Origin of the sequence: Chryseobacterium sp. P1-3 (genome assembly GCF_000738495.1) — a bacterium.
GTDB classification, from domain to species: domain Bacteria; phylum Bacteroidota; class Bacteroidia; order Flavobacteriales; family Weeksellaceae; genus Chryseobacterium; species Chryseobacterium gallinarum.
In genome coordinates this window covers 1-57,671 of the sequence record NZ_JPEQ01000015.1, presented here as the reverse complement: position 1 = coordinate 57,671, position 57,671 = coordinate 1, and the positions used below count along the sequence as shown (strand labels likewise).

46 protein-coding genes, 1 tRNA gene and 9 pseudogenes (1 of these 56 running past the window's edge) are annotated in these 57,671 nt (G+C 38.0%); 19 read left to right on the top strand and 37 right to left on the bottom strand.

Features of this window, described 5'->3' with window-relative positions:
* The 4 genes and pseudogenes from HX13_RS19305 to HX13_RS19290 all read left to right on the top strand — a co-directional run.
* Positions 1 to 3,152: pseudogene (locus HX13_RS19305) on the top strand (efflux RND transporter permease subunit) (it extends 42 nt beyond the left edge of the window).
* Positions 3,124 to 4,582 (top strand): annotated as a pseudogene (locus tag HX13_RS19300) (TolC family protein). Before HX13_RS19305 ends, HX13_RS19300 begins: the two co-directional pseudogenes overlap by 29 nt.
* Before the next feature lie 215 nt (positions 4,583 to 4,797).
* Positions 4,798 to 6,330: a M20/M25/M40 family metallo-hydrolase gene (locus HX13_RS19295; RefSeq protein WP_050022409.1), complete on the top strand. Its 1,533-nt coding sequence runs from the start codon at positions 4,798 to 4,800 to the stop codon at positions 6,328 to 6,330.
* A 131-nt stretch (positions 6,331 to 6,461) separates the two neighbouring features.
* Positions 6,462 to 7,157, top strand: coding sequence for a hypothetical protein (locus HX13_RS19290; protein WP_050022408.1), 696 nt, complete (start codon positions 6,462 to 6,464; stop codon positions 7,155 to 7,157).
* 130 nt (positions 7,158 to 7,287) lie between these two features.
* On the opposite strand, the gene HX13_RS19285 is transcribed toward HX13_RS19290, so the two are convergent.
* From HX13_RS19285 to HX13_RS19275, 3 genes are all read right to left on the bottom strand, one after another.
* Positions 7,288 to 8,040, bottom strand: a complete 753-nt coding sequence (locus HX13_RS19285) for a DUF2490 domain-containing protein (RefSeq protein WP_157837475.1) — start codon at positions 8,038 to 8,040, stop codon at positions 7,288 to 7,290.
* An 861-nt stretch (positions 8,041 to 8,901) separates the two neighbouring features.
* A tRNA-Ser gene (locus HX13_RS19280) sits at positions 8,902 to 8,988 on the bottom strand.
* A gap of 55 nt (positions 8,989 to 9,043) precedes the next feature.
* A complete protein-coding gene (locus HX13_RS19275; protein WP_050022406.1) occupies positions 9,044 to 10,060 on the bottom strand; it encodes an asparaginase in 1,017 nt (338 codons plus the stop codon).
* Between the two features lie 159 nt (positions 10,061 to 10,219).
* Here HX13_RS19275 and HX13_RS19270 point away from each other — a divergent pair, with 159 nt between their 5' ends.
* Complete coding sequence (locus HX13_RS19270; protein WP_128572520.1) at positions 10,220 to 10,900, top strand: TrmH family RNA methyltransferase; 681 nt, start codon at positions 10,220 to 10,222, stop codon at positions 10,898 to 10,900.
* 67 nt (positions 10,901 to 10,967) lie between these two features.
* On the opposite strand, the gene HX13_RS19265 is transcribed toward HX13_RS19270, so the two are convergent.
* Positions 10,968 to 11,663, bottom strand: a complete 696-nt coding sequence (locus tag HX13_RS19265) for an RsmE family RNA methyltransferase (RefSeq protein ID WP_050022405.1) — start codon at positions 11,661 to 11,663, stop codon at positions 10,968 to 10,970.
* A 178-nt stretch (positions 11,664 to 11,841) separates the two neighbouring features.
* Complete coding sequence (tsaD, locus tag HX13_RS19260) at positions 11,842 to 12,858, bottom strand: tRNA (adenosine(37)-N6)-threonylcarbamoyltransferase complex transferase subunit TsaD (RefSeq protein ID WP_050022404.1); 1,017 nt, start codon at positions 12,856 to 12,858, stop codon at positions 11,842 to 11,844.
* 32 nt (positions 12,859 to 12,890) lie between these two features.
* On the opposite strand from tsaD, the gene HX13_RS24935 reads away from it, so the two are divergent.
* The 4 genes from HX13_RS24935 (at position 12,891) to HX13_RS19245 (ending at position 18,706) form a co-directional block, all read left to right on the top strand.
* Positions 12,891 to 15,806: a hypothetical protein gene (locus HX13_RS24935; RefSeq protein WP_238555525.1), complete on the top strand. Its 2,916-nt coding sequence runs from the start codon at positions 12,891 to 12,893 to the stop codon at positions 15,804 to 15,806.
* Positions 15,736 to 17,655 carry a translocation/assembly module TamB domain-containing protein gene (locus HX13_RS24930; protein WP_238555524.1) on the top strand — a complete coding sequence of 640 codons (1,920 nt, stop codon included), beginning with the start codon at positions 15,736 to 15,738 and terminating at the stop codon, positions 17,653 to 17,655. The genes HX13_RS24935 and HX13_RS24930 overlap by 71 nt, the downstream gene beginning before the upstream one ends.
* 133 nt (positions 17,656 to 17,788) lie before the next feature.
* On the top strand, positions 17,789 to 18,259 hold the full coding sequence (locus tag HX13_RS19250) for an Lrp/AsnC family transcriptional regulator (protein WP_034682046.1): 471 nt from the start codon (positions 17,789 to 17,791) through the stop codon (positions 18,257 to 18,259).
* Between the two features lie 69 nt (positions 18,260 to 18,328).
* Complete coding sequence (locus HX13_RS19245; protein WP_050022403.1) at positions 18,329 to 18,706, top strand: hypothetical protein; 378 nt, start codon at positions 18,329 to 18,331, stop codon at positions 18,704 to 18,706.
* A gap of 126 nt (positions 18,707 to 18,832) precedes the next feature.
* Here the strand turns inward: HX13_RS19245 and HX13_RS19240 are convergent, their stop codons facing one another.
* The 5 genes from HX13_RS19240 to HX13_RS19220 all read right to left on the bottom strand — a co-directional run bounded on the left by HX13_RS19240 (position 18,833) and on the right by HX13_RS19220 (position 22,438).
* The gene (locus HX13_RS19240; protein ID WP_050022402.1) at positions 18,833 to 19,780 is read right to left on the bottom strand and encodes a transketolase family protein; all 948 of its coding nucleotides are present in this window, start codon (positions 19,778 to 19,780) and stop codon (positions 18,833 to 18,835) included.
* Between the two features lie 10 nt (positions 19,781 to 19,790).
* Positions 19,791 to 19,943: a hypothetical protein gene (locus tag HX13_RS22660; RefSeq protein WP_157837474.1), complete on the bottom strand. Its 153-nt coding sequence runs from the start codon at positions 19,941 to 19,943 to the stop codon at positions 19,791 to 19,793.
* 73 nt (positions 19,944 to 20,016) lie between these two features.
* Complete coding sequence (locus HX13_RS19230) at positions 20,017 to 20,922, bottom strand: hypothetical protein (RefSeq protein WP_128572517.1); 906 nt, start codon at positions 20,920 to 20,922, stop codon at positions 20,017 to 20,019.
* A gap of 32 nt (positions 20,923 to 20,954) precedes the next feature.
* A complete protein-coding gene (locus tag HX13_RS19225; RefSeq protein ID WP_262483586.1) occupies positions 20,955 to 21,809 on the bottom strand; it encodes a transketolase in 855 nt (284 codons plus the stop codon).
* A 107-nt stretch (positions 21,810 to 21,916) separates the two neighbouring features.
* Complete coding sequence (locus tag HX13_RS19220) at positions 21,917 to 22,438, bottom strand: hypothetical protein (protein WP_050022398.1); 522 nt, start codon at positions 22,436 to 22,438, stop codon at positions 21,917 to 21,919.
* 208 nt (positions 22,439 to 22,646) lie between these two features.
* Here HX13_RS19220 and HX13_RS19215 point away from each other — a divergent pair, with 208 nt between their 5' ends.
* Complete coding sequence (locus tag HX13_RS19215; protein WP_050022397.1) at positions 22,647 to 23,141, top strand: hypothetical protein; 495 nt, start codon at positions 22,647 to 22,649, stop codon at positions 23,139 to 23,141.
* A 53-nt stretch (positions 23,142 to 23,194) separates the two neighbouring features.
* Complete coding sequence (locus HX13_RS19210; protein WP_128572516.1) at positions 23,195 to 24,877, top strand: reprolysin-like metallopeptidase; 1,683 nt, start codon at positions 23,195 to 23,197, stop codon at positions 24,875 to 24,877.
* A gap of 86 nt (positions 24,878 to 24,963) precedes the next feature.
* Here the strand turns inward: HX13_RS19210 and HX13_RS19205 are convergent.
* From HX13_RS19205 to HX13_RS19140, 16 genes and pseudogenes are all read right to left on the bottom strand, one after another.
* Positions 24,964 to 26,524, bottom strand: a pseudogene (locus HX13_RS19205) (sodium:solute symporter).
* 112 nt (positions 26,525 to 26,636) lie between these two features.
* Positions 26,637 to 26,912, bottom strand: a pseudogene (locus HX13_RS19200) (GNAT family N-acetyltransferase); the annotation flags it as partial.
* A gap of 15 nt (positions 26,913 to 26,927) precedes the next feature.
* Complete coding sequence (locus tag HX13_RS19195; RefSeq protein ID WP_050022394.1) at positions 26,928 to 27,323, bottom strand: OsmC family protein; 396 nt, start codon at positions 27,321 to 27,323, stop codon at positions 26,928 to 26,930.
* Entirely contained in the window at positions 27,323 to 27,541 is a 219-nt protein-coding gene (locus HX13_RS19190; RefSeq protein ID WP_050022393.1) for a (4Fe-4S)-binding protein, read from the bottom strand. Before HX13_RS19190 ends, HX13_RS19195 begins: the two co-directional genes overlap by 1 nt.
* Before the next feature lies 1 nt (position 27,542).
* Positions 27,543 to 28,121 (bottom strand): TMEM175 family protein, encoded by a 579-nt coding sequence (locus tag HX13_RS19185; protein WP_050022392.1) that lies wholly within the window; start codon positions 28,119 to 28,121, stop codon positions 27,543 to 27,545.
* Positions 28,114 to 28,650 (bottom strand): NADPH-dependent FMN reductase, encoded by a 537-nt coding sequence (locus HX13_RS19180; RefSeq protein WP_050022391.1) that lies wholly within the window; start codon positions 28,648 to 28,650, stop codon positions 28,114 to 28,116. The genes HX13_RS19185 and HX13_RS19180 overlap by 8 nt, the downstream gene beginning before the upstream one ends.
* 24 nt (positions 28,651 to 28,674) lie before the next feature.
* Positions 28,675 to 29,574, bottom strand: a complete 900-nt coding sequence (locus HX13_RS19175; protein WP_050022390.1) for a pirin family protein — start codon at positions 29,572 to 29,574, stop codon at positions 28,675 to 28,677.
* 46 nt (positions 29,575 to 29,620) lie between these two features.
* A pseudogene (locus tag HX13_RS19170) lies at positions 29,621 to 29,933 on the bottom strand (GNAT family N-acetyltransferase).
* A 205-nt stretch (positions 29,934 to 30,138) separates the two neighbouring features.
* A pseudogene (locus HX13_RS19165) lies at positions 30,139 to 31,015 on the bottom strand (pirin family protein).
* 202 nt (positions 31,016 to 31,217) lie between these two features.
* Entirely contained in the window at positions 31,218 to 32,057 is an 840-nt protein-coding gene (locus tag HX13_RS24920; protein ID WP_238555521.1) for an MFS transporter, read from the bottom strand.
* Positions 32,050 to 32,622, bottom strand: a complete 573-nt coding sequence (locus HX13_RS24915; protein WP_238555520.1) for an MFS transporter — start codon at positions 32,620 to 32,622, stop codon at positions 32,050 to 32,052. Before HX13_RS24915 ends, HX13_RS24920 begins: the two co-directional genes overlap by 8 nt.
* 137 nt (positions 32,623 to 32,759) lie before the next feature.
* On the bottom strand, positions 32,760 to 33,602 hold the full coding sequence (locus HX13_RS19155) for a hypothetical protein (protein WP_228377601.1): 843 nt from the start codon (positions 33,600 to 33,602) through the stop codon (positions 32,760 to 32,762).
* A 183-nt stretch (positions 33,603 to 33,785) separates the two neighbouring features.
* Positions 33,786 to 35,453 (bottom strand): asparagine synthase B, encoded by a 1,668-nt coding sequence (asnB, locus tag HX13_RS19150; RefSeq protein WP_050022389.1) that lies wholly within the window; start codon positions 35,451 to 35,453, stop codon positions 33,786 to 33,788.
* A 320-nt stretch (positions 35,454 to 35,773) separates the two neighbouring features.
* Positions 35,774 to 36,226: a peptide-N-glycosidase F-related protein gene (locus HX13_RS24910; RefSeq protein WP_238555531.1), complete on the bottom strand. Its 453-nt coding sequence runs from the start codon at positions 36,224 to 36,226 to the stop codon at positions 35,774 to 35,776.
* Positions 36,227 to 36,355: 129 nt separating this feature from the next.
* Positions 36,356 to 37,440: pseudogene (locus HX13_RS19145) on the bottom strand (GLPGLI family protein); the annotation flags it as partial.
* A gap of 183 nt (positions 37,441 to 37,623) precedes the next feature.
* A pseudogene (locus HX13_RS19140) lies at positions 37,624 to 38,830 on the bottom strand (RsmB/NOP family class I SAM-dependent RNA methyltransferase).
* Positions 38,831 to 39,075: 245 nt separating this feature from the next.
* Here HX13_RS19140 and HX13_RS19135 point away from each other — a divergent pair.
* Positions 39,076 to 39,420, top strand: a complete 345-nt coding sequence (locus tag HX13_RS19135) for a zinc ribbon domain-containing protein YjdM (protein ID WP_050022388.1) — start codon at positions 39,076 to 39,078, stop codon at positions 39,418 to 39,420.
* Positions 39,421 to 39,728: 308 nt separating this feature from the next.
* Here HX13_RS19135 and HX13_RS19130 read toward each other — a convergent pair whose 3' ends face one another.
* A complete protein-coding gene (locus tag HX13_RS19130; RefSeq protein WP_050022387.1) occupies positions 39,729 to 40,664 on the bottom strand; it encodes a sulfate/molybdate ABC transporter ATP-binding protein in 936 nt (311 codons plus the stop codon).
* Between the two features lie 75 nt (positions 40,665 to 40,739).
* Between HX13_RS19130 and HX13_RS19125 the strand changes: the two genes are divergently transcribed.
* Positions 40,740 to 41,399, top strand: coding sequence for a YceI family protein (locus HX13_RS19125; RefSeq protein WP_050022386.1), 660 nt, complete (start codon positions 40,740 to 40,742; stop codon positions 41,397 to 41,399).
* A gap of 132 nt (positions 41,400 to 41,531) precedes the next feature.
* Complete coding sequence (pheS, locus tag HX13_RS19120) at positions 41,532 to 42,542, top strand: phenylalanine--tRNA ligase subunit alpha (protein ID WP_050022385.1); 1,011 nt, start codon at positions 41,532 to 41,534, stop codon at positions 42,540 to 42,542.
* A gap of 265 nt (positions 42,543 to 42,807) precedes the next feature.
* Here pheS and HX13_RS19115 read toward each other — a convergent pair whose 3' ends face one another.
* On the bottom strand, positions 42,808 to 43,578 hold the full coding sequence (locus HX13_RS19115; RefSeq protein WP_050022384.1) for a DUF3108 domain-containing protein: 771 nt from the start codon (positions 43,576 to 43,578) through the stop codon (positions 42,808 to 42,810).
* Positions 43,579 to 43,729: 151 nt separating this feature from the next.
* On the opposite strand from HX13_RS19115, the gene HX13_RS19110 reads away from it, so the two are divergent.
* Positions 43,730 to 44,785 carry an NAD(P)/FAD-dependent oxidoreductase gene (locus HX13_RS19110; protein ID WP_050022383.1) on the top strand — a complete coding sequence of 352 codons (1,056 nt, stop codon included), beginning with the start codon at positions 43,730 to 43,732 and terminating at the stop codon, positions 44,783 to 44,785.
* A gap of 12 nt (positions 44,786 to 44,797) precedes the next feature.
* Positions 44,798 to 45,127, top strand: a complete 330-nt coding sequence (locus HX13_RS19105) for a ferredoxin (protein ID WP_050022382.1) — start codon at positions 44,798 to 44,800, stop codon at positions 45,125 to 45,127.
* Between the two features lie 67 nt (positions 45,128 to 45,194).
* Here the strand turns inward: HX13_RS19105 and HX13_RS19100 are convergent, their stop codons facing one another.
* The 6 genes from HX13_RS19100 to HX13_RS19080 form a co-directional block, all read right to left on the bottom strand.
* Positions 45,195 to 47,345, bottom strand: coding sequence for a prolyl oligopeptidase family serine peptidase (locus HX13_RS19100; protein ID WP_050022381.1), 2,151 nt, complete (start codon positions 47,343 to 47,345; stop codon positions 45,195 to 45,197).
* A gap of 115 nt (positions 47,346 to 47,460) precedes the next feature.
* Positions 47,461 to 48,042: a TIGR00730 family Rossman fold protein gene (locus HX13_RS19095; RefSeq protein WP_050022380.1), complete on the bottom strand. Its 582-nt coding sequence runs from the start codon at positions 48,040 to 48,042 to the stop codon at positions 47,461 to 47,463.
* Positions 48,043 to 48,115: 73 nt separating this feature from the next.
* On the bottom strand, positions 48,116 to 49,558 hold the full coding sequence (locus HX13_RS19090) for an aminoacyl-histidine dipeptidase (RefSeq protein WP_050022379.1): 1,443 nt from the start codon (positions 49,556 to 49,558) through the stop codon (positions 48,116 to 48,118).
* A 145-nt stretch (positions 49,559 to 49,703) separates the two neighbouring features.
* Complete coding sequence (locus HX13_RS19085) at positions 49,704 to 50,195, bottom strand: hypothetical protein (RefSeq protein ID WP_050022378.1); 492 nt, start codon at positions 50,193 to 50,195, stop codon at positions 49,704 to 49,706.
* A 21-nt stretch (positions 50,196 to 50,216) separates the two neighbouring features.
* The gene (locus tag HX13_RS25765) at positions 50,217 to 50,339 is read right to left on the bottom strand and encodes a hypothetical protein (RefSeq protein WP_262483584.1); all 123 of its coding nucleotides are present in this window, start codon (positions 50,337 to 50,339) and stop codon (positions 50,217 to 50,219) included.
* Positions 50,305 to 50,823 (bottom strand): hypothetical protein, encoded by a 519-nt coding sequence (locus tag HX13_RS19080; RefSeq protein ID WP_238555519.1) that lies wholly within the window; start codon positions 50,821 to 50,823, stop codon positions 50,305 to 50,307. Before HX13_RS19080 ends, HX13_RS25765 begins: the two co-directional genes overlap by 35 nt.
* Before the next feature lie 252 nt (positions 50,824 to 51,075).
* On the opposite strand from HX13_RS19080, the gene recR reads away from it, so the two are divergent.
* Together recR and HX13_RS19070 are read left to right on the top strand one after the other, a co-directional pair.
* Positions 51,076 to 51,687: a recombination mediator RecR gene (gene recR, locus HX13_RS19075; RefSeq protein WP_050022377.1), complete on the top strand. Its 612-nt coding sequence runs from the start codon at positions 51,076 to 51,078 to the stop codon at positions 51,685 to 51,687.
* 1 nt (position 51,688) lies between these two features.
* Positions 51,689 to 52,522 carry a glycosyltransferase family 2 protein gene (locus tag HX13_RS19070; protein ID WP_050022376.1) on the top strand — a complete coding sequence of 278 codons (834 nt, stop codon included), beginning with the start codon at positions 51,689 to 51,691 and terminating at the stop codon, positions 52,520 to 52,522.
* A 90-nt stretch (positions 52,523 to 52,612) separates the two neighbouring features.
* Here HX13_RS19070 and secG read toward each other — a convergent pair whose 3' ends face one another.
* From secG to HX13_RS19055, 3 genes are all read right to left on the bottom strand, one after another.
* Positions 52,613 to 52,975 carry a preprotein translocase subunit SecG gene (gene secG, locus HX13_RS19065; RefSeq protein WP_050022375.1) on the bottom strand — a complete coding sequence of 121 codons (363 nt, stop codon included), beginning with the start codon at positions 52,973 to 52,975 and terminating at the stop codon, positions 52,613 to 52,615.
* 192 nt (positions 52,976 to 53,167) lie between these two features.
* Positions 53,168 to 55,198 carry a M16 family metallopeptidase gene (locus HX13_RS19060; protein WP_050022374.1) on the bottom strand — a complete coding sequence of 677 codons (2,031 nt, stop codon included), beginning with the start codon at positions 55,196 to 55,198 and terminating at the stop codon, positions 53,168 to 53,170.
* An 8-nt stretch (positions 55,199 to 55,206) separates the two neighbouring features.
* Entirely contained in the window at positions 55,207 to 56,520 is a 1,314-nt protein-coding gene (locus tag HX13_RS19055; RefSeq protein WP_050022373.1) for a M16 family metallopeptidase, read from the bottom strand.
* Positions 56,521 to 56,785: 265 nt separating this feature from the next.
* On the opposite strand from HX13_RS19055, the pseudogene HX13_RS19050 reads away from it, so the two are divergent.
* Positions 56,786 to 57,671 (top strand): annotated as a pseudogene (locus HX13_RS19050) (ATP-dependent helicase); the annotation flags it as partial.

Sequence of the window (57,671 nt, the reverse complement as noted above, 5' to 3'; positions counted from 1 at the left end):
ATCTCATTGATTATTGTATTTTTAGGAGTTTTGTCGCTAGTTAAATTACCGGTGACTCAATTCCCGTCCATTTCTCCGCCTAAAGTAAATATTACGGCAGAATATCCCGGGGCAAACAATGAGCTTTTGATTAAATCCGTTGTTATTCCATTGGAGAGGGGGCTGAACGGGGTGCCGGGTATGAAATATATGACTTCAGATGCCGGAAATGATGGTGAAGCGTCTATTCAGATTGTATTTGACTTGGGAACCGACCCCAATGTAGCTGCAGTAAATGTGCAGAACCGGGTATCTTCAGTCGTGAATAAACTACCTCCCCTGGTAGTACGTGAAGGGGTAAAGATTACCCGTGAAGAACCCAATATGTTGATGTACATTAACCTGTACAGTGATGATCCTAAAGCCGATCAGAAGTTCCTTTTCAACTACGCGGATATTAATGTGATGTCCGAATTGCGAAGGGTGAGTGGTGTAGGCTTTGCCGATATCCTGGGTACGCGGGAATATGCCATGCGGATCTGGCTTAAGCCGGATAGACTTACGGCTTATAATATTTCAGCTGATGAAGTCATGGAATCCCTGAATGAGCAGAGTTTGGAAGCATCTCCAGGTAAAACAGGTGAGAGTTCCGGAAAACGTTCACAGTCTTTCGAATATGTATTAAAATATCCGGGACGTTTCAATAATGAAAAAGATTACGGAAATATTATCCTGAAGGCAAAGCCGGATGGAGAATCTGTGAGGCTGAAAGATGTGGCTGATATAGAATTCGGAAGTTCCATGTATGATATTTATTCCACATTGAACGGAAAGCCTTCCGCTGCGATAACAGTAAAACAGTCATACGGATCTAATGCAAGTGATGTTATCAAAAATGTGAAAGCATTGATGAAGGATCTTGAAAAAAATAATTTCCCGAAAGGAATGCATTACGATATCAGCTATGACGTTTCAAGATTCCTGGATGCTTCCATGGAAAAAGTAATACATACTTTGTTTGAGGCCTTCGTTTTAGTTGCAATAGTGGTGTTCCTGTTCCTGGGAGACTGGCGTTCCACTTTAATTCCTGCCTTGGCGGTTCCGGTTTCACTAGTGGGTACATTTGCTGTAATGTCAGCCTTTGGAATTACCCTGAATATGATTTCCCTCTTTGCTTTGGTAATGGCGATCGGGGTTGTGGTAGATGATGCGATTGTAGTCATTGAAGCCGTTCATGCCAAAATGGAAGAAAAGCATCTTTCACCATTGAAAGCAACGGAAGAAGCAATGCATGAGATCAGCGGGGCTATTATCGCTATTACGCTGGTCATGGCATCCGTGTTTATTCCGATTGCATTTATGTCTGGTCCTGTTGGTGTGTTTTACCGTCAGTTCTCTATTACAATGGCTTCATCCATTATTTTATCAGGAGTAGTGGCACTTACATTGACACCGGCATTATGTGCCTTGATCTTGAAAAACAATCATGGTAAACCTAAAAAGAAAACTCCGGTTACCCTCTTCCTTGATAAATTCAATAACCTGTTTACAAAAGGAGCTGGCAGATACGAAAAATTGCTGAATAAAACAGTGACGAAAAAAACAATAACATTACCGTTATTGCTGGCATTTTGTGCCTGCACATTCTTTCTGAGTAATTCCCTGCCTTCAGGATTTATTCCGGCTGAAGACCAGGGAATGATTTATGCAATTATCCAGACACCACCGGGATCTACATTGGAAAGAACAAACCAGATCGCCAGGGAACTTTTAAGAGAGTCTGAAGATATTGACGGTGTACAGTCTGTTTCTTCACTGGCAGGATACGAGATTCTGACCGAAGGTACCGGATCCAACTCCGGAACCTGTCTGATCAACCTTAAGAGCTGGGAAGACCGCAAGGAATCTGCTGCGGAAATTATTGAAAAACTGGAAGAAAAGGCTAAAAATATTCCGGGAGCAAATATTGAATTCTTCCAGCCTCCTTCCGTACCGGGATATGGTGCTGCCGGAGGTTTTGAGCTTCGCCTGCTGGATAAAGCCGGAAGCGGGGATTACCATAAAATGGAGCAGGTAAGCAACGACTTTGTGAAGGAGTTGAAAAAAAACGTCCGGAACTGGGATCGGCATTTACGTTTTATTCTGCAAGTTTCCCACAATATATGCTTAAAATAGATAACGATCTTGCAGAGCAGAAAGGAGTAACAATTGAAAAGGCAATGGATAACCTGTCTACCCTCATTGGTTCCAATTATGAAACGAGTTTTATCCGTTTCGACAGACCCTATAAAGTGATTGTTCAGGCAGGCCCTCAATACCGCGCCTTACCATCTGACCTGTTGAAATTATATGTGAAAAATGATAAAGACCAGATGGTTCCGTATTCAGATTTTATGAGATTGGAAAAGGTATACGGATTATCGGAAATTACCAGACACAATATGTATAACTCTGCAGAGGTGAGCGGAACTCCGGCACCGGGATACAGTAGCGGTCAGGCTATCAAGGCTATCCAGGAAGTTGCAGATAAAACACTTCCGAGAGGTTTTGGTATCGACTGGGCCGGGATTTCCAAAGATGAAGTAAGCCGTGGAAATGAAGCGGTTTTTATCTTCCTGGTGTGTCTGGGTTTTGTCTATCTGATCCTTTCTGCCCAATATGAGAGCTTTATTCTTCCGTTGCCGGTTATTTTATCTCTTCCGGTGGGGATTTTCGGGGCATTTTTATGTTTAAAACTTTTAGGATTGGAGAATAACATCTATGCACAGGTAGCAATGGTGATGCTGATCGGTCTCTTAGGTAAAAATGCCGTATTGATTGTAGAGTTTGCTGTTCAGAAAAAAGCTGAAGAAGGAATACCGGTAGCAAAAGCGGCTATTGAAGGAGCTGCCATCCGTTTCCGTCCGATTCTGATGACCTCATTTGCTTTTATTGCCGGATTGATTCCGCTGGTTATTGCAACAGGCCCGGGAGCTGTCGGTAACAGGACAATTGGTACTGCGGCGGCAGGAGGGATGCTGATAGGAACCATTTTCGGGTTGATGATTATCCCCGGATTGTACTACATCTTCGGAACGATTGCCGATAAGTCCAGATTGGCAAGATATGAAGAAGAGAATCCTTTAACAGAACAAACAGAACCTTATGAACACGATGGAAAATTCGAAGACTAGAAATATAATAACCGCCATTGCCTTATCACTTGTTTTAGCAAGTTGTAAGGCGCCGATGGCGACCGTCATAAAAGACGAGGTAAAAGAAAATATACCTCAGAATTTCAATCAGGAAGAGCAGGCTGATGAGAATAACAACAGTGGGACTACTCCCTGGAGACAGTTTTTTACCGATCCTAATCTTGTAAGCCTTATTGAAATTGCCCTGAAAAACAACCAGGAGCTTTTGATTACTCTTCAGGAAATAGAAATTGCAAAAAGTGGCGTTTTAGCCAAAAAAGGAAAACTGAGCCCCAGTGTTTCTGCGGGAATCGGAGCCGGGCTAAAGAAAGCAGGACGCTATACCAGTGAAGGAGCAGGGGATGCCAGTACGGAAATGGAGCCGGGGAAAAAGATTCCGGATCCACTGGGAAATTTTGAAGCAGGCTTAAATACCAGCTGGGAAATTGATATCTGGAAAAAGCTAAGGACAGAAAAAGAATCCGCAGTAGCCCATTACCTTTCAACAGTAGAAGGGAAAAATTTTGTATTGTCTAACCTTATCGAAGAAGTTGCTGATCATTACTACGAACTGTTGGCGCTGGATAATCAGCTTGATATTATACAACAATACATCAGGCTCCAGCAAAGAGCCCTGGAAATATCAAAAATCCAGAAGGAAGCTGCAGCTGCAACAGAACTGGCTGTGAAAAAAATTTGAAGCCGAGCTGGCCAAGTCAAAGGCTTCGGAATATACGATCCGCCAGGAAATTGTAGAAAAAGAGAATGAAATCAATGCATTGCTGGGAAGATATCCGCAGCCGATTGCCAGAACTAAGGAAAGTTTTATGTCAACAATCCCTCAGACAATATATACAGGGATCCCATCACAATTATTGGCTAACCGGCCGGATATCAAACGGGCAGAACTGGAACTGAAATCTTCAAAACTGGATGTGGAAGCTGCAAGAAAAGAGTTTTATCCTTCCCTTGAAATTTCAGCAACGTTGGGGTTGGAGGCTTTTAAGCCTTCATATCTCGTTAAAATGCCCGAATCTATTGCTTACAATATGGTTGGGGAATTAGCAGGGCCACTTATCAATAAAAGTGCAATAAAAGCTAACTTTCAAACAGCTGATGCCAAGCAAATTCAGGCGCTCTATGAGTATGATAAAACTATTTTGAATGCTTATCTGGATGTAGCTAACCTGATGTCGAAAATTAAAAATATAGATCAGTATTATCAATTGAAATCTCAGGAAACAAAAGCGCTGGATCAATCTATTGATATTGCCAACCAATTGTTCCGGAACTCCAGGGCGGATTATCTTGAAGTGCTTTTAAACCAAAGAGATGCACTGGATGCCAAAATGGAGCTGATAGAAGCTAAGCAGAAACAGCTGAGCACAGTAGTTGATATCTACAAAAGCTTAGGTGGTGGCTGGAAATAAAACATCATAATTCAATCAATAAACAGTTAATGTTTGAGGGTTCATTCTTAGGAGTGGGCCCTTTTTTATTGGAGCAGTATGATGTCTGTCTCATAAAAGCGGTGTCTTTTTTCACCAGAATTACAGTTTCGTCTTTATTGTACGTAAAATAAATTGTTAAAGACTAAATACTTTGCTATATTTATAGAATCAAAGTATCACAAAATTAGCCGATCATGAAAAAAATTCTCTTAGTCATTTTGGGGATTATTGTTATTCTTGCTGCAATATTGCTCATTAAAACCTATACTTATCCCTTTAAGAAGAATATGGCTGATGCAGGAGAAGGATGGAAGCCTGTAAAAAATGATTCTGCAATACTGCGGCTTTCGGGGGGAATAAAGATTCCTACAGTCTCTACAGGAAGTTTGGGAGAATTTGATTATGCACCTTTTGCCCGGTTTAAAGAATATTTAAAAATATCTTATCCATTGGTATATCAGCATGCGGAAAATGTAGAAGTAAATCAATATGGCCTGGTATTCAGGCTCAAAGGAAGTAATCCCGCACTTGAACCCATCTTGTTTCTTGCGCACATGGATGTGGTTCCTCCGGGTGATGCCGATATCAAAAATAAAGAAGACAATATTTTTAAACCGGATGATACACCTTTGTCTCCTGTTATAAAAGTTGCAGAAGATTGGGATTATGCTCCGTTTTCGGGGGCTGTAGCGAATGGCAGGATTTATGGCAGGGGAGCAATTGATATGAAAGGAATGCTTTTCTCTTTGATGGAATCTATGAATAATCTGATCAGAAACAAACAAATTCAGCAACGTGATATTTATCTGGCATTTGGGTTTGATGAAGAGGTTGGAGGACAAAAAGGAGCCATGCAGATTGCCAGTTATTTTAAAAAGAAAGGATTGAAGTTTGATGCTGTTTATGATGAAGGAGGGTTGATTATGCGAAAAGGCAATGTAGCAGGAATAGATTCAGATGTTGCTGTAGTAGGCTGTGCTGAAAAAGGCTTTCTTTCAGCAAAAATAAAAGTGAAAGGTCTTGGCGGGCATTCTTCCATGCCTCCTATGGAAAGTGCAATCGGGAAAGCAGCGGTTATTATGAAGCGGCTTGAAGATGATCAGATGAAGCCTATGATAACCCCTTTGATTAAAGAGTTTTTCGATAATATTGGTGGTGCAATGCCTTTTACGAGCAGGCTCGCAATTGCCAATCAATGGCTTTTAAGACCACTGTTGCTATCAAAACTAACTAAAAATAATACCACCAACGCTCTGGTGCGCACCACTACTGCTTTAACGATGATGAAAGGAAGTGATGGGACAAACGTGCTTTCTCCTGAAGTGGAATTTGTAGTGAATTTCCGATTGCTTCCCGGAAATACGGTAAAAGATGTCAGGGAACATATTGCCAGAGCTACCAAAGGTTTTGATGTTGAGGTGGAAGAAATCGATAATACAAGAGAAGCTTCCGGTATTTCCCCAACCCATACAAAAGCTTTTAAAATGATAGAAGCAGGCGTTAAGGAAATTCATCCCGGGGCAATTGTTACTCCTTATCTTACAATGGCAGGTACTGATGCCGGCAAATATGAGATTGTAAGTAAAAATGTATACAGGTTTATGCCTATTAAAATTACTAGCGCAGAACAGCAAAGTATCCATAGCACAAACGAATATCTTAGTATAGAAAACTATATGAAGATGATCCACTACTTTGAATATATCATGAAGAACTATGATAAATAGCTTTCAGCTTTGTGGGCAAATGGGTGAAAGACGTAATATGGATACTTTTTACATTAATACATAAAAAAAAATAACACGTCAAGTTTTGTCGCATTACGGTAATAGCTTTGTCTCATCAAAATTACAGAGCTATGGAATTGCCATTTTACTTAAACTTTAAAGACTTTGAAAACCATTATTATGACAATCTTGAAAAATGGTTTGAAGAATATTATAATACAAGCGAAACAGATTATCTGAAAGCTCTTGCTGATTTATACAGCCCTTATCTCTATTATAATTTTATAGAAGATAAGTTGAAGGCAGATGCTTTTATCGAAATTAAAGACTGTTTTTTTCCTTATCATGATAAGATAGGAATCTCTTTCTGTTCTCATTGCGAAAAAGGGGATGCGCCTCAAAAAGGCTTAAACCAGGTATTTGAATTTAAAAATATCTCAATGATGGAGTATGCACAGCATATCCTCGATAAAATCAATAAATACTGCTCGAAAAATCAGAATGCTCTGGATGGTAGTAAAAATATCCTTGATTATATCAATAATTATGATATTGTCACATCGATGGATGGAGTGGGATATTGTATCAGTTATAATCGCCATCAGAAGGTAATCCCTTTCTTGAAAGCTTATTTACCCTATTATGGGCAAACCGTGAATATGGCGATATACAGGGACTTTATTTTCTCTATTGCGGATATTGCTGAATTTATTGACCAGAAACTTAAAGCAATGCATGCATTTGAACACTCTATATATTGCCAGTCAAAAGCTGAAGCTAAATTCAAAGTGCAGATGAGCCGACAGTTTTTGACGCTATGTAACTAAAATTTTACACCAAACATTCATAACTTAACTATATTGTAAGAAGACCTTGGGTTTTCTAAACCAATTCCGGCCAGTAATGGCCGGAATTTTTCTATTGAATGATTTTTAAAAAATGTTTAAAAATTGAGAACTATTGTTTTTTGTAAGGAATATTCCAGATCAAATCTGCCGCCAGATAGTGTACTCCTCCCTTATGAATACTTTTGCTATCCCGGATAAGATCATCCATATATCCTATATCTACAGTGAAAGGAGAATTGGGAATAGTAAACATATAATAAGCAGCAATACGCATTTCACGGTAACCGAAAGCAGTCCATTGAGAATCAGGTTCGTTAAGGTGGCTGATGGAAAATAATGCTTCAGCACTTAATGCCAGCTTCTGATTATTAACAGGCGATACATTGTAGGTAATCTGACTTTTAATGCGGGTCCTGAATTGGAAATCTTCCTCAACCTGGTGGAAATCCGCATCAAAAAACTTCCTGAACTCCTGACGTACCGTATTTTTTAATTTCCATTTTCTTCCAAGATCAAAAGTATAGGCATACCTGCCATAAACCCTGAACTCCTGTTCCGTACTTTCTTTATTGTAGGGCGCTGAACTTTCGTATTGTGGCTGTCTCCGGTAACTGATTGCATAGCTGTATTGCTGATGAGGTGCGAAGGAATGGTAAACTTCGTGGTTGAGAACAAAGATTGCCTGTTTTGAAAATAAATTATCATTATCCGGGCTGCTTTTACGGCCAATGGCAATATAGCTTAATGCTTGCTTTTTTCCCAGGGAATCCAGCTGGCGCTTCACTCCAAAAGCCGACCAGAATGCGGTGCTGGCATCTCCCAGACCAGGCGGGCTGATCTGTGCTTTTACAAGACTCCTCAAACACCCTGTTATACTTAATAGGATAAGGACTTTTTTAATACCAGACATCATGAAAACTGCTTTATTATTAATGTTAATGTTTGCGAAATCATAAGGTTAGATAAAGTGTCGGTGATACGCAGAACATATATTTTGTCAAAACAAAATTATAAGGCTTTATGAATAGAATGTTTATTCAAAAATCCTCAATACTGTTTAAAAACAAGACAAAATAAGGGTTTGATTTAGGAAAGATTTGGGAATAACAATAATTATTAAGAAAAGATTTGAGTTTATTCAATCTCAATTTTTCTCTTTGACATTGTAAGAAAGAAATGAAGTATTTGATCTGAAATTAAACGCTATTTGATAAGTTAGATCGTTTATTAACGAGGATTTGAAATAAGAATAGATTGAAAGTATGTTTATATCGGATCAGGAGCAAAAGTTGGGGACATAATAAATTGGGTCTGGATATAAAAAAATTCTGTTTATTATTGATGAGCGCCAAAATTATTGAGATCGTTTTCATGCAAAGTTTTAAAAAAATAATGTTCTATTTCAAGTAGGCAAAGAAGGCATTATAGCTGCTGACTAAGCGCATGCAAAGTGTTCGCTTCATCAGAAGCGATTAAAAATCGATTCATTTCTTAGCTTACTTAAAATAAAGAGTATCAAAAAGAAACCTTTACGTGAATTTTAAAAATTAAATAGATCTAAATGTTATAAGACCACAACTTTTGCGTTTGATCCCTTTTTTTAATGACCTTATCAAATGGAAACTTTGATGATCCCCCAAAAACAAAAAAACCTGTAATTCCTAATGAATACAGGTTTTTTGTGTTATAGACCATTTTGAAAGCTTCTGGCTTTCGGTCTTCGCAGAAAGGAAGGGATTCGAACCCTCGATACAGTTACCCGTATACTACCTTTCCAGGGTAGCTCCTTCAACCACTCGGACACCTTTCTTTTTGAGATTGCAAAAATAGTATATTTTCTTTAATATGCAAATTATTATTGCAATTTAATCTGTAATTTCTCCACAGAGGCTTTTGGTGAAGTGTTCAGCAAAGCTTCCCGGATAATTAGGGTTGTCTATTAAGTGCATCGCTTTGGTAATAGCTGTTTCGGCAGTCATATCCCTGCCGCTGATTGCTCCTATTCTGGAGAAAATATTGCTGTTTTCATATTTTCCAAACGATATTCCTCCTGAAATACACTGGCTTACTACTACAATTTCAGTTCCGTTATTTCTGATTTCCTGAAGGGTTTCCTGAGTTCTTTCACTACTGAAAATGGTTCCGGAGCCGAAAACCTGCAAAATAAGGACCTTCATTTTCGGGATTTCCCTGAAATGGCTCAGGTGCATACCCGGGAAAATTCTCCAGAATAAAATATCTTCGGAAATATGTTCATCAACATGAAATTCTATAGTAGGATCGCAGCGGAAGAGATTATCTTTAATAATATTCAGATGGACTCCGGATTGCCCGAGAATAGGATAGTTCGGACTGGCATATGCATCAAAATATTCTGCAGAATATTTCAAGGTTCTGTTTCCTCTCAGCAGTTTGTATTCAAAATAAATAGCAACTTCCTGGATAACGGCTTCATCATTTTCATAAAGACTCGCATAATAAAGACTCGTCAACAAGTTTTCCTTAGCGTCTGTCCTCAGATCACCGATCGGAAGCTGGGAACCGGTCATAATTACAGGCTTCCTTAGTCCTTTTAACATGAAACTCAGCGCAGATGCGGTATAAGACATGGTATCTGTTCCGTGAAGGATCAGAAAGCCATCGTAATCATTATAATTTTTGTAGATATAATTGGCTATGATTTTCCATTCTTCAGGCCCCATATCGGAAGAGTCCAGTGGTTTTGCAAAAGGATGCACAAAAACTTCACATTCCATCAGTTTCATTTCAGGCATCTTTTCGAATATATTACCAAAATCGAAAGCGCGGAGACTTCCGGTTTCATAATCTTTTTCCATTCCGATGGTTCCACCGGTATAGATGAGCAGGACTTTTCGCTTCATGTATTATTTTTGATTAGAATTAGAGCCCGTATAGGATTCATAGCCCAAAATTACGTTAATTTGCAAAGATTTGAAAATGAATAAAACGCTTAGAGTAAAATTTTATAAAAATAAAGTGCTATGATAAGTGTTGATCTGGCTATGGAAAAAAATAACTCAATGAAGATGAAAGGTTTAGTACAAACTTTTGAATATTTAAAACAATTTTTAACAGAAGAAAGGCTGGCAAAAATCGAACATTTTTCCCGGGAAAGTTCTGATTTTGTGCTTCCGGTTGTAGAGGATATTTATCAGTTTCGGAATGCCGCAGCAATTGTACGTTCTGTGGAAGCTTGTGGTTTTCATAAAGTGGTGGCTTTACAGGAAGAGTATAGTTTTGAACCCAACCTTCGCGTAACAAAAGGTGCAGATACCTGGGTGGAAGTTGAAAAGCTTCCCCGTAGTATGGAATCTTTTCAGAAGATTAAAGACAGAGGCTATAAAATTGTAGCTGTTTCCCTCGAAAATAATGCTAAAATGCTGCCTGATTATGAAATTACTGAGCCTATAGCTTTGGTTTTTGGAACCGAAATGGAAGGAGTTTCACAGGAGATCCTCGACTTTGCAGATGAGACGCTGGCAATTCCTATGTATGGCTTTACCCGAAGCTTTAATGTTTCTGTGGCCGCTTCAATCTGTATGTATGAACTGAAGCAAAAGCTGATAAAATCCGATATTGATTATAAATTAAATGAAGAAAAGCTTGTAAGGATGAAAATCCTTTGGGCAGTGAATTCAATAAGAAGCGGACAGCAGATTTTTGACAAATATCTTAAAGAAAACAGTATCGACTGGAAATAAATAAAAAGAAAGGAAGCTTTGTCAGCCTCCTTTCTTCAGCTGGATATTTTTCTGCTTCCTATTCTGATCAGACCATATTATAATAATTCCACGCTGCTACGAAAACTCCGGCTGTTTCTGTTCTTAACCTTTGATTTCCTAAAGATACAGCCCGAATTTTATTTTCTGCGAGAAAAGAAATCTCCTTTTCGGAAAAATCTCCCTCAGGACCAATTAAAAAAGTAATTTGCTCCATTTCAGGAATGTTCTTAAGTTCCATTCTCTCTAAATTTTCATGACAGTGGGCTACAAAAGTACTTTCGGGATTGGCATTCTTTAAGAAGTCCGATAGCTTTACTATGTCATGGATGACCGGAAAATGAAATCTCAGACTTTGTTTTGAAGCTGCAATAGCCTGTTTTCTGATCTTGTCAATATTCAGATTTTTGCGTTCCGTTTTTTCAGTTGAGATAATGCTGATTTCAGAAATGCCCATCTCTACTGCCTTTTCTACAAAAAACTCAATGCGGTCTATATTTTTGGTAGGGGCTATGGCAATATGTAATTTTGGATTGAATTCCTCTAAGTTTTCTTTAACCTCCGCCACCTCCATGCCGGCTTTTTTCCCTTCTATAATCAATCTTCCTGATGCAAGTCTCCCTTTTCCATCCGTCACATGAATATCTTCTCCCGATTTCATGCGAAGTACTTTCACGATGTGCTGCTGCTCTTCATCGTTGATGATCACTTTATTTCCGTTGATTTCTCCGTAGAATAATTTCATAATATTGGCAAACTGGTAAAAGGCAACATCGTAAAATAGGAGTGATGTAATGAGGCCTTTTAATATTTAAGTTTATTTAAACCGTTAAGTTGATTTGAAATGCTAATAAAAAAAAATTGATAACTTCAATACAGCTAAAATTAGGGAAAGACATTATTTGCCCTTTAGCAATTTTGCCTTATAAATCATATTTCGCTGTCGCGGTTGTCCTCAGATCTGTAAATTCTCCTCTCTCGAATTTCAGTTGCGCTACCATGGCAATCATAGCGGCATTATCTGTTGTATATTCAAATTTTGGGATATAGATGTTCCAGCCCATTTTTTCTTTGTTGTCTTCCATTGCTTTCCTTAATGCAGAATTTGCGGAGACTCCTCCGGCAATGGCTACTTCTCTGATGCTGAGTTCCTGTGCAGCCTTTTCAAGCTTTTTCATTAAAATTTCTATGATGCATTTTTGTACAGAGGCACAGAGGTCGTTCAGGTTTTCTTTGATGAAATCAGGATTTTTTCTGACTTCTTTCTGGATGAAATATAATACTGAAGTTTTGATGCCACTGAAAGAATAATCGTAGTTTTCTAATTTCGGTTTATTGAATGTAAAAGCATCAGGATTTCCCTCTCTGGCAAGTTTGTCGATAATAGGACCGGCAGGATAATCCAGGTCAAAAATCTTCCCGATTTTATCAAAAGCTTCACCGGCAGCATCGTCGATTGTTTTTCCGATAATTTCCATATCAAAATAATCTTTTACAAGAACAATCATGGTATGTCCTCCACTTACGGTAAGGCATAAAAAAGGAAACTTGGGCGGCACAGGATTTGCATCTTCGATGAAATGGGCTAAAATATGGGCTTGAAGGTGATTAACTTCAATTAAAGGAACATTAAGGCTCATTGCCAATGACTTAGCAAATGATGTTCCTACGAGAAGTGATCCCAAAAGTCCGGGTCCACGTGTAAATCCTATAGCTGAGATTGCATTTTGTTGTATATTTGCTTTAGTAAAAGATTTTTCAACAACGGGAATTATATTTTGTTGATGGGCTCGTGAAGCCAGTTCAGGGACTACACCGCCATATTCCTTATGGATGGCCTGGTTTGCGGCAATGTTCGAAAGAATAGAATTCCCCTTGATGATAGCTGCTGAGGTGTCGTCGCAAGACGATTCAATACCTAAAATTATAGAGTCGCTCATAATAATGGCAAAGTTAGAGAATAATAACGAGAATGAGAATAAAAAAATCAGTAGCTGAAAACCTAGGGGATCAGGTACAAAAAACTGTTGAGAATGTTGAGGGAAAAGTCCGGGAAACAGTAAAGGAGGCTTCTGAACTGGCTTCAGATGCCATTCATCATCCTGTAGAAACGGCTGAAGAATTTGGAAAACAGGCAATGAAAGACGTTGTCAGTTATTCATGGTGGGCAAAACTCCTTTTGATTCTTTTTTGGCTGGGACTTTTTCTGGTAGCAAGTGTATTTGTTGTTATTAATCTTCCTGTCACCAAACAATGGGCTGCAGATCAGGCACTCAAGATTGTTAACCAGGATTTTAAAGCCGGTTTTTCTACAGAAAGTGTAGATGTTAACTATTTCGGTGATGTTACGATAAAAGGGCTTAAAGTTAAAGACTATAAAGGTTTTGATTTTATTACTGCCCGAGAATTCCGTGCTGATTCAGATTGGATTTCCCTTGCGGTAAATGCAATTTCCGGAAATAGTAATTCTTTAAGCTTCAATGCCCTTACGCTTGTGAATGCTGATATTAAAGTAATCACCTATAAGGGAGACAGTATTGCCAATTTTATAAGATTCACCCAGCTTTTCGATAACGGAAAGAAAAGAGATCCGAATAAGCCTCCTTTTCAATTGGACTCGAGGGTACAGATTATTGATTCCAAAGTATCGATTGTAAACGAAAATTCTCCGGGAGAGGCCGGAAAATGGCTTGTTGCAACCGGATTTAACTTAAAAGCTCCCAACGTAAAAGTTAATGGTCCGAATGTTTCTGCATTGATTAATAATATGTCTTTCGTTACTTCCAGATGGGGAAAATCTCACTTTGTAGACACATTTTCAACGGAACTTTCCTTAACACATCAATTTTTATCATTAAAAGATCTTACTTTAAATACAGACCACACTTTACTTCAGGGAGATATTAAATTCAATCTTCATGACGGTTCATGGTCTGACTTTGCTGATAAGGTACGTTGGGATATGAATATTAAGCAGGGAAGCCAGATGAGTGGGTATGATATCAGCTATTTTGTAACCAATTGGGATAATATTAAACCTTTCAACCTGTCAGGGAAAATGACAGGACCTTTAAATAAATTCCATCTTGAAAACTTTCTGATCAGAAATCCGGATGTTAATATTGCTACGAAAACCATGAAAGTTGACAATCTGTTGAAAGGACACTTTTCTATTGAAACAAAAGATCTTTCTACAGACTTTACTTATAAAGATTTAAAGGCGATGATGCCTACCTTTATTTCCAGTAAAATGAAAAACTTTGCAGATGATTTCGGGAAGTTAAAATACAACGGAACGGCGAAAGTAGACCCGAATCAGGTTTATGTAGAAAGCGGAAACTTATTGACAGGGATCGGCCAGGCAAAAATCTCAAAGCTTTCTCTTACGGGTTATAGCACTGCAATGCCTAAGTATACTGGGTATCTTGAGGTAAAGGATCTTAATACTTCTGTAATTACCAAAAATAAAACAGTAGGGCTAATTTCCGGTAAGTTCGATCTGAATGGACAGAGCTTTGATGTTAATACCATGCGTCTTACTACGAAATCCCAGATTGCCAGCATTGAAATCATGGATAAGGTAATTAATAATCTTTACCTGGACGGGTTGCTGGATCACAAAAAATATAACGGGCTTATTACTGTCAATGATGAGCAGGCTAAAGCCAATGTTAAAGGCCTTATTGATTTCAGTACCTCTAAAATTGCGATGGATGTGAATGCTGATGTCAGTTACCTGAACATGAACTATTTTACCGGTAAACCGGGCAATCAGATTGTAAGCGGGCAGGTTGTGGGGAAGATGTCAATGTCATCTATTAATGATCTTACATTAGATGTCGATGCCAATAATCTTAATTTTGCTACAGCTACTCAAAAATACACTATTCCTAACGCCAGGCTAAAGACTTTTGTAGATGCAGGAGGAAGAGTAATTGATGTGGATGCTCCGGGAGCTGCCACAGGAAAGATATCCGGAAGATATAGCCTGGCTGATCTTGCCGGAATGGTGGAAAACGGAGTTGGAAAAATACTGGTAGGCCCGCCCCCTAGAAAACTGTACAGAGGACAGAATTTTACTTTGAATTTTGATGTGCAGCAAGGCTTAGTCAATTATTTTCTGCCTGATCTGAGGCTTCCTAAAGGAGCTAAGGTGGAAGGAGAGTATAACGGGGATTCCAATAATCTGATCCTGAATCTTGATGCAGCCGCATTAAAGTATATCATGACCAAAGAAGATGAAATTACAGATGCCGATAAAGCTTTAGCGAGTTCTAATCCCGACTATAAAGTTAATGACAGGAAGAATATCAGCCGGGATAGTGCTCTGATTGACAGTGTTAAAGTAAGAATTAATACTGCCAGCCTAAATCAGCAGCTGTATGCGAAAATATCCAGGCTGGAGTACAATAAAAATGTGATTAAAGATTTCGAACTTAAAGGAAATAACGAAAACAGCACAACCCTGCATTTATCAACTGTATTTAAACATGGAAGTCCTGCGGATGAATCTGAGGATAAACTTAAAGAATATGCAATCAATGTGGATCAGTCTACCAATGCTCAGGGTGATTATGTCTTTAAATTTGAACCTACTGAAGTAAAATTCAACGAGGTGACCTGGGCTATAGATACAAGCCCGGAGCTTAATCATTCTATTACATATCAAAAGAAAACAGGAGATTTTGATATCAGAAATTTACGGATTTACTCAGATAAAAGCGCCTTATTTATTAAAGAAGCCCAATTTAAATCAGCCAAAGATTTTTATGTAGATGCCGATATCAATGATTTTTCTATAGAAAAAACTTCTGGAAATGCAATCCGGAGGAAATGGAATGGATATACAGGGCCTTGCCAATGGAAGTGTAAAAATCAAAATGGATAAGAGTACTTTGCAGCCTTTGGTAGACCTTACCATTGATGATATTAAGATGAATGGCAATGATATGGGGGATATTACCATATCTGCTACCAACGGATTCTCGTTAAATGTTTATGATATTGATATCAAAGTACATTCAGCAGGAGCGCTGGGAAATAATTCACTGGATGTGACCGGTACAGTAAATAACAATACTTCTTCTCCTGATATAGATCTGACTGCCCAGATGCGTGACTTTGACCTGGCATTTACACAACAGTTTGTACAATCTATTTTCGGGAACATGAGAGGAAAGGCAACGGGAGACCTTAAAATCAACGGGAAGCTCAAAAACCTTGATTATAACGGAGATATTGCTTTAAAAGATTTTGGTTTAAAATTATTGTTTACAGGAGTAGATTATTCATTTGATGATACAGTCATTCAATTAACCAAAGGGCTTGCGATTCTCAACAACATTGAAGTGCATGATGGAAGATCAAACTCCAAAGGAAATATTTCCGGGGCAATCCAGTTTGAGACGTTATCTTCTATGGGGGTATCCCTGGTAATGAGGGCTGATAACCTGCTAATGCTGAATACAACTCAGAAAGATTACGATTTGTTCTGGGGAAGAGTCTACGGACAGGGAGATCTTTATGTGGACGGTCCGGTTTCAGGCCTAAGCATTACCACTCCTAATATGAAGGCGCTTAACGGAAGTACATTTACTTTCAATTCCAGTTCTACCTCTAATGTTGAAGAGTTTAAAATGCTGAGGTTCCTGAAAGAAGGAAAAGATGGTTTGGTAACGCTGGAAGAGAAGAAAAAAACAGGGGCCAATATGAATGTCGACTTTAACCTGGCGGTAGATAAAGGAACTACCGTGAATGTACTGGTGGGTGATGATGTGGGGAATATCACAGTAAAAGGTACTGCTGATCCTTTGAAATTCCAGATGAACAGACAGGGAAATATTGCAATGAACGGAACCTATAAAGTAGATAACGGAACATTTGTCTCTAAAGCCATCCTTAATAAAACATTCCAGATTGAGAAGAATAGTAGTATCAGATGGGATGGGGATGCTATGAAACCTGCGTTGGATATTAATGCCAATTATGTAAGAATGGTTTCCAACGTGGGAGAATATCTGAGTATGGGTAAACTACAACCGATCAGTATTTTGCTGCAAGCCCACATCAGTCAGTCGTTGGTAGACCCAAAGATTGATCTTGACGTGACCGCTTTAGATGTTTCCAGCCAGGTAAGAGAAACACTGGCTGCTAAAATGAGCCAGGAAGGAGAAAAGGTTCTTCAGTTCGGATCAGTTCTCCTGCTGAGTACCTTCAATGTATCCAATAGCGGAGGGGTAGATGTGAATGTGGGGAACGTGGCAGAATCATCCGGATACAATATGCTTCTGAAACAATTGGGGTCCGTTTTGAATACCATGAGTAATGAATTCCAGATCGACCTGAATTATGTGAAAGGAGATCAGAACTCAAGCATAGGAGACAGAGCCAATGCCGGAGTGAGTGTAGCCCTTTCGCCGAGAATTAATATAAAAACCGGGTTGGGAATTCCTTTGTCCAAAACTGACAATACCCAGAACAATTATCTTTCAGGGGAAGGTTCTGTAGAGTATGACCTTTCTAAAAAGAATGACGGCTCCCTTGTTATACGTGCCTATTCCAAGCCTACCAATATCGGGATGGTAAGTACAAACGGTTCTGCTAATCAGGCGTATGGAGGGGGGATTGTGTGGAGTAAAAGCTTTAATTCTTTATTTAAAAAGAAGAAAAAAGATAAAAAAGCTTCTGACAATAAAACGGAAATAAAAACAGATTCTACAAAATCGAATGGTAAATAATCGTAATATTTTAATGATTTTTATCATCTGTGTTAATTATTGTTAATATTTGATATAATTTTTTAGTTAAATTATTTTTTATAAATTTGCAAAAAATACATAGATTTTTTAAGAAAATTGTAATTTAACTAATATGAACTATCAACTGGACGAAATAGACAAGAAGATTCTTGATTTCTTAGTAGAAAACACAAGAATGCCTTTTACTGAAATTGCAAAGCAGATGGATGTTTCTGCTGGAACAATTCACGTAAGAGTGAAAAAGATGGAAGATGCAGGTATTATTTTGGGATCATCTCTTAACATCGATTATGGTAAGCTGGACTATCACTTTACGGCTTTTATCGGAATTCTTTTGACAAAATCAAACCGTACTCAGGAAGTATTGAAAGAATTGTCAACTATTCCTAACGTAATCGAGGCTAGCGTTATTTCCGGGAAATATAATATTTTCTGTAAAGTAAGAGCTAAGAATACAGATGATGCTAAAAGAATTATTTATCAGATCGATGATATTCAGGATGTAATGAGAACTGAAAGTATGATTTCTATGGAAGAGTACCTAAGTGATAAAAACAGACTGATCAACGCTATCTCTATTTAATTCAAATTTTAAACGAATAATTATAAAAGAACTTATGAAATCTCTCATAAGTTCTTTATTTTTGTACCTATGGAAGAATACAGCTATTTTGACGAAGATCCGAAGAAAGGATGGGGTTTTGTATTGGCCTTTGCTGCTTTAATGTTATTTACCATAATGGGATTAGGAATTGATGTGGATGAATATTTGCAGCATGAATACCTGGATATTCCAAGATGGTATTTTTATATTATCTTTTCTATTGATCTGCTGATGATGATAGGATTGGTGTTGATGTTTTTCTACAGGAAAATCGGAATCTTTATGTTTCCGGCTCTTCTGGTACTGCATTTCTTTATGCATAACTATTATCTGTCAACATTTCTGTACACCGATGTCACCAATCTTTTCCTGTTTACAGGATTCGGAATGCTTGCCATTATTCCCAAATGGAAGTTTTTTAAATAAGCAAATTTTAAAGCCCACAAGAGAGCATTACCGGTTATTTTAATAAATTCCGGAAGTTCCTTTAAGATAAAAAACTACGGCTGGTTCGAAGAACCAGCCGTAGTTTTATGTAGATTTATAATTGTCTTAGTTAGCTAAAACCCTTTTTACAGCTTCTTTTACAGCTGCAGCATCAATTTTATATTTCTTCATAAGTTCAGCAGGCGTTGCAGATTCTCCGAAAGTATCATTTACCGCTACGAATTCCTGTCTTGTAGGTCTTCTTCTTGCCAGCATTCCGGCAATGGATTCTCCTAAACCTCCAAGGTAGTTGTGCTCCTCAGCCGTTACAATTTTACCGGTTTTTTCAACAGATTTTAAGATGATTTCCTCATCCAATGGTTTGATGGTGTGAATATTGATCACTTCGCAGGAAATTCCTTCTTTTTCAAGCTCGTCAGCTGCTACAAGAGACTCCCATACAAGGTGTCCGGTTGCAACAATCGTTACGTCGGTACCTTCCTGCAACATAATTCCTTTTCCGATTTCGAAAGGCATATCTTCAGGCATGAATACAGGAACAGTAGGCCTTCCGAATCTTAAATATACAGGACCTTCAAAATCTGCAATAGCAATAGTAGCTGCTTTTGTCTGGTTGTAGTCACAAGGATTGATAACAGTCATTCCCGGAAGCATTTTCATCATACCGATATCTTCCAAAACCTGGTGAGTAGCTCCATCTTCCCCTAAGGTAAGGCCGGCATGAGACGCACATATTTTTACATTCTTTCCGGAATAAGCAATAGACTGACGAATCTGGTCATACACCCTTGAGGTAGAGAAGTTAGCAAAAGTTCCGGTGAAAGGGATCTTTCCCGTAATGCTAAGACCTGCTGCAAGTCCCATCATGTTGGCTTCAGCAATACCCACCTGGAAGAATCTTTCCGGAGCTTTTTCAATGAATTTCTCCATTTTTAAAGAACCGATAAGGTCTGCACATAATGCTACTACATTGGGATTTTTATCAGCGAGCTCAGCTAATCCGGCTCCGAATCCTGAACGAGTATCCTTTTTTTCTGTATATGTATATTTCATTTTTATTTTTTTAATCGAGATTTTTTAAATAATTGTTTAATTTCTTTTTATCAGAAGCATCAAGTTTTTCATGAATTTCGTTAAGGTAGAGTACCTCACGTCGTATTTCATCTAACGTAATTTTGATTCCCACTGTATGGTAGTTGGATTGTGTAAGGTACATATCACATATTTGCCCCACATAATTTTTTAAATGCCCCTGTAATTCTTTATGATTGAACTTGGGAAGTTCTTTCTCAAAAATTTTTACAATGTTGAGGTAATCCCTTCCAGAGTTTAACATTAGACAGAGTATGAATAGCCAGATTTCCATCCTCCTGGTGATTTTTTTTATATTCGGATGCATAGTCCGGGATATAGATGTAATCATCAGAATCTGATACCATGGTAGAATCTGCAGCCACTACAGCCGAGTCTGCCCTATTATTATACTCATCCTGTTGTTTTTTGTAGGCAATCATTATTGAATCATGCTTTCTTTGCTGATCCGTGATGATCTTTTTATGATCAATAAGAACAAAGTCTTTAGAATCCGAAACAGATTTCAATACAAGATATTCTTTATCATAATCCTTTTCCGGGGCCAGTTTTAAAATCAACCCTTTCAAGCTGCTTTTTTCAAGTTTGGGAATACTAAGATACTGTTTCAGCAACCCGTTAAAAACAGTGAAGCTGTTATAGGGAGAGGCTTCATCAATACAAACTTTCAGAAAATCATTTTCACGCGTAAAAGTTTCTTTCTTTGATCTGAAATTAATAAGATAATGAGTACAAGGCATACCCAATACTGTTTCCCTGGTATTCAGTTTTTTGGATTCTAAAGCATAATCATCTTCTGAATAAGCGGATGATACTGCACCAAAGAAATAGCTCCCTGCCCCATATCCACTAAGGCGGTTGTTCATTTCCATACCTACAGGGCTTGTGGCTAAAGCATCAGTAAAGAAATACATCGGAAAATCCTTAAAACTGACAGTAGAAAGAAATTCATTATTGCTGCTTACATACATTTTTACTAAAGGAGTGCCGGGATTATTGCCTACAACCCGGTAGGTGAACTCTTTTGTAAAAGAGATTCTCTTTTCCTGAGCCATTCCAATAACAAAACTTGTAAGAAGGCAAATAAATATGAACTTTTTCATGAAAATTTAAATGGTCTGATTTTTTAAAGATACTAGTAATCAGCAGGGGCTTCTAAATACAATTGTTTGAAAGCTGTTTCCAGTTGCTCGTCGTTAGGAGCTTTTCCGTGCCATGCATGAGATCCCATCATATAATCTACTCCGTAACCCATTTCTGTATGAAGAATAATAGCTACAGGTTTTTCTTTTCCTGTTTCTGCTTTTGCTCTTTCAAGAATACCAATTACTGCTTCCAGGTCATTACCGTTCTTTTCTTCCAAAACAATCCATCCGAATGCCTCAAGTTTGGCATGAAGATCTCCTAAGGTTAATACATCATCAGTATCACCGTCAATCTGGCGTCCGTTGTAATCAATAGTAGAAATAATGTTGTCTACTTTTTTACCGGCAGCATACATTAAAGCTTCCCAGATTTGACCTTCCTGAAGCTCTCCGTCTCCGTGAAGGGAGTACACAAGCGACTTGTCTCCATCCAGTTTTTTTCCCTGAGCAACACCAAGCGCTACAGAAAGTCCTTGTCCAAGAGAACCTGAAGCGATTCTGATCCCCGGAAGACCTTCATGGGTAGTTGGGTGTCCCTGTAATCTCGAATCCAGTTTTCTGAACGTGCTCAGCTCTTCTACCGGAAAGAATCCGAATCTTGCCAGAGTAGAGTAGTACACTGGTGAAATGTGCCCGTTTGATAAATAAAAATGATCTTCATTTTTACCCTCCATGGTAAAAGGAAGATGATAGTTCATCACCTTTCCGTAAAGTGCTGTAAAGAATTCTGTACATCCTAAACTTCCACCCGGGTGTCCTGAATTAACAGCGTGAACCATTCTTAAAATGTCTCTTCTGATCTGCGTAGTAAGAGATTTTAACTCTTCAATACTTTTACTCATTATATCTGATTTATTTGCACGCGAATTTACAATTTTTTAGCGGCTTATGGAAATGCAAAAATCCGGGTTTTAAGACCCGGATTTTGAATGATTGTATTATTTTCTCTTTTTTAACAGCCTTCATTGAGGTAAACAGAAATTTCTGTGACTATATTATTAATAAATTTAAAAGTCAGCTGTGTTCCGGCCTGGCTATCCTCCAGGGTAAAATACCCGGAATCTTTTACAGGTTTCTGCATTTTATCATCCCATTCAGGACGTACGCTGAAGTTAGGATAATTCCGGTAAGCGTTGATAAGGTCATCTCTTGTACTTCCGACCCCTATCCCGCTTTTGGTTTTAAACTTTTTACTGGTGGTAAGCATATAAGTAATCGAGGGTACGCTGGGATTGGCTTCATTAATATAGTTATTAAAAATTTCCACCTGGATAGATTCACCATTGTATTGTACTATATTCTTTTTTTCACCATCTGTAGGCTTTAGCTTTATTCCGGCAATTTTTTCGGCTTCAATTTGCGGCATGAAAACCTTATAGGGCCCGATTCTTAAAGTGGAAACTTCAAAATTTTCCTGGGCATGCATGAGACCGAAAGACAGTGCAAAAATGAAAAAGGAAATAATTTTTTTCATAGTTTTTTATTTAATAAGTTATTATGCTTCAAAGATAGTCAGAAAAGATGAATTTTATGAAGAAATCATAATTGCTTTGAATTGGATAATATCCGGATTTGACTATTAATAATTGTGTATTTTAAATAAAATTTGCAATTGTTTGTCTTTTAATTCTTTACTTTTTTAAATTTTTCATATCTTTATTTTACAGCTTAATATAATCACTATGAAAATTAAAAAACTATTTTCAGGAATATTCCTCTTATTCTTGTTTTTTGGAAAAGGACAGGATTTTTTTACACCGGTCAGTGAGAGGTCTATTAGAACGGATTCTAAAAACAGAACGGTACAACCCGAAAAGTTCCTTACCTATAGATTGGATGTGGAAAGAATAAGAAATTACTTTGCTTCAGTTCCGGAGTTGGCAGATCATGATCTTAAAAACAATGCACCGGTTATTGTACTTCCTATGCCTGACGGAACAAAAGCAAAATTTAAAATCTGGAAATCCTCAGTAATGGCTCCGAAATTAGCCAGTCAGTTTCCCCAGCTTATTACCTTAACGGGACAGGGAGTGGACGACCGCTATGCTACAGTAAAACTGGATCTGACAGAATTAGGATTTCATGCCCAGATAAAATCCGTGGTGAAGGGCGATACCTACATTGATCCTTATGCAAAAACTGATATTAACAATTATATCGTTTATAAAAAAAGCTGATCTTATTGATAAAAATCCAAGAACCTGTGGAACGCAGGACGAAGAACATCAATTTGAAAAAAAAAAGCGCGCAAAGAAGCGTTACACCAAGCGTAGGAACTCAAATTAGAATTTTCAGACTGGCAGTAGCCTGCACGGGAGAGTATGCAAAGGCAGCTACGGGACTTGCTACACCTACTATTGCACAAACTCTTTCAGCTATTATAACGACCGTAAACAGAGTAAACGGAGTATATGAGCAGGAGGTGGCTTCCAGGCTCATATTGGTAGATAATGAAACCAACGTTATCTTTACCAATTCTGATACCGATCCTTTTACCGGAAATAATAATGCCAATATGTTAATCAATGAAAGCCAGACCCAGATTGATGCTTTGATAGGAAATGCCAATTATGATATAGGACATACATTCAGCACTGGCGGAGGTGGATTAGCCCAATTAGGCTCTATTTGTAACAATGCGAGTAAAGCCAGGGGAATTACCGGTTCATCTAATCCTGTAGGAGATCCTTATGATATTGATTATGTAGCACATGAAGTAGGACACCAGTTTGGAGGCCCTCATACCTTTAATGCGATAACAGGAAACTGTAACGGGAACCGCAGTTCAGCCAATGCTGTAGAACCGGGAAGTGGAATTACCATTATGGCTTACGCGGGAATTTGTGGAGCTACCAATAACCTGGCAGCCAATAGTATTCCTATTTTTCACACCCGTTCATTCCAGTCTATTACGACAAAAGTTCAATCAACAACATGCCAGGTAACAACGCCTGTTCCTAATACCGCCCCTGTTGTAAATGCAGGAAACAATTATACCATACCAAAAGGTACTCCGTTTAAGCTGACCGGCTCAGCCACTGATGCTGAAAACAACGCACTTACCTATTGCTGGGAGCAGAATGATACCGGTCCTGCCGGAGACTGGAATCTTCCGACTCTGAATGCTCCTTTGTTCAGGTCATTTATGCCTACCACCGTACCTTACAGATATTTTCCGAGACTTACCGATTTAATCGGTACAACCACCCCTAAAGGGGAAATTTTACCATCTTACGGAAGAACTATGGAGTTTAGATTGACAGTAAGAGACAATAATGCCGGCTGTGCCGGGGTTGCCAATGATGATGCTACCATAACGGTTGACGGGAATTCAGGTCCGTTCCAAGTAACAGCACCCGGCTCTGCAGTAAACTGGGCAGGCAACTCATCTCAAACCATTACATGGAACGTAGCGAATACTACCGCTGCTCCTGTAAGTTGTGCCAATGTGAGTATTTTACTTTCCACCGATGGAGGGCTTACATATCCTACCACGATCTTGGCGTCTACTCCCAACGATGGTTCAGAAGTGATCACTATTCCTAATGTGAATACCACACAAGCCAGGATTATGGTGGCCGGAGAGGGAAATGTTTTCTTTAATATTAATCCGGTTAATTTTACCATTAGTCAGGTATTGGCTGTTGATGAAGTAAAAAATAATAAAGACGTATTTGCCATATATCCTAACCCAAGTAAGGGTCTTTTGAATATTAAATTTACCAATTCAAATGAAGTCTATGATATTACAGTGTATGATGTAAGTGGAAAGCTGGTATTCAATCAGCGGAATAATAAGCCGGGGTATGACAGGATAGGATCTTTCAACCTCTCCCAATTGGTGAAAGGAGATTATCTGATCAAGATTAAGTCTGAAAATATAGATAAAACTATAAAATGGATTAAAGAATAGGGTTCAACCCCTCCCTTTACTTAAAAGACCGCTTCCAAACATGAAAGCGGTCTTTTAATTTTATAATCTTCTCTTAATGATGTATATTAAACAACCTTTAAATGCTGTTTATCTTTTATCAGCCATAAGCCGATAAATGTCAGCAATCCGTTAAGAACAATCAGTTCTACACCAATCCGGTAGTCTGTATAAGTTGTCACGGCAAGATTGATCAGATACGTAATAACAGGAGCCAGAAGTGTTACTGCAAGAATAGAATGTTTTGTTGAAATCCTGAACCTGGTAAAGATTCCGAAAGCAAAAAGTCCTAAAAGCGGGCCATACGTATAACCGGCAATTTCCATAATAAGATATACAATAGATTTATCATTCAGTGCTTTAAAAACCATGATTAAGATGAAGAAAACAGCTGTAAACGTTAAATGTACCTTCATACGGACGCGTTTTTTTTTCTTTTTCTGTTTTGGTTTTATCCTCATTGATATTCAACAGATCTACACAATAAGAACTGGTAACCGCAGTCAATGCACCATCAGCAGAAGGAAACAGTGCTGAAATTAATCCAATGATAAAAATAATTGAAATAGCCATGGGAAAATATCCCTGAAGAGATAAAGCAGGAAATAAGTCATCCCCCATGATATTTTTAATATTTCCTGAAGCGTCTTTAAATCCGAAAATATGAGCAACCGTTTCAGTGTTTATCGTTCCATACTCAGCTCCGTGTTGTAATGCAAAAAGGTAGAGCAGTCCACCCAGGAATAAGAAAGCAAGATTTACAAAAAGCAATGTTCCTGCAAAAGTCAGCATATTTTTTTTGGAATTTTTAAGGTTGTCAACAGAAATGTTTTTCTGCATCATTTCCTGATCCAGCCCCGTCATGGCAATCGTAATGAAAATTCCTCCTAAGATGGTTTTAAGAAAAAAGGTTTTGGAATTAGGATCAGAATTGATAAAATGGGTATAGTTTTTTTGTTCTAAAATAGTATAAGCCTCACCGAAAGATAAATTCAGGTTGGATAGAATATATACAATACAAGCGACCAGGCTGATAATCATGAACGAAGTTTGCAGCGTATCCGTGATTACGATTGTTTTCACTCCCCCTTCAAAGGTATACAAAAGAACCATCAGTAAAAGAACAAGTGAGGTAACCCAAAACGGAACGCCCAGCCCTTCCAGCAAAAAGATCTGTAAAACATTTACCACCAGATATAATCTCGCCGTTGCACCAATAGCCCTAGAAATGATAAAGAATATAGAGCCTATTTTATGTGCCTCCACATTAAATCTTTTTCCCAGATAAGTATAAATGGAAGTGAGGTTCATCTTATAATATAGGGGAAGCAATATGGCAGCCACAATAAAATATCCGATAAAAAATCCGATCACCATCATATAGTACTCAAATCCTCCATAGATATATTCTGTTCCGGTCATTTTTCCGACCGTTCCGGGAACCGAGATAAAGGTAACTCCACTGAGACTGGTTCCTATCATTCCAAATGCAACGAGCCACCATTTGCTCTTTTTATTGCCGATAAAAAATGATTGATTATCAGAATTTCTGCTGGTGAAATAAGAAATCACCAAAAGACCAATGAAATAGATAAAGACAAATAGCAAAAGGATAGTTCCTGAATTCATGCTGAAATTTTAAATTTTAGCAAATATAGTTTTTTTCTGTTCTGCTGAAAAAGAAAAAAACCTTCCGGAGATCTGCTCTGAAAGGTTTTATATTTTGAGGGTTAAATAAAGGCTAATTCACCAAAACATCCTGAATTGCTGCATCTTTCTGGAAGCTTGCCTTAGCAAACGGACATAAAGGAATGATTTTTTTTCCATTTTTCCGGGCGAAATCTACCGCTGCCAAAAGCATTTCTTTTCCTACACCTTTTCCGTTGTAAGCTTCTTCCACCTCGGTGTGGTCTATAATAAATCTTTCTTCTCCCGCCCAGGTATACGTCATCATGCCTGCACGTCTTCCATCTATGAAAGCTTCAAAACTTCCGTGTTTGTCGTCGTTGTTTTGTTTTTACTTCGATCATGTTTATGAGAATTTAGTTAATATTTCTATATCGTTAGTTAATATTTTGTGAACAGGGCATGCATCAGCAATCGTGTGAAGTCTTTTCATCTGCTCATCATCCAGATTTCCATCAAAGGTAATATCCCTTTTAAAGACAGCTCTTTTGGTGAGCGGGTAATTTTCAAGCTCTACCTCTACATTGATGTTTTCTACTTCCCATTCTTTCCTGTCTATATACATTCTTAATGTAGCCGCTGTACAGCTTGCCAGGGAAGTGGCTAAAATTTCAAAGGGATTAAACCCTTTATTCTGACCACCCTTGTCTACCGGCTCATCAGTAATGATTTGATTTTCACCGGCAGTGACCTCTGTATAATATTTTGTTTTTCCTAAACTTGCTTTTACCGTTACCGCCATTATTTTGTTGTATTGAATGTATAACTTAATGCTCCGGAAGGGCATAGGTCAATTTGTTTTCTGAGTTCTCCGGAGGTTGCATTTTCTGCTTTGATCCAAGGTCTTTCTTTAGGATTGTAGACTTTGGGAAGCGTTTTTACGCAAATAGCCGAATGAATACATTTTTGAGGTTTCCAGATGACTGTGATGTCACCATTGGTATATTCGTGTGTTTCCATATCAATTTTCTTTTAATGATTTTTCGATTCTTTTGTCCGGAATCAGCCATATCAGAGCCACGAGATAATAAAAACCTATGGCAATATAAGGATAAAAAAATGAAGTAGCGATTCCCAGAACATAAAAAATGATCGATATATATTCTTTAAATTTAGAATGTATTGCCTCTTTTAGCTTAGAGTTTTCCCCTTCACAGCGTATGATTACATTTTCCAGGATGGTGTAGGCAATGGCGCTCATAATAAGTCCTATTCCATAAGTGGCAACAGGGTTTTGGGCAAAATGAGAGGTTCCTATCCATTCTGTAGCAATAGGCATCAGGGAAAGCCAGAACAATAAATGAAGGTTGGCCCAAAGAATACTGCCGTTTACTTTTTTCACAGTCTGGAATAAATGATGATGATTGTTCCAATAAATTCCTACGTAAATGAAGCTGAAAATGTACGCCAGGAATCTGGGAAGTATAGGTTGGAGACTTGCCCAGCTGCTGCCCTCCGGAACCTTGAGTTCAAGCACCATGATCGTGATAATGATAGCTAAAACACCATCACTGAACGCTTCTAATCTTCCCTTAGTCATGGGTAATCTGGCTTTTAAAACTTGCTATTTTACTTTTCAGGTCATTCAGCATTTCAGGATTAATTACTCCATTTTCCAGATCAAAATTTTCATAAAATTTCGGAAGTGAAAAAGTTTCTTTAATGTCTGCTGCAAACTGGGGGAAAAATGTTTTGGCAGTGTTCATTACGTTCCCGCCCCCGTAACCTCCAGGAGAAGTGCTCATTAAAAGCATGGGTTTGTTTTGAAAAACTTTTACATTGATCCTTGATGCCCAGTCGAAAATATTTTTAAAAGCGGCGCTGTAAGACCTGTTGTGCTCGGCAAGGGAACAGATGATAACATCGCATTCTTCAATTTCCTTCAGAAACCGGTAAGCTTCATCAGGAAAACCTTTTTTTTCAAGATCTACAGAAAAAACAGGCATTGAAAAGTCATTAAGGTCAATAAAATTAAGCTCTTCATTCTGGAAATCCTTCAGGACAAATTTTACCAGTTCCCGGTTAATAGAGGTGGAAGAGGTGCTTCCTGCAAATGCTAATACTTTCATGGTGGTATGATTCTGTACAGGATATTATTTTCTGTTTAAAATAGCTTTGGGAAGGGGAACATATTCCTCTTCATCACCCGGAACCAGAGGGAATGCATCATGATTCTGATCATTCCAGTTTACTTTAGCCTGATCAATAATTTCTTTATCTGAGTTGACAAAATTCCAGAATATAAAGCGTTCCTCATCAAAAGGTTCACCCCCGAAAAGGTATACCGTACCGTTTTCACTCATGTCAAACTCACACAGTTTAGTATCCTTGGCAATCATCAGTTGTTTGGATCCATAGGAGTTTCCTTCAGTGGTCACCGTTCCATCTAAAACGTACATTGCTGCCTCCCCGTAGAGGTCTTTTCCAATGCTTATTTTCTTAGGCTCTTTTGTTTTAATTTCCAGAAAAAACAGTTTGCTGTGCACCGGTACCGGAGAGGTTCTGCCAAAAGCTTCACCTGCAATAAGCTTATATTGAATGCCGTCTTCCTCCCATACCGGAATCTCATCAGCTTCAACATGGTGGAAAGTAGGCTCCGATTGTTCCAGGTGCTTGGGAAGTCCTACCCAGATCTGGAATCCGTGAAGTCTTTTATCACTGTGTCTTAAATATTCAGGAGTTCTCTCTGAATGTACAACCCCTTTTCCGGCGGTCATCCAATTCACAGCACCCGGTTTTATTTCAACGGCACTTCCGATACTGTCCCTGTGGAAAATAGAGCCTTCCAGCAGGTATGTTAATGTAGACAATCCAATATGGGGATGTGGAGGAACATCAAGATTTTGATAATCCTTTAATTCAGAAGGGCCCATATGATCGATGAAAACAAAAGGTCCTACCGCTCTTTTCTCACGGAAAGGAAGAAGCCTTCCTACCAGGAAATTCCCTATATCTGCTGCTTTCTCCTCTATGATAAGTCCAATATTTGACATAATAAATGACGTATTTTTTAATTTTATTGAATATTAAGTGATTGATTTAAATTTTATTATAGCCTTCAAATCTTTCATCCACGATACGTTTCCATTCCGGATGCTTCTTAATAAAAGCAAAAACATAAGGACAGAATGGTAAAAGTTTTTTTACCGCTCTCTTCTATATAATGTAATGTTTTTTCTACGACTGCGGCTGCGGCTCCAGTTCCTGCCAGCTCCGGTTCAGCTTCCGTGTGAATCAGAGAGACCTGATGCATTGTCTCGCGGTAGTCAATGAATGCATAATGACCGTTAACTTCTATTTCAAATCTTTTATCAGTTTTTACGAGAGGGATGTTTTCAAATTCAGGTTTCATAATTTTTTAGATTAAAAAGTTGTGATATTTAAGGAGTAAAATTTCTATCAGTAATGAAGACTAAACCTTATAGGTTTCAAAAACTATAAGGTTTAGCTCCTGAGATTTATTCTGGTTATTTAGGCATAATAAAATTTACACCTTTGTTAATTATATAAAGTTAATAAAAAAGGAACAATCAAAGATTAAGATAAATTTAATTCTATCAATCTTCAAGGTAACCAAATTTTCCGGTGTTGAAGTCTTCAAATGCCTGCATGATTTCTTCCCGGGAATTCATAACAAAAAGGCCCGTGAGGATAGATCGGTTCATTAATAGGCTCTCCACTGATGATCAGGATAATAGCATCTTCTTTTGCCTCAATAGTGAAGGTCTCTCCTTCATTTTTAAACAAAGCGAAATGATCTGTTTTAACGTGTTCTTCTCCATTAATAATAATACTTCCTTCAATCACTAATGCTGCGGTATTAAAGGATGCCGGGAAAGTAAATTCCGCTTTTCCTCCTGCTTTAAGCTTTGCATTCATCATATGAACAGGAGTGAAAGTACTGGCCGGTCCTTTATGACCCTGATATTCTCCTGCGATCACTTCTATTATTCCATTTTCTCCTAAATCTACCCGTTCCATACTGGAGTTTTCAATCGCCTGGTATTTTGGATGGCTCATCTTATCTTTTGCAGGAAGGTTAACCCAAAGCTGAACCATTTGAAAGATTCCTCCTTTTTTTGACCACTCCGTTTCATGATATTCTTTATGAAGAACTCCTTTGGCAGCAGTCATCCATTGTACATCACCTTCTCCTATGATTCCGCCACCACCGGCGCTGTCATGATGTTCTACCTTACCACTGTATGCTATTGTTACTGTTTCAAAACCTCTATGCGGATGAACACCTACACCTCTTGGTGTTTCGGAACCATTAAAATGGAATTTTGAATTATAATCAAGCATAATGAACGGGTCCATTCTTTTCATATCTAATCCATGTACCCCTGGAATAAAATTATGAACTCTAAAACCGTCGCCTACAAAATGTGCAGGTCTTGGAGATACTACGATTTCTACTTTTTTAGTTGCCATAATATTGTTGATTTTATAGATACAAAAATACTATTGCTATATAGGAAAAGCATTGATCTGTGATAATTTCGTTAAGAGGTGAAGTAAAACAGGTAAGAAGGAAGATGGTAAGTGGACAAGCCTTTTGCCCCCGTTAGGTTGAAGAAAGGTGGATAACAGGCAGGTCAGCAATTTATTATTTGTTCATCTGTCTTTTTCCTGATTATTCGTCCTTCGATTTCATATTCTTCCCATCGGAAATATGGAGTCTTCTAAAAACCAGACCTGATAAAATAGTCAGAATCCCGACGGTGAGAAAAGTATAACGGAAAGCATTGTGAATTTCTCCGTTAATAAGATCTGAATTTTCAAATACTTTCAAAACAATCAATCCGAATGCAATACCAAAACCGATGGCAAGTTGTTGATTGACTGATATCAGTGAATTGCCGCTGCTGGTCTGGAAATTCCGGAGGTCAGCAATGGAAATGGTATTCATGGAGGTAAACTGGATAGAATTGAAGAATCCTAAAACCGCTATAATAGGGACAAACCAATATAAAGAAGTGTGAATATCCGGAATAGCCAATAAGCAGATCAGGGTTCCGATAATGAATGTATTCACCATTAAAGTCTGGCGATATCCGTATTTATCCAGGATTTTGATGACAGAAGATTTTCCGAATATAGCTGTTAGTGCCATAGGAGCAATAATCCAGCCGGAAGTTACCGCAGACTGCTTGTAGGCAATCTGGATCATGAGCGGAAGTAAAAGCGGGACAGAGCTTATTCCTAACCGGGTAGCCAGGTTCCCTACAATTCCTACCCGAAAAGTTCTTACCTGGAAAAGGTTTAATGGGAAAATAGGATTTCCTTCCCGTTTGGCATGCCTGTAATAATAATAGAGAAAGAGAAACCCTAAAATGAATACAAGGAGAACCGGAGTGATATTCTGGATATCCCCGAAAAGTTCGAGTGAAATTGAGAGCAGGAGAGAGGCTGCGGCAAAAATTAAAAAACCTTTCAAATCAAAATCCACATCGGTTGATTTATAATCAGGCATAAATTTTAAGCCTAAAAGAATTCCTAAAAAATCCTATCGGAATATTAATCAGAAATATCCAGTGCCATGAAAGATAATCTACCATATATCCTCCTACTAAAGGCCCCAGTACGGGTCCGATCAGTGCGGGAATAATGGCAAAGTTCATTGCTTTAAGGAGTTCATTTTTATCAAAAGTCTTGATTAAGGCCAATTTACCCACAGGAGTCATTAAACTTCCCCCGACTCCCTGTATTACCCTTGAAATCACCAGGTGGGTGAGGTTCTGGGAAAGAGAGCAGAAAAGTGATCCGAGACTGAATAATACCAGGGAAAATATAAATATTTTTTTGGTTCCGAACCTGTCTGCTAGAAAACCGCTGGCAGGCATGAAAACCGCTAATGTCAGCACATAGCTGATAATCGCATTCTGCATATTGAGAGGTGACTCATTAAGGTCTTTTGCAATAGAAGGCAAAGAGGTATTCAGGATTGTAGAATCAAGCATCTGCATGAAAATAGCAGTAGCAAGAATCAATGGAAGTATTTTCTTAATGGAAGTTTGTTGTTGGCTGGTATCTGTCATTATATCAAGGCCGGAGCTTTTAAAAATCCCGGGCTTTTTTTGTTTGACGAATGTTTACTTTAAGCTTTTAAATCTTTAGATAAAGAAATCCATATAAAATTAAAAAAGTCCTGCGAAATATCACAGGACTTTTTGATTTATTTTCTTGGCTTTTCTACTCCTTTCCATTCATCACCGGCTTTTCTGTACTGGCTTAGAATAAAAGTTTTGAAATCTTTGGTTTTGTATTCTATATTATCTGTATTCTGTTCAAACGGCATGATGTAGTAGTAATCTACGTCTGTTTTATCAGATTTGTTCCCTTTTTTCACAGAAGGTACATACTTGGAAAATTTATAGTTGGGAAGATATTGTCTTAACCTTGTATAAAATGCTTTGTCCTCTTTTTCGTTAGGAATGATATCAACGATATTCAAATGATCTTTTTTCTTATCGATCCAAAGGTAATACGTTTTTTCTTCCCCTAAATTCCTGTTGACAGAATTGAAGGCGAATAATTCTTTCGGAACCAGTTCTTTGATTTTTTCAGGATCAACCTTAGTATAATATTGGCCTTTAGAAGGATCAACATAAGTTTCAAGGTTGTACATTAAAACCGAATTATTTTCAAATTTTTTATTTTTAAAATATTGATTTAAAGATAGTTCTGCGGTTGCTCTCAGTTCCTTACTTCTGTCATCCAGCTTTTTCGTTGGGTTCTGAGGATTTACATATTTTACAAATTCATATAAAACAACAGGTTTTATATCCTTAAGGTGGGGATAAGTTTTCAGCTGTTCTGCCATTACAAGCCAGTAATATTGTTGGTAATAGTCATCTTTATCAGCATCTTTCACACTTTTATAGGCTAAAGCAAGCTTTTTTGAATTTAAATATTTACCAAATTTTCCTTGTCCGAAGGCAAAGCTAATGGATAATAAGGCAAATAAAACAGTAAGGTTTCTTCTCATTTTTTTATAATTGATATTTTCGTTTTCCAAATATAATTATTTATTATATATTATTTTTGATTGTCAACGAAATTATGACGATATTATTGTCGTTAATTCAAAAGAAAATCCTGTATTGCTACAGGATTGATAATTATTATTTTAACATTGGATCGCAGAAACATACGAAAGGTAAACCTCAGATACTGAACGTATCTATTATTCATTTTTCCATTAATAGGATGTTTCATGTACCTTCACTGCTCTTCCGCTTGGATCATTCATTTTTTTGAAAGCCTCATCCCATTCCAGTGCAATAGGAGTGGAGCATGCTACCGATGGAACAGACGGAACTGTTGCAGCAGCAGTTTCACTTGGGAAATGCTCCTCAAAAATGCTTCTGTACCGGTATTCTTCTTTATTTTGCGGGGTGTTTACCGGAAACCTGAATCTCGCATTGGCCATCATTTCATCAGAAACTTCTTTTTCAGCAATATCTTTCAGAGTATCGATCCATGAGTATCCTACGCCATCTGAAAACTGTTCTTTTTGTCTCCATGCAATAGAGTCAGGAAGAAGATCTTCAAAAGCTTTTCTCAGTACCCACTTTTCAATCTTTCCTTCGGCGACATTAATCATTTTATCCTTTGGGTTAAGGGACATGGCAATATCCATGAATTCCTTATCTAAAAAAGGAACCCTTCCTTCTATTCCCCAGCTCATGAGCGCCTTGTTGGCCCGTAAACAGTCATACAGGTGAAGTTTTCCGAGTTTTCTTACCGTTTCATCATGAAACTCTTTAGCATCAGGTGCCTTGTGGAAATACAGGTATCCTCCGAATAATTCATCAGAGCCTTCCCCGGATAATACCATTTTGATGCCCATCGATTTGATCACCCTTGCCAGGAGGTACATAGGAGTGGAGGCCCTTATAGTTGTTACATCATATGTTTCCAGATGATAAATAACATCACGGATGGCGTCCAATCCTTCCTGAACAGTAAAATTAACTTCATGGTGAACGGATCCGATGTGCTCTGCTGCTTTTTGGGCGGCTGCAAGGTCAGGGGATCCCACCAGGCCTACCGCAAAACTGTGAAGCCTTGGATACCACGCTTCCTGGGTATCGCCGCTTTCAATCCTCTGTCTTGCAAATTTAGCTGTGATAGCTGATATAACAGACGAATCCAGACCTCCTGAAAGAAGCACGCCATAGGGAACATCACTCATCAGCTGCCTGTGAACAGCATCCTCAAGTCCCTTTCTCAGCTTTGAAATATCGGTTTCATTTTCTTTTACATGATCAAAGCTTTCCCAGTCTCTGGTGTACCATTGCTGAAGCTCACTACCGTCTTTACTGTATAACAGGTGTCCCGGCAAAAATGTTTCAATCTTTTTGCAGACGCCTTCCAGGGCTTTTAATTCGGAAGCAACATAAAAATTCCCGTTCTTGTCCCATCCCTGGTAAAGAGGACAGATTCCCATATGATCACGTGCAATCAGGTACGTGTTATTTTCTGTATCGTATAATGCAAATGCAAAAATGCCATTCAGTTTTTCCACAAAATCTTTTCCATATTTTCTGTAGAGGGCCAGAATCACCTCACAGTCTGACTGGGTCTGAAACTCATAATCCGGAAATTCTTCTTTTAATTCCCTGTGGTTGTAGATTTCACCGTTTACGGCTAATACCACCTTTCCGTCTTTTGTAAATAAGGGTTGTTTCCCTGAAGTCGGGTCTACAATGGCGAGCCTTTCATGGGAAAATACTACTTTTTCATCCTGAAAAACACCGCTCCAATCCGGTCCTCTATGACGGATCTTTTTTGACATTTCCAATACCTGAGGTCTTAATACTTCTGTTTTTTGTTTGGCGTCAAATAAACATACAATTCCACACATTTTTTTATTATTTATGAAACAAAAGTAAAATTGATGTTTAAAAATAACAACAAAAAAAGTTTAAATAAGAAAATTATTAACTTATTTATTTAAAATAAAGAAAAATTTAAAGTATTTGAAGAGCTAATCTGTTTTCAGATTAATTTTTTTCACCAGGCTCACATTTTGTATTATCTCTATACGAAATAAAAATGACATATTTATTAATATATGATAATTTATTATACAAATTTTACCCCTTACTTTGTGGCTCGAAATAATTTTTTTTCATCATTTGTGTTTTTACCTTCTTGCAATTCTCATGCAAGAAGGTTTTGTTTTTACTCTATTCCCAACAATGTCCCTGAAACATTCCATGAGCTGAAGCTGGTTCCTTCTGAAGGACCTTGTGGAATTTTAATCTGTATGGTATGTTTTCCGGCCTTCAGGTCTCCAAGAGGAATGAAGTTGGGGTTCGTAACAGTTCCCGGACACCAGTTGGACCTGCTGAGGTCCGATGATGAAAGGCCGTCCTGGAAATTTCCTGAAGCAGGATTATATAAACGGTAAGAACCACAATCTGTTCTCCAAGGCACAAAAGAGAAGACCGGCTTCCCATCCATAAAAATAGAATTGGATTTAGGGACAAACTCATCACCATTTTCCCAACCTCCATGTCCGGTGGTAGTATATCTTAACTGGGCGTTTTTTAAATCTTTCTTTAAGATGAAATCTACCAACAGGCCTTTCTCCTGGCTGAACATGGTGGAGTAGTCCTGTCCGGCCATTTCCATGATATTTAAGGTGTTGAATAAAGGAATAACCGTATTGTTTTTATGAACCGCCTGATCACTTTTATGGAGGGTGATCTCAAGACTTACTTTGTGGCCCCCTTTATCATAGTTGCCAATGAAAGTACCTACCCAGATTTCTTTACCGGATAAAGAAGGCTTTAATTCTGTAATATCTTCTCTATAAGGCTGATAGTTTGCCAGTTTTTATCTTTTAGCTGGATGTGATTGAACTTCTGGATTCCAAATGCCGTAAAGAACCTCATCATCTCTACAGCCGGATTATAACTTTCTGTGGCAATGACTCCATAATACTGCTTTCCGTTTCCGTTGTCAAAAACAGGAAGCGTTTTGGCCCCTTTTTCCAAACCATCAAAAAATGATTTTTCTTTGTCCTGGGGAATGAAGAATACGGTTCCGGTTCTGTCATAGGCATCTCCGTTTGACTGCTGCTTCAATTCGACAAAAATATTTTCCCCTTCCGTAATGACCGGAAACTTGATCTTTTTTAAAATAATGGTTCCGTTAGCATATCTCTTTATAAGATCATCTGATTTTGAGGCATCGGAAAAGTTGATGGTTTCATTTTCAAAAACTTTCAGTGTGGTAAACCTGCTCTTCCAAAGAAGGTCTTTATAGCCAAGCTGATCAGTAGGCTGTATGCTCCCTTTTATGATATTTTCAATCCCTGTATTCTTAATTTTCTTCATGGAGGTAGCAGTAACAAGCGAATTTTTATTTCTTTCCACCTCCAATACCAATCCGAGATTTTGTCCTAATACAGATGGTCCGCCCTGTAATCCAAGATCATGGGTATACCAGATTTCAATCGTATTTGAATTAACTTTGGTCACTGCTTTTTTACAGGTATAACCCAGTATCTTTTTGGTTTCGGAAGTAAATTCAAAATTCTGCTTTCCTATAGATTCGGCATCGGAGGCTGAAATAATATCTCCGGGTTTTAAAAAAGCATAAGAAACAACAGTATTGGATGGTTTTTCCACTTTTGTTAGTTCAAAAGGATAAGGGCTTTTCTGTTCTTTAATAATAGCATTGAGAATAAAATTTTCCTTTTCATTGACCCAAACGATGGTGGAAGGCTGGTTTGAAACCGTTTTTCCGTTATAAGAGCTGGTGTATTGAATTTCATAAGTCTGTGCAGAAATTACACAGAATGAAAAAACTGCAAGAATAAAAAATAGAGTTCTTTTGTACATAATTGATGGATTTGTCTCAAAGTTATAGTAACTTTTCAAAGCTTCAAAACGCTTACTTTCTCAATAGGTAGAGAGTGAAATTGAAATGTTACAAAAAATGTTACAAAAAGTATTTGTTGATGTAAACAAAAAAACTACCCTGGAAAACAGAGCAGTTTTTATAAAGTATTATTAGATCCTGAATTAAGAAATCCTCTCAATCAAAGCCATGTAAAATCCGTCATAACCTTGGCTGGGCATTACTTTTTCATCTTTGATCATTTTGTATCCCGGGTTATTTCTTAAGAATTCTTCTACCTGTTCATTATTTTCAGAGGGTAGGATAGAGCAGGTGGCATATACCATTTTTCCTCCTTTTTTCAGCATTTTGGAATAATCCTGAAGAATTTGCTGCTGCTCCTTTTTGATTCTGTCGATGAAATCCTGATCAATTTTCCATTTGCTGTCCGGATTTCTTTTCAATACTCCGAGACCGGAACATGGAGCGTCAATCAGAAGCCTGTCTGCCTTTTCATGAAGACGCTTAATTACTTTGTTATCCGTAATCATACGGGTTTCTATATTGTGGGCTCCGGCTCTCTTGGCGCGGCGTTTCAATTCTGCCAGTTTCCAGTCGAAAATGTCTAAAGCGATGATCTGTCCCTTGTTTTGCATTAATGCAGCCAGGTGAAGTGTTTTTCCTCCGGCACCCGCACAGGCATCTACTACCCGCTGTCCTTCCTTAACATCAAGAAAATATCCGATTTTTTGAGAAGAAGCATCCTGAACTTCAAATAATCCTTCTTTAAAAGCAGTGGTAAGAAAAACGTTCTTTTTTTCTTCCAGCTGAACAGCATCAGGATAATTTTTGATAGGAAAGGAAACCACCCCCTCGTCTGAAAGATCAGAAATCAGTTCTTTTGTTGTAGTTTTCAGTGAATTGGTTCTTAATACTGTAGGAGCCTGCTCGTTTAGTGCAAGCATCTCTTTTTCCCAGCCTGCTCCTAATTCTTTTTCTAAGGTTTCGGCCAGCCATTCTGGAATAGAATGTTCTATCGCTTTCGTAGGAACTGTGTTTTTTTTAAGTTTGGTGAGGATGTCTGCAATTTTGATACCGTCAAACTCTTCAAATTTCTTATAATTGGTCTTGCTCCAAAGAAGATATGCTATGATCAGTTTATAGATATTGTTGGGTTTTACTCCTTCACCCATATAATATTCAAGGCGTTTTTTTCCAACGGATGATATTGTAGAAAATCTCAGAAACAACGGCTCTGTCCTGGCTTCCCCATTTTTTATTAGCTTTTAAAAGTCTTTCGATTACTTTATCAGCGTATTTATTTTTCTCGAAAAATGTTTCTTGTAAAGCATCGTGAATTCCGATCGCTAAGTTTCTGTGAATAAGTTCCATAAATTTGCTTCGCTGTTTTGAATCTGCAAAAGTACGACTTTTAATTGAGAGTTGAGAATTTGAACTTGAAGAGTTGAGGGGTAAAAGCGGGTGCGCTTTGAGAAAAATCTTATAACAAGATTTTAACCGTTTCGAACGATAGTATACCAACATTCTACATCATCAATTTTCGCCCTTTATCATTCGCTTTGTCTCCTTATTGACTCTAACCTCCAAAAAAGCCTACCTTTGTAAAAAATTAAAATATGAGTGATACAGTACTTTGTCCGAAATGCAGTTCAGAATTTACATATCCAAGCGATAATATGATGGTATGTTCCCAGTGTTTCTACGAGTGGAATCCTGAGGAAGCAGCTTCTGAAGCAGCCAATGAAGGAAAAATATTGGATTCAAACGGAAATGAACTCCAGGATGGTGATTCCGTGGTAGTCATTAAAGACCTTCCTGTAAAAGGGGCACCCAAACCGGTAAAAGCAGGAACTAAAGTGAAAAATATCCGTCTAAGACCAGGGAGTGATCACAATATTGATTGCAAAATAGAAGGATTCGGGGCGATGGCTTTAAAATCGGAATTTGTAAAGAAAGCATAGAGGAGCTGGCTTTTAGCTGCCGGCAACTGAATATTTGCCATAAACGCACAAAAAAAGGAAAAAATTGGACAGTGTAATCTTTCAAAAGACTTAATTGCAAGGTTGCTAATGTCCGTCCGAAGGCAGAAAGAGAATTAACCAAAAATTTCCTTATGCTGTGGAAATACAAATGTAAGAAAAAGTTTTATAACAGGTTCTTATGTTTGTATTTTTTTATCCACAAGTTGTTGATAAGTGTTAGATAATGTACAAGTTATAAGACGAAACTGTAAAATAAAATCGCTTTTCTGTCCTTTGCTTTTTTCGCCTTAAATAAACGAAATAGCAATATTGCCGGTGATTTTCTCATCAGTATACACTATCAGTTCCTTACCCTTTACCCTTACTTTATTCCAGTAATAGTTTCCGGCGAATCTGCTTTCCAGAACTTCCGCTTCCATACCTCCTTCAGTGATTTTTATTTCTTTTGGATAATAGGAAAATTTGGTCAGGCGGAATTCTTCTGTTTCAGCTTCATTGAAGATATTGACTTCTCCGAATAATTTGGCAACATAGGAATTATAGGGTTTCCGGTACGTTTCTTCCGGGCTGTCATTCTGGATGAGCCTGCCATCCTGAAGAATCACAATCTGATCCAGCCATGGCATAATGTCCTGAAGTTCGTGGGTGGATATGATTAACGAAATCCGGTGCTGCTTTACATAACGGAAGAGTCTTTCCCGGAGTTCTATTTTTCTTGGAAAATCCAGGTTACTGAACGGTTCGTCCAGAATAAGTAATTTAGGCAATACGGAAAGAGCCCTTGCAATAGCTACTCTTTGCTGTTGTCCGCCACTTAAATATTTAGGCAATACATTAGCAAATTCCTGAAGTCCTACAACTTCAAGAAGCTCCGTAACGGTCTCTTTTTTTTGGGTTAAATTAATATTAGAAATAAATTTTCCTACATTTTCGGCCACAGTAGCATATGGCATAAGGTCAAAATTCTGTGCCACAAATTTCATATCCGCTTCCCCGGGAACAAGATTTCCCTTAGGTCCCAGAAGCCGGGTCCCGTTAAAGATAATGTCGCCGCTTTCCCAATCCAGAAGACCATAAATCAGACTGAGAAGGGTAGATTTTCCACATCCGCTCTCACCTGCCAGCGCAATGATTTTGCCTTCATCAAACCTGAGATTAAGGTTCTGAAACAGGGGTTTATCCTGCGTGTGAGAGAAAAATAAATTGTTTATTTCTAATAGCATAATACAAATGTAAGGTTTTTATGAAAACATAATTTTTTTTATTATATTAGCGGAAGTAATAAAAATAAATCAAAAATGAGAAAAAAACTGTTTTCGTTAGCTATCCCTGCTTTATTTGCTGCTGTTGTAGTCGTTTCTTGTAAAAAAGACAAACCTCTTACCAGTGAAAGTAATGAGGTAACCACTACTAAAGAAGGTAGCCAGTATACTTTGGATACGCTAAACAGTAAAGTTGAATGGAAAGGATATAAAGTATTTAAATCTGAAAATACAAGCCACTTCGGGACGATCAGATTTGAAAGCGGAGATGTGACGGTGAAAGACGGAAAACTGGAAAGCGGAAAATTTGTTGCTGATATGAATTCACTGACTTCTGTGGATTTAAAAGACAGCCCTGAAGATTTAGGAAAATTAAACGGGCACCTTAAAAGCGGTGATTTCTTTGAAGTAGAAAAATTCCCTACCGCTTCCTATGAGATTACAAAAGTTACTCCTGCTACGGAAGGAGACTACAATACCCTCTTAGATGGTAATTTAACCATTAAAGGAATTACAAAACCGGTTCAGTTCAAAGCTAATGTTTCTGTAAAAGGAGGAGAAGTAAGTGTAGCTACAGAGCCGAAGGACATTAAAAGAGAAGAGTTTGGGGTGAAGTTCCAGGCTCCAGCTGAAAACGGGGTCATTAAAGATGAGGTAACTCTTCAGATCAACGTGAAAGCTTTAGAGAAAAAATAATTTTTTTATTTAAGTGAAATAAGTGATTGAAGTCTGCCTCCCGAAAAAGAGGCAGATTTTTTTATGATGGTTTAGAATAATTATTAAACTTAAAAGTCGTATTTTTGCAAAACATTTTGAAAGGGTAAAATAATGATAGAAAAGATAGAAGAACTACTGATCGAAGTAAACGGCTTCAATGCTACCTCTAAGGAAGATATCGAAAACTTCCGAATCAAGTACAACGGTAAAAAAGGGGTTCTGAATGATTTTTACGAAACATTAAAAGAAATTCCTAACGACCAGAAGAAAGAATTCGGACAGAAGATCAATACTTTGAAACAAGCTGTTGCTGTGAAATTAGAAGATTTGAAAAATGCTTCTGCAACTTCTATTGTCATAGAAAAAGAAGATCTTACCAGACCTGCCTTCCCACTGGAATTGGGTTCAAGACACCCGATCAATCTGGTAAAAAACAGGATTATCGAAATTTTCAAATCCATCGGGTTTGCAGTAGCGGACGGCCCTGAGATTGAAGATGACTGGCATAACTTTACCGCGCTTAACCTTCCGGAATATCACCCGGCAAGGGATATGCAGGATACTTTCTTTATTGAACAGAATCCGGATATCCTGTTGAGAACGCATACCTCTTCCGTACAGACCCGTTATATGGAAGAAAATCAGCCACCTATCAGAATTTTATCTCCGGGAAGAGTGTTCAGGAATGAAGCGATTTCCTCACGTTCTCACTGTATTTTCCATCAGATTGAAGGACTGTATATTGATGAGAATGTAAGCTTTGCTGATCTGAAGCAGACCATTCAGTTTTTTACCACAGAACTTTTCGGGAAGTCTAAGATCAGAATGAGACCATCTTATTTCCCGTTCACGGAGCCAAGTGCCGAAATTGATGTGTATTGGGGACTCAATTCGGAAACAGACTATAGAATTACCAAAGGAACAGGATGGCTGGAAATTATGGGTTGTGGAATGGTGGATCCTGCCGTTTTGAAAAATGTAAATATTGATGCTGAGAAATATTCAGGATATGCATTCGGAATGGGAATTGAAAGAATTACCATGCTGCTTTACCAGATGAGTGATATCAGGATGTTCTTTGAAAATGACATCAGAACATTAGAACAGTTTAAATCTCTATAAAATAATCAAACCTCCGGAATTCCGGAGGTTTTTTGTTTTTAACTACTGACCTAAGAAACAAAACGTAATTAAAAACTGATTGTATTGAAAAATTTACATGTGTTTTATTTCTTGTTACAGCACCTTGATTAAAAAGATTGCGACGAAGAAGTGTTCATTAAATGTTTCGCTCTATTGATAAGACAATCTGAATCATAAAAGTATTACACTCAAAATAAAATGCCTGTAAAAAAATTACAGACATTATATGAAAAATTAACTATTATTACTTAGTAAACTTTAAAGGATACTTTACATTTTTAATACCATCAATACTTGCCTTCAGTGATCCAACAGCCAACTCGGCTTTCAGTAACATCGGAATATGATTGGCATCATTGGAAACCCACATGGTAACCCCTTCTTTTTCTTTAAATACTCTTCCGCTTTTTACCGATGGAATGATCTTTAAACAATTGATGGTGCCGAATTTAGTTTTCAGATTTTCGGTTCCTACTACTTTTAACTGGAAGGGAAACATTTCATCATCAATCCATACATTCATATTAATGATGGTACCTACTTTCAGTTCTTCAGGGGTTTTACTCCTTAAATAGTAAAAGCAGGACAGCATATCCTGGACTCCTTTTACGGATTTGATCACTTTTGAACCATTGGCAGGCTCCTTTTTATCTGTTAATATTAAAGTATTATTATCATGGTTGAAAACGGTTTCAAAATGCTGACGGTAGTTCCCTTCACGTACATTCCGTACATAAAAGCTTGGAAGCCCGGTTTCGATATTAATGAAGCTTTCGTATAAATCTTCTACTTTAAAAAAAGCCTTTACTGCCCCTGTCGTTTGCCCGGTACCTTTAGCATAGAGGTGGGGCACTCCTTTGTAATTGGTTTTCTGGGTGGTAAGATTGGCGGTTCCGGCATTCAGAAATCCGTAATGGATCCTGAAAGTGATTGATTCACCGTCTGCAATATTGCTCAGCTGGGCCGATCCTATAACGAATATAAATATTGCAAAAAGGTTTAAAATTTTCTTCATAATATGACATTTACAAAAACATTGCCAAATTTAAAATCTTAATTGATAGATATTTGACAAATCTCAGGTTTTTATTTAGAATCAATTAAATAAGCTTCGCATTAAAATTAGTAAATTTGCAGTTACATGTATAATTAAATTATCTTAAAGTATGATAACCACTGATATATTGATCATAGGGGCAGGACCTACAGGACTTTTTGCCGTTTTTGAAGCTGGTCTATTAAAAATGAAATGCCATATTATTGACGCACTTCCACAGCCGGGAGGGCAATTGGCAGAACTTTATCCTAAGAAACCTATTTTTGATATTCCGGGATATCCTTCAGTAAATGCCGGAGAGCTGGTAGATAATTTAATGGAACAGATCAAGCAGTTCCAACCTGGTTTTACTTTAGGGGAAACAGCCGTTACTTTAAATAAGGTAGATGATGAGTGGTTTGAAGTAATAACCAACAAAGGAACGGTTCATAGAGCAAAAGCTGTAGCCATTGCAGGTGGTCTGGGTACTTTTGAGCCTAGGAAACCAACGATTGAAAATATCGCTGATTACGAAGAAAAAGGTCTTGAATATTTCGTGAAAGAACCTGAACACTTCAGAAATAAAAGAGTAGTGATTGCAGGAGGTGGAGACTCTGCGCTGGATTGGAGTATTTTCCTTGCCAATGTAGCGAGTGAAGTTACTTTGATTCACAGAAGAAACGAGTTCAGAGGAGCTCTGGACTCAGTGGAAAAAGTTCAGGATCTTAAAAACCAGGGGAAAATCAAATTGATTACTCCGGCTGAGGTAACCGCTATTAAAGGAGACGGTAGGGTAGAAGCCATTACGGTTGAAAAAGATGGTGAGGAAGCATTCGATATTGAAACAGATTACTTTATTCCTTTATTCGGATTGACTCCAAAATTAGGTGATATTGGTAACTGGGGACTGGAAATTGAAAAAAATGCCATTGTAGTAAATAATGCTCTTGATTATCAAACAAACATTGATGGTGTATATGCTATCGGTGATATCAATACATACCCTGGAAAATTGAAATTGATTCTTTGTGGATTCCATGAAGCAACATTGATGTGCCAGAGTGTTTATAACAGGTTAAATCCGGGCAAAAAATTCGTACTGAAATATACAACCGTAAGTGGGGTAGACGGATTTGACGGAAGCCGTAAGGAAGCAGAGAAGGCTGTTGTGAAAAAAATTGACTAATTTTGCAGAATTATGTCAGATATTAATATTAAAATCACCGACAGAGAAGGTGTAACCCACGATGTGATCGCTCCAACGGATATGTCTATGAATCTAATGGAAATTATCCGTTCCTACGAATTGGCAGAAGAAGGTACTATTGGAGTATGTGGAGGAATGGCGATGTGTGCCTCCTGTCAGGTATATGTGATCAATGATCCGGGGCTGGAGCCGATGGGAGCAGAGGAAGATGCCATGCTGGCTGAAGCCTTCCACGTGAAAGATAACAGCAGGCTGGGATGTCAGCTGCACATTGCAGATGAAATGGAAGGACTTGAAGTGGAGATTGCTCCTTATCCTTAGACAATATTTTTTAATCTTAATAAGAAACCCGTCCGGATTATCCGGACGGGTTTTGTTTTTATAGCATTTATTTGTTTGCCGGTTGAAACTTCGGATGTCCTACCTGCCACAAGGCAAAGGCAAAAATATCGGAATATTCTTTGAAGACAACATCCAGGTCGCTTGTGAAATGTCCGTTTTCATAATTCACATACAGCAAAACGGGTTTTCCTGAAGCGGTGCTGTTTTGTAATACCGCTGCAAATTTTGCCGGTTCCCAGGGCGTAATTCTGGAGTCATTCATTCCGGTACGGACAATCACAGCCGGGTATTTTACGCCTTTTTTTACCTTACTCTGGGCATCCATTTCGATCAGGTGTTTAGTATCTCCGGGTTCTTTTAAGTTTCCTACTTCCGGGATCTGATTGGCTCCGTTCGCTGAATTCTGAGAACGCAATACATTTGTCATTCCTACTTCGGCAATGGCCACGGCATACAGATCCGGTCTTTCCGTAATGGCTCTTCCGATAAGAACGCCACCCATACTTACCCCGTTACCAATTAACCTGGAAGAAGAAGTATACTTTTGATCAATAAGGTATTCTGAACAAGCAATGAAATCTTTCCAGGTATTAGGCTTTTTAGCTTTCATACCGTCTTTATGCCAGTTTTCACCTTTTTCACCTCCTCCTCTCACATGGGCAATAGCGAGAACTACTCCTTGTTCCAGTAATACGGAAAGCCTGTTTGAAAAGCGTGGTGTGGAAGAGATCCCATACCCTCCATATCCGGTAATATATGCAGGTGTATTGCCATCCATTTTCATGTTTTTAGGGTAAATGATAGAGAGAGGGACCATGGCTCCGTCATGGCTTTTCACTTCTACTTCTTTTACAACATACAAAGCGCTGTAATCCGGATAGCTGGTTTCCCCGTTAAAATTCTTGCTTTTTACAGCTTTACCATTTTCCGGGTTATATTCGTAAAAAGTACCGGGGGTCAGCCAATTGCTGTTATAGCACTGTATATTATCGTTTTCACGGGGGTTAAGAGAACCGGAATTATTAATGCCTTCAGGTAAAGGGACCTTTTTTATCGCCAGGGTTTTAAGATCAATCTGATATTTCTCCTGAGAAATACCATTGTTTAATGCATAGAATAAATAATTTTTAGAATTGTGTATGGAGGTAATTACAGCATTTCCCTCCGGAACAATAATTTTAGCATGATCAAAGTCGGGGTTAGACAGACTGGTTACTCCTATCTTGTAATTCGGTGCATTTTTGTGGCTCAGGAAAAATAACTGATCTCCTTTAATAAAGGTTTGTGTAATATCATCCGAAGCCTTAACAATGGGTTTCCAAGTGATTTTTTTATCTTTCAGAGCAGCGTAAGGGGCATAAAACTGTGGACTCTCTGCTTTGGTAGAGCCGATATTAAGGAGAATGTACTGATAGTCATCAGAAAACTCAATCATTGGGAACTGCTCTGTCAGCATATTAAGTTCGGGGTTCCCTTCCCTTGAAGCCAATTCCACATCTTTATCGGAAGAAGTTCCGATCTGATGCATCATAGCTTTCATTTCTTTCAGGAGCATACTGCTGTTGGGATCTCCGGTACTCATCTTAGTGTAAATAATAGATTTCCCATCAGGGGTAAATTCAAAGTTGAATTCGCTCCACAAAGGGGTAAGCGTATCGTCAAGTATTTTTTTTGTTTTTAAATCTAAAATTTTGAGTTCACAGATTTCACCTCCGGATTTTGAAAGGAGAAGAGCCACTTTGTCCGCCCGGGAGTCTATTGAGAAAAAAGTGATCTGCGCATCTTTTTTATAGGTTTCAGGATCAAAAATCAAGGTTTCTTTTCCTGTAGAAATATCCCTGGTATACAACTTGGAAAGCTTTTCATTTTTTTTGGTTTTCATATAAAAGTAAAGATTCCCCCTTTGTCTTGCATAGCTGTAAGAGTCGCCTCCCATTTCCTGGACCTGTTTCATCCGCTTATAAAGTAGGTCACGATTGGGAATTTTATCAATGATGGAATGGCTGTAATCTGATTCTGCTTTAAACCATGTCTTTACTTCAGGGCTTTTCAAATCTTCAAGCCATTGGTAGTTATCTGTAATTTTTGTTCCGAAAAAATCATCTGTTGCAGGTTTTTCCGGAGTTTTAGGATAATTATACTGGCCCAAAGCAAGCTGGCTCAAGAGCAGGCCGGTGGATAGGAAAATATATTTCATGGTATTTCTTTTTAGAGTGATAAATTAATCCTGACAAATGTACTAAAACTTAAGCCATCAAATGACAGGTTTATAAAAATAAAGAACATTGATCATTCTATTTCTTTTCCTGTTGTTAAACTTCCTTTCCTGAAATCCATTTTCCAACGGAAGGCGGCTGATAATTTTTCATCTTTTCCAATAGTTCATCAATCGTATCACTGACCAGAAGCATATCTCTGTTTACCTGCTTTAAAAATCCTTTGTCTACCATATGCCGGACCAGCCTGATCAGGTCATCATAAAATCCGTCAATATTCAGAATACCGATGGGCTTTTTATGAAGACCGAGCTGGGCCCAGGTAATCATTTCAAAAAACTCTTCCAAAGTGCCGTAACCGCCGGGAAGAACGATGACCCCGTCACACAATTCGTTCATTTTTGTTTTCCGCTCATGCATGGTTTCTACGAGAATAAGCTCTGTCAAATTCTTATGGGCAATTTCTTTGGATTGTAAAAAATAAGGAAGGACTCCTACAACTTTTCCTCCTTCATTCAGTGCGCCGTCTGCAATAGTCCCCATCAGTCCTACATCTGCACCGCCATAGACCAGTTGTATATTTTGTTGAGCTAAAGTTTGACCCAATAAAAAAGCCTGTTCCCTGTAGATATTATCCGATCCGAAACTTGAACCGCAGAATACTGTTATACTTTTCATATGTATATGTTTTTATAAATTAAAATATCCAAAATCACAGGACTTTGGATATTCTATAGAATTGTTTTATTATTTATTTTTGAGGAATATTCGCTAAAATATCCTTCAGGAAGCTCCAGAATTTCTGAGCAGAAGGAATATTCGCTTTTTCATCAGGAGAGTGTGCTCCTCTGATTGTTGGTCCAAAACTTACCATTTCCATTTCCGGATAATTAGCACCGATGATTCCACATTCCAGACCTGCGTGACACGCTACTACATGAGGTTTTTCGCTGAATTTCTCCGTATAGATTTTCTCCATCAATTGAACAATCTCAGAACCTGGTTTTGGTTTCCATCCCGGGTAAGAACCACTGAATTCTACATTCATTCCTGCCAGCTCTGCAACCGACTTCAATTGTTCAGCTGTAGAATATTTAGAAGACTCTACGGAAGATCTTGTAAGGTTCAGGATTGTAAGAGATCCTTCTTTCAATTCAACCCTTGCTACATTGTTGGATGCTTCTACAAGATCCGTTACATCCGGACTCATTCTGTAAACACCGTTATGCAATGCTTTTAAAGTAAGGATTACTTTTCTTGAATCTGTTTCAGAAATCGCCTTGTCGGATGAAGTGGAGTTTTCAATATTGATTTGAAGTCCCGGTTCTACTGAGGCAAATTCTTCCAGGATATCTTTTTTAAGAAGGGTAGCTGTTTCTATAAATTCCTGTGCATTTCTTACGGAAATGATGGCTACGGCTTCTCTTGGAATAGCATTTCTCAATCCACCTCCGTCAATAGAAAGAATTTCAATGTTCTGATTGGCTATACCACTATAAAGCAGTCTTCCCAAAATGATGTTGGAGTTTCCGAATCCTTTGTGGATATCCATTCCGGAATGTCCTCCCTGTAGCCCCTTTACTTCAATTCTTACAACCTGTCCTTTCGGAGCTGCTGTTTCATACTGCTGGGTGATGGTAACATCCACTCCTCCGGCACAGCCTATATCGATTTCATCATCTTCTTCAGTATCCAGGTTCAGTAGGATATCTCCTGTCAGCTGGCCTGGTTTTAAACCTAAAGCTCCGGTCATTCCGGTTTCCTCATCAATAGTGAATAAAGCTTCCAAGGCAGGGTGAGGGATGTCTGAACTTTCAAGGATAGACATAATGGTCGCTACTCCTAATCCGTTATCGGCACCTAGAGTTGTTCCTTTAGCCTTTACCCAATCTCCATCAATTTCCATTTTGATTCCTTCTGTTTCAAAATCAAAATTGACATCATTGTTTTTCTGGCAAACCATATCCAAATGCGATTGTAAAACAACAGACTTACGGTTCTCCATTCCTGCCGTAGCGGGCTTTTTAATAATTACGTTTCCTACTTCATCTACTGAAGTTTCCAGCCCTAAATCTTCACCAAAACCCTTGATGAAAGCAATTACTTTTTCCTCTTTTTTTGATGGTCTCGGAACAGCATTTAATCTGGAGAAATTTTTCCAGAGTATTTGCGGTTCTATATTAGATAATTCCATTGAAATTTATTTTTCTCAAATTTACGAAATAAAAAATGCTTCCGTAGGATACAGAAGCATTTTTATGAGCTATAGAAATGCAAAAGGAAGAAATCGTATTGCTTTTCAACTTTTTTACTTTTTTACCTTTTACAATTTCGCTTGATTAACATCCACATTCTCCGTAGATCGGGGTTGTAACGACAGTACCGTCAGGCCTTTCAATCGTAAGCGTGCCTTCAAATAATAAAGCTTCTTCGTTTTTTATTTTTTTACCCTTTACGGAGATTTTGTAATCATTACTTTCTATTTCTTTGGTCAGTTCCTCATCCACTTCCATGTCACTGGATGAAATAAGGTTCATAGCCATTCTTTTACCGTCCAGCTTCATATAAGCTGTTTTTCCGGCATCATCTGCATAGATGTATTTTTCCGATTCGAAATCTGCCTTATTTTTAGCAAAATAACATGAGCATTCTTTGATTTCGGAAGGAAAAGGGAAAGTTTCAATAGCAATTTTTCCTGAAGAAAAGTCTGATTTTACAGAATCTTTTACAATTTGTAATGAGTCTGCAGCAGAAGGGCCCGAAAGGGTTTCTTTATCCTTTTTACAGGCTACCAATAGAAATGCTGAAAAGAAAATGATTGCGTATTTCATTGTGTTTGTGATTTTATTTTTTTAACCTCTTGCTCTTTCCAGAAGAGTCATCATTAATAATGAAAGAATGACCAGACTTTCTTCTTCATCATCAATATCAATTAACCGGTCAAGCTGGAATCTTCTTCCGAAGAATGAAGGCATTTTTTTTTAATTTAAAATAGGCTTTTCCGTCAATACCTGTTACTGTGTAAGAAGGATTCAGGAAATATCCTGTAAACATTCCGATGATCGGAAGTTCTCCTACGAAGCTATCCCAGAATCTTACCCAGGCACTGTCTTCCTGCACTTTAAATTTCGGCTGGTCATTGGCATCAAGAATATCATAGCTTGCTTTCCAGAGAGAACGCATCCCTTTTCTTGCCAGTCTTCCGAAGTTTTTATTGTCGATAAGGTCATTCAAAGAATAAGAAGCATTGAAGTCAATCCACTTATTGGCCCTGATTCTGAAAAGCTCTTTCGACTTGCTCTCGTCATTGAAAACAATAACATCCTCTTTTAATTTAAACATTTTCTGACGTACATAGGCTACATAATTTCCATTTTTATCAGTAATGTTAAAGTCGCTTGCTAATGTAGTGATTTTGAATTTGAAATCCAGAGGATAATTAAGATTGTTAAGTACCATATTAGTTTATTTTTTTCACATTTAATTTAAGCCGCAAATATAGAGGTTTTTTTTGTACTTAACAGACAATTCTGTACAGGTTGGTGATGTTAATGTCTACAATTGAGACAAGAGACCAGGAAATAAACGGTAATAAGGATATATAATCGTAAGGTAATCTTTATATTGAAGTCTGAATAATTCTTATGATTATCGTTATAACTCACGATTTATAATTGATAACTCTCAACTTTAATCCTTATTTTTGTCATTATGGATTACCCAAGTAAAGTATTGGCAAAAGCGGTAGATGAAATCTCAGGATTGCCCGGTATCGGTAGAAAAACAGCCTTAAGACTGGCATTGCATCTGCTGAAACAGCCCAATTCCAGGGCAACGAGTCTTGGAAACTCATTGATCAGTCTGGTCAATGAAATAAAATACTGTAAAGAATGTCATAATTTCTCTGATTTTGATATCTGCGAGATTTGCAGCAACGAAAAGAGAAATGGTGAACTGATCTGTATTGTAGAAGATGTAAGAGATGTCATTGCCATTGAAAATACCGGGAAATATACCGGGAAATATTTGATTCTGGGAGGTAAAATTTCTCCGATGGAAGGAGTAGGGCCGGGGCAGCTGAATATTCCGAGTATTGAGAAAAAGTTGAATGAAGGTATTGTCAAGGAATTTATTTTTGCGTTAAGTGCTACTATGGAAGGAGATACTACGGCGTATTATATTTATAAAAAGTTTAAAAATTTCAAGGTTAATTTTTCAAGCATTGCAAGAGGAATTTCGGTAGGGGATGAGCTTGAATATGCTGATGAAATTTCATTAGGAAGGTCTATTATCAACAGGTTGCCGTACAACGAAAAAGACTAATATGAAGCTGTCAGTTATTATCGTTAATTATAATGTTACCCCATTACTCAGAAACTGTCTTTTATCTATTCAGAAATATATACAGGAAGTGGAGTATGAGGTGATTGTAATTGATAATGCTTCTACAGATAGTTCATGGGGAGACCTTATTCCTGAATTTCCGTCTGTACACTTTATGGCTTCCGATACCAACGGAGGATTTTCCAAGGCCAACAATCAAGCAATAAAATCAGCAAAAGGCGAATATCTTTTACTTTTAAATCCTGACACAGAGCTGGAAGGATTTTATATGGACGATCTTCTGGATTTTGCAGATTCCCGGCCCCGTTTTGGATGCCTGGGAGTACGTATGCATGATGCAGAAGGGAATTTCCTGCCGGAGAGCAAACGATCAGTTCCGGATATGTTTAACTCTTTTGAGAAGCTGTTTACCAATTTTAAAAAGAATAATTCAAAATCCTATTACAGAAATGATATTGAGGAAAATGCTGTTGCAGAAGTAGAAGTGGTTACCGGTGCTTTTTTATTGATTAAAAAGGAGGTTTACGAAAAAATAGGCAGATTGGATGAAGCCTATTTTATGTATGGGGAAGATATTGATCTTTGTTATACCCTTCTTCAAAATGGGTATAAAAATTATTACTACGGAAAAGTCTCTCTTCTTCACTTAAAAGGGGAGAGTACGGTAAAAGATGAGGTTTATCTGGAAAGATTTTATGGAGCAATGCAAACCTTTATTGATAAATATTATAAAGGATCAAAGCCCCTGCAATACTCATTTCTGAAAGCAGGCTTAAAGCTAAGGCACCAGATTGAAAAGATAAAACTAAAATAATATTGTTGACCAGTATAAGCCAAGATAGGGATTCAATAAAAAAAGCAACTCATTGAGTTGCTTTTTAATGTATAGATAATGATAATCTTCTTACTTTGCCGGTGCAGCAGGAGTCTGTGCCGGAGTTGTCGTTGTAGTTGTACCGGAAGAAGCTGGTGCAGTTTGTTTAGCTGGAGCTTCTTTCTTGGCCGGTTGCGGAGCCGGAGCTACCTGTGATGGTTTTCCTGTGATTACAACGCTTAAAAGGATAAGAACAATGATAGTTCCGCCCAGAGTCCATGTTGCTTTTTCCATGAAATCATTGGTTCTCTGTACCCCGAACTGTGCGGATGATGTTCCGCCAAAAGTACTGGAAAGACCTCCTCCTTTCGGATTTTGAGCCATAACAATGATTACCAGTAAAATACTTGCAATCATAATAAGAACCATCAATAGTGTAAATATAGTATCCATTAATTCTGATATCTTTTTGAATGGGCAAATTTAATCTTTTTTTACTGAACGACAAAAAAAGATGTTGAGAAATATGAATCAACTGTAAAAGTTTAAAAATTAAATAATGATTTTAAGCTAAAATGTTGTGGATAGCTTCGGAAAATAAAAACCATCTCAGAAGTGAGATGGCTTTTATTAAAACATCTGTTTTTATTTAAAATCAGAATCTTTAGCCTCATTAAGCTTATAAGATTGTACGGCCATACTGATATCCATTCCTCCCATATTCTGGATAATGGTGAATGGAAGCTTTACCCCCGAAACATCTTTATAGTCAGCATAGCTTGTCGGGATAGAACCTCCTTCTCCGCCTTTTATTTCTCCTGTTTTTAAGCCTGTTTTCACACTGTAATAATAGGTTTGTTTAGGACCTTTCACTACATATGAATCTTCATTGTTGTATTTTTCAATGCCTGCCAGTTTCAAATCTTTTGAACGGGTAAAAGCTAATTCTGGGAACAGCTCAGGTTCAGTCATATCCGCTTTCTGGCTATCATTCAGAGGGACTTTTTGGCCCTGACCTTCGGCATACCCGTCTTTACCGTCAAAAACAATTTTCTGAACAGTATTCCCCATTACTTTCATCTCCATAAACATTTTACTGCCTTTGGCCTGAATCAGTTTCATCGTCATATCCATATTCTGAACTTTGGTAGTAGCATCCATAGTAATAGACGTTACTTTCTGAACGGCGGCCAAACCTCCTATTGCATTGATATATTTATCAACAACAGAACCAATAGTGATGTTGGCGTCTACTTTTTGAGCAGTGGGTTTGCTGACAGGATTAGCTTCTTTATCAAAATATTTTACAGGATAACCCAGTTTTTCTAATCCTTCAGAAATATCAGACGCTTTACCGGCAACGAAAATTCTGCTTTGGTTAGGGAGGATGGTGGTTTTTACGGCTTTGGAAACATCTGCTGCCGTTACCTTATCGATAGATTTCAGATAATTGGTGTAAAAATCAGCCGGAAGATCCTGAATTTTTTGGTTCAATGCAAACCTTGCTATGGTTTCAGGCTTTTCCAGGGACATAATAAAAGAACCTTTTAATTTGGCCTTTGCGTTTTCCAATTCTTCAGGTTTTACGGTTGAGATACCGTTAAGTTCGTTCATCAGTTCCTTAATTGCCTTATCGGTAACTTCATTTCTTACGCTTGTTTCAGCGGAGAATTCCGGAGAATATTTGCTGGCACTCATATTGGAATAAGCTCCGTATGTAAACCCGTTTTTCTCTCTAAGGTTCATAAAAAGCCTGGCTTCACCGCCACCACCTAAAATATAATTGGCGATAGTAGCCGGGAAATAATCAGGATCTTTCATCCTGAGGTTATTCAGGTTGCTTACCGATAATACGGATTGTACGGCAGAAGGAACGTCAACTACATTGATTTCTGTTTTGGAAACATTGGAAGCGGGCTCTAAAGCTGCAAATTTGGTATTTGATTTTTTCCAGCCCCCGAAAGCTTTTTCCACGAGAGGTTTTACCTGATCAAATTTTACGTCTCCAACAATTACCAGATAAGCATTGTCCGGAGCGTAGTACTTGTTATAAATATTTTGTACATCTGCCAATTGAATTTTATTGATAGATTCAATGGTTTCGAATTCTCCTCTTGAAGTATTCTTACCGTACATCAGGGCATTCGATACTCTTGAAGCAATAGAAGAAGCATTCTTTTCATCAGCTTTTAAGCCTTCAATGGTTCTTTCTTTTGCATTCTGAATTTCTTCCGCAGAGAATTTAGGATTTACAATGGCATCAGCCATCAGTTCCAGTACTTCCGGAAAATATTTTGAAAGTGAATTGGAAGCAGCACCATTCGAACTGAAATTCAGGTTAGCTCCCAGGAAGTCCACCTTTTTATTGAATTCATCCTTGCTTACATTGGTGGTTCCGTTATCAAGCTGGCTTGCCATGATCTCGCTTACCCCGGCAATATCTCCTTCATAGTAAGGAGGTCTGTCCATAGACAGAGTAGTGTTGACTCTTGGAAGTTTGTTGTTTTCCACCACCATTACCGTAAGACCGTTGCTCAGCTGGAATGTTTTGGGTTTTGCAATGTTGATGGCAGGAGTAGGCCCCGGCTTCGGCATTGCATTAAGATCTATTTTCTGTGCAGACAGCATTCCTGCAAATAAAAATGCCGCTGCTATATATGTAAATTGCTTTTTCATTGGTAAAATTATTTTTTCTCAGGAACGTAGTTGATGATGATTCTTTGGTTGGAATTCAAATACTTTTTAGCTGCATTCTGAATGTCCTGTCTCGTGATTGATCTGTAAATATCAATTTCTTTATTGATGAGATTGGTGTCACCCATCAATACATGGTTGGTTGCCAAAGAAGCTGCAATCCCCTGAATGCTGGAATTTTGGTTGACAAACTGGTTCTCAAACTGATTTTGAAGTTTCTGATAATCTTCCTCCGATATCAGGGTAGTCTGCAGTTTTTTGATCTCTGCATCAATATCGGCCTGTAAAGTCTGCTTGGTTGTCTGTCCCATCGGGATGGCGAAGAAAGCAAAAATACTGTAATCTTCAAGCCCCTGATTGAATGCCGCTACCTGAAGTGCTTTTTTCTCCTGGTCTACTAATTTTTTATATAAAACGGAAGATTTACCATTGCTCAGATAAGATGAAAGCATATCCAGAACATAGGCATCTTTTTCTTTATTGGCAGGAGTCCTGTAGGCAAAAACATAGGCAGGAAGCTGAATGTTCGGGTCTGTAGCCGTTACTTCTTTTTCCTGGGTAATCGGAGCATCTTTCGGGAAGTTTTTCGGATACACTGTCCCTTTTGGAATACCACCGTAGTATTCCTGAATCCATTTCTTAGTTTGCTCAGGTTTGATATCGCCTGCTACCACTAAAGTGGCATTATTCGGCACATAAAATTTCTTGTAGAATGCCTGGAATTCTTCAAGTTTTGCAGCATTAAGGTCATCCATGGAACCAATGGTAGGCCAATTATAAGGGTGATTGGTAAACAGGTTTTTCTGAATAGTCGGGAAAAGATTTCCATAAGGCTGGTTATCCATTCTTAGCCTTTTTTCTTCTTTTACCACCTCCCTCTGTGTATCTACCCCAATCTGGTTGATAACGGCATGACGCATTCTTTCGGCTTCCATCCAGAGCCCCAATTGTTCATTGTTCGATGGGAAAGTTTCGTAGTAATACGTTCTGTCGTTAGTGGTATTGGCATTATTTTGTCCTCCGTTTGAAGAAACGATCTTAAACCAGTCACCTCTTTTAATATTAGGAGTTCCTTCAAATAAAAGATGCTCAAAAAAGTGTGCAAAGCCGGTTCTTCCTTTTACTTCATCTTTTGCTCCTACATGGTACATTACTCCTGTTGTAACTACAGGAGCTGAATTGTCCTGATGAAGAATTACATGAAGACCGTTTGGAAGGTCATACTCTTCAAATTTGATTTGCTGCGCATTCAGCATGAGTCCGAAGAAGGCCACGGCTGCAGCAGAAAGAAGTCGTTTTTTCATAAACTTAGAAATTGTTTTGATAAATTAGTAGCAAAAATGCATTAAATGTTACATATATTGTGAAATAAAAGACAGGAAATTAGAAGTTCTGAAACGAAAAGCATTTTTCCGCTCCCTATTTTCGTTTTGATGTTATACTTCAAGTAAAAGCAGCACCGTTTCAGCATTTGAGTACAATTACCAGGCTTTCGGTTTCTAACTTCTGTATGAAAATTTGAAATCTCCCTTGAATACCTTAATTTTGTGTTCCCAAAAAATTTGCAGTATGGACTATCTGAAAGGACTCAATGAATCACAATATGAAGCCGTTACCTCTTTACAGGGACCTCTTATGGTACTTGCAGGAGCAGGTTCCGGTAAAACACGTGTACTTACCATGCGTATTGCCCATTTGATCAGTAATGGCGTAGATCCTTTCAACATTCTGGCTCTAACCTTTACCAATAAGGCGGCCCGGGAAATGAAAGACCGTATCGCTAAGGTAGTAGGGGATAGCAATGCAAGAAGCCTTTGGATGGGAACTTTTCACTCTGTTTTTGCAAGGATTTTAAGAATAGAAGCCCATTATCTGGGATACCCTTCCAATTTTACCATCTATGACCAGCAGGATGCCCTGAATGTGATTAAAAAGGTTTTAAAAGATATGAATATTGATGCTGATCTTTATAAACCTAAGAAAGTTCAGGCAAGAATTTCAACCTATAAAAACAATCTGATTACCGTTAAAGCCTATTTCAACAATCCTGAACTGATGGAAGCTGATGAAAAGGCCAATATGAAGTTTATCGGCCAGATTTATCAAAGATATGTAGAGGCCTGTTTCAGAAATGGTGCTATGGATTTTGATGACCTATTGTTGAAAACCAATGAGCTGCTGACTCGTTTCCCTGAAGTGCTGGCAAAATATCAGGACCGGTTCAGGTATATCATGGTAGATGAGTACCAGGATACCAACCATTCGCAGTACCTTATTGTGAAGGCATTGGCCTCAAAATTTGAAAATATCTGTGTGGTAGGAGATGACGCCCAGTCTATTTATTCTTTCCGTGGAGCGAATATTTATAATATCCTGAATTTTAAAAAAAGATTATCCGGATGCTAAAACAGTATCTTTGGAACAGAATTATCGCTCAACCCAGAATATTGTAAAT

Bases quoted from the DNA above. Each gene is read 5' to 3' on its own strand.
- HX13_RS19295 (WP_050022409.1), top strand. From the start codon at position 4,798: ATGAAAAAAATTCTCTTAGTCATTTTGGGGATTATTGTTATTCTTGCT.
- HX13_RS19290 (WP_050022408.1), top strand. From the start codon at position 6,462: ATGGAATTGCCATTTTACTTAAACTTTAAAGACTTTGAAAACCATTAT.
- HX13_RS19275 (WP_050022406.1), bottom strand. From the start codon at position 10,060: ATGAAGCGAAAAGTCCTGCTCATCTATACCGGTGGAACCATCGGAATG.
- HX13_RS19270 (WP_128572520.1), top strand. From the start codon at position 10,220: ATGAAGATGAAAGGTTTAGTACAAACTTTTGAATATTTAAAACAATTT.
- HX13_RS19265 (WP_050022405.1), bottom strand. From the start codon at position 11,663: ATGAAATTATTCTACGGAGAAATCAACGGAAATAAAGTGATCATCAAC.
- tsaD (WP_050022404.1), bottom strand. From the start codon at position 12,858: ATGAGCGACTCTATAATTTTAGGTATTGAATCGTCTTGCGACGACACC.
- HX13_RS24935 (WP_238555525.1), top strand. From the start codon at position 12,891: ATGAGAATAAAAAAATCAGTAGCTGAAAACCTAGGGGATCAGGTACAA.
- HX13_RS24930 (WP_238555524.1), top strand. From the start codon at position 15,736: ATGCAATCCGGAGGAAATGGAATGGATATACAGGGCCTTGCCAATGGA.
- HX13_RS19250 (WP_034682046.1), top strand. From the start codon at position 17,789: ATGAACTATCAACTGGACGAAATAGACAAGAAGATTCTTGATTTCTTA.
- HX13_RS19245 (WP_050022403.1), top strand. From the start codon at position 18,329: ATGGAAGAATACAGCTATTTTGACGAAGATCCGAAGAAAGGATGGGGT.
- HX13_RS19240 (WP_050022402.1), bottom strand. From the start codon at position 19,780: ATGAAATATACATATACAGAAAAAAAGGATACTCGTTCAGGATTCGGA.
- HX13_RS22660 (WP_157837474.1), bottom strand. From the start codon at position 19,943: ATGTACCTTACACAATCCAACTACCATACAGTGGGAATCAAAATTACG.
- HX13_RS19230 (WP_128572517.1), bottom strand. From the start codon at position 20,922: ATGAAAAAGTTCATATTTATTTGCCTTCTTACAAGTTTTGTTATTGGA.
- HX13_RS19220 (WP_050022398.1), bottom strand. From the start codon at position 22,438: ATGAAAAAAATTATTTCCTTTTTCATTTTTGCACTGTCTTTCGGTCTC.
- HX13_RS19215 (WP_050022397.1), top strand. From the start codon at position 22,647: ATGAAAATTAAAAAACTATTTTCAGGAATATTCCTCTTATTCTTGTTT.
- HX13_RS19195 (WP_050022394.1), bottom strand. From the start codon at position 27,323: ATGGCGGTAACGGTAAAAGCAAGTTTAGGAAAAACAAAATATTATACA.
- HX13_RS19190 (WP_050022393.1), bottom strand. From the start codon at position 27,541: ATGGAAACACACGAATATACCAATGGTGACATCACAGTCATCTGGAAA.
- HX13_RS19185 (WP_050022392.1), bottom strand. From the start codon at position 28,121: ATGACTAAGGGAAGATTAGAAGCGTTCAGTGATGGTGTTTTAGCTATC.
- HX13_RS19180 (WP_050022391.1), bottom strand. From the start codon at position 28,650: ATGAAAGTATTAGCATTTGCAGGAAGCACCTCTTCCACCTCTATTAAC.
- HX13_RS19175 (WP_050022390.1), bottom strand. From the start codon at position 29,574: ATGTCAAATATTGGACTTATCATAGAGGAGAAAGCAGCAGATATAGGG.
- HX13_RS24920 (WP_238555521.1), bottom strand. From the start codon at position 32,057: ATGCCTGATTATAAATCAACCGATGTGGATTTTGATTTGAAAGGTTTT.
- HX13_RS24915 (WP_238555520.1), bottom strand. From the start codon at position 32,622: ATGACAGATACCAGCCAACAACAAACTTCCATTAAGAAAATACTTCCA.
- asnB (WP_050022389.1), bottom strand. From the start codon at position 35,453: ATGTGTGGAATTGTATGTTTATTTGACGCCAAACAAAAAACAGAAGTA.
- HX13_RS24910 (WP_238555531.1), bottom strand. From the start codon at position 36,226: ATGGAAATGGCCGGACAGGACTACTCCACCATGTTCAGCCAGGAGAAA.
- HX13_RS19135 (WP_050022388.1), top strand. From the start codon at position 39,076: ATGAGTGATACAGTACTTTGTCCGAAATGCAGTTCAGAATTTACATAT.
- HX13_RS19130 (WP_050022387.1), bottom strand. From the start codon at position 40,664: ATGCTATTAGAAATAAACAATTTATTTTTCTCTCACACGCAGGATAAA.
- HX13_RS19125 (WP_050022386.1), top strand. From the start codon at position 40,740: ATGAGAAAAAAACTGTTTTCGTTAGCTATCCCTGCTTTATTTGCTGCT.
- pheS (WP_050022385.1), top strand. From the start codon at position 41,532: ATGATAGAAAAGATAGAAGAACTACTGATCGAAGTAAACGGCTTCAAT.
- HX13_RS19115 (WP_050022384.1), bottom strand. From the start codon at position 43,578: ATGAAGAAAATTTTAAACCTTTTTGCAATATTTATATTCGTTATAGGA.
- HX13_RS19110 (WP_050022383.1), top strand. From the start codon at position 43,730: ATGATAACCACTGATATATTGATCATAGGGGCAGGACCTACAGGACTT.
- HX13_RS19105 (WP_050022382.1), top strand. From the start codon at position 44,798: ATGTCAGATATTAATATTAAAATCACCGACAGAGAAGGTGTAACCCAC.
- HX13_RS19100 (WP_050022381.1), bottom strand. From the start codon at position 47,345: ATGAAATATATTTTCCTATCCACCGGCCTGCTCTTGAGCCAGCTTGCT.
- HX13_RS19095 (WP_050022380.1), bottom strand. From the start codon at position 48,042: ATGAAAAGTATAACAGTATTCTGCGGTTCAAGTTTCGGATCGGATAAT.
- HX13_RS19090 (WP_050022379.1), bottom strand. From the start codon at position 49,558: ATGGAATTATCTAATATAGAACCGCAAATACTCTGGAAAAATTTCTCC.
- HX13_RS19085 (WP_050022378.1), bottom strand. From the start codon at position 50,195: ATGAAATACGCAATCATTTTCTTTTCAGCATTTCTATTGGTAGCCTGT.
- HX13_RS25765 (WP_262483584.1), bottom strand. From the start codon at position 50,339: ATGCCTTCATTCTTCGGAAGAAGATTCCAGCTTGACCGGTTAATTGAT.
- HX13_RS19080 (WP_238555519.1), bottom strand. From the start codon at position 50,823: ATGGTACTTAACAATCTTAATTATCCTCTGGATTTCAAATTCAAAATC.
- recR (WP_050022377.1), top strand. From the start codon at position 51,076: ATGGATTACCCAAGTAAAGTATTGGCAAAAGCGGTAGATGAAATCTCA.
- HX13_RS19070 (WP_050022376.1), top strand. From the start codon at position 51,689: ATGAAGCTGTCAGTTATTATCGTTAATTATAATGTTACCCCATTACTC.
- secG (WP_050022375.1), bottom strand. From the start codon at position 52,975: ATGGATACTATATTTACACTATTGATGGTTCTTATTATGATTGCAAGT.
- HX13_RS19060 (WP_050022374.1), bottom strand. From the start codon at position 55,198: ATGAAAAAGCAATTTACATATATAGCAGCGGCATTTTTATTTGCAGGA.
- HX13_RS19055 (WP_050022373.1), bottom strand. From the start codon at position 56,520: ATGAAAAAACGACTTCTTTCTGCTGCAGCCGTGGCCTTCTTCGGACTC.